General features: G+C 71.7%; 34 protein-coding genes, 2 tRNA genes, 1 pseudogene and 1 riboswitch. Of the genes and pseudogenes, 21 read left to right on the top strand and 16 right to left on the bottom strand.

The genetic code is table 11. From position 1 onward, the window contains the following. Positions 1-1,573, bottom strand: a 1,573-nt coding sequence (locus IE97_RS0135825) for a metallophosphoesterase family protein (protein WP_030250783.1), incomplete at its 3' end; no start/stop codon positions are given. A gap of 83 nt (positions 1,574-1,656) precedes the next feature. Between IE97_RS0135825 and IE97_RS0135820 the strand changes: the two genes are divergently transcribed. The 4 genes from IE97_RS0135820 to IE97_RS0135805 all read left to right on the top strand — a co-directional run bounded on the left by IE97_RS0135820 (position 1,657) and on the right by IE97_RS0135805 (position 5,285). Then, on the top strand, positions 1,657-2,007 hold the full coding sequence (locus tag IE97_RS0135820; RefSeq protein WP_030250780.1) for a metallopeptidase family protein: 351 nt from the start codon (positions 1,657-1,659) through the stop codon (positions 2,005-2,007). Between the two features lie 88 nt (positions 2,008-2,095). Further along, positions 2,096-2,641 (top strand): hypothetical protein, encoded by a 546-nt coding sequence (locus IE97_RS0135815; protein WP_030250777.1) that lies wholly within the window; start codon positions 2,096-2,098, stop codon positions 2,639-2,641. A gap of 382 nt (positions 2,642-3,023) precedes the next feature. Beyond that, positions 3,024-5,096, top strand: a complete 2,073-nt coding sequence (locus IE97_RS0135810; protein ID WP_030250774.1) for a DEAD/DEAH box helicase — start codon at positions 3,024-3,026, stop codon at positions 5,094-5,096. Positions 5,097-5,212: 116 nt separating this feature from the next. Continuing rightward, a tRNA-Lys gene (locus tag IE97_RS0135805) sits at positions 5,213-5,285 on the top strand. A gap of 108 nt (positions 5,286-5,393) precedes the next feature. Here IE97_RS0135805 and IE97_RS0135800 read toward each other — a convergent pair. The 4 genes from IE97_RS0135800 to IE97_RS0135785 form a co-directional block, all read right to left on the bottom strand. Then, positions 5,394-5,810, bottom strand: a complete 417-nt coding sequence (locus IE97_RS0135800) for a YeeE/YedE thiosulfate transporter family protein (protein WP_030250772.1) — start codon at positions 5,808-5,810, stop codon at positions 5,394-5,396. After that, positions 5,810-6,499: a YeeE/YedE family protein gene (locus IE97_RS0135795; protein WP_030250769.1), complete on the bottom strand. Its 690-nt coding sequence runs from the start codon at positions 6,497-6,499 to the stop codon at positions 5,810-5,812. The genes IE97_RS0135800 and IE97_RS0135795 overlap by 1 nt, the downstream gene beginning before the upstream one ends. A gap of 1,315 nt (positions 6,500-7,814) precedes the next feature. Then, positions 7,815-8,651, bottom strand: coding sequence for an RNA polymerase sigma factor SigF (locus IE97_RS0135790; RefSeq protein WP_051705252.1), 837 nt, complete (start codon positions 8,649-8,651; stop codon positions 7,815-7,817). 329 nt (positions 8,652-8,980) lie between these two features. Further along, positions 8,981-9,475, bottom strand: coding sequence for a MarR family transcriptional regulator (locus tag IE97_RS0135785; protein ID WP_199807059.1), 495 nt, complete (start codon positions 9,473-9,475; stop codon positions 8,981-8,983). A 204-nt stretch (positions 9,476-9,679) separates the two neighbouring features. On the opposite strand from IE97_RS0135785, the gene IE97_RS0135780 reads away from it, so the two are divergent. The 5 genes from IE97_RS0135780 (at position 9,680) to IE97_RS0135760 (ending at position 13,855) form a co-directional block, all read left to right on the top strand. Beyond that, entirely contained in the window at positions 9,680-10,840 is a 1,161-nt protein-coding gene (locus tag IE97_RS0135780) for a PP2C family protein-serine/threonine phosphatase (protein WP_030250758.1), read from the top strand. Between the two features lie 146 nt (positions 10,841-10,986). Further along, a complete protein-coding gene (locus IE97_RS0135775; RefSeq protein ID WP_420706166.1) occupies positions 10,987-11,886 on the top strand; it encodes an STAS domain-containing protein in 900 nt (299 codons plus the stop codon). A 56-nt stretch (positions 11,887-11,942) separates the two neighbouring features. Beyond that, on the top strand, positions 11,943-12,338 hold the full coding sequence (locus IE97_RS0135770; RefSeq protein ID WP_030250751.1) for an STAS domain-containing protein: 396 nt from the start codon (positions 11,943-11,945) through the stop codon (positions 12,336-12,338). Between the two features lie 3 nt (positions 12,339-12,341). Next, complete coding sequence (locus IE97_RS0135765) at positions 12,342-12,785, top strand: anti-sigma regulatory factor (RefSeq protein WP_030250747.1); 444 nt, start codon at positions 12,342-12,344, stop codon at positions 12,783-12,785. Next, the gene (locus IE97_RS0135760; RefSeq protein ID WP_030250744.1) at positions 12,785-13,855 is read left to right on the top strand and encodes an ATP-binding SpoIIE family protein phosphatase; all 1,071 of its coding nucleotides are present in this window, start codon (positions 12,785-12,787) and stop codon (positions 13,853-13,855) included. Before IE97_RS0135765 ends, IE97_RS0135760 begins: the two co-directional genes overlap by 1 nt. Before the next feature lie 196 nt (positions 13,856-14,051). Here the strand turns inward: IE97_RS0135760 and IE97_RS0135755 are convergent. The 3 genes and pseudogenes from IE97_RS0135755 to IE97_RS0135745 form a co-directional block, all read right to left on the bottom strand. Next, positions 14,052-14,543: pseudogene (locus IE97_RS0135755) on the bottom strand (MarR family winged helix-turn-helix transcriptional regulator); the annotation flags it as partial. Positions 14,544-14,661: 118 nt separating this feature from the next. Beyond that, the gene (locus tag IE97_RS0135750) at positions 14,662-15,303 is read right to left on the bottom strand and encodes a GTP cyclohydrolase II (RefSeq protein ID WP_030250737.1); all 642 of its coding nucleotides are present in this window, start codon (positions 15,301-15,303) and stop codon (positions 14,662-14,664) included. A 133-nt stretch (positions 15,304-15,436) separates the two neighbouring features. Beyond that, positions 15,437-15,952, bottom strand: a complete 516-nt coding sequence (locus tag IE97_RS0135745; RefSeq protein WP_030250735.1) for a MarR family winged helix-turn-helix transcriptional regulator — start codon at positions 15,950-15,952, stop codon at positions 15,437-15,439. A gap of 116 nt (positions 15,953-16,068) precedes the next feature. Between IE97_RS0135745 and IE97_RS0135740 the strand changes: the two genes are divergently transcribed. From IE97_RS0135740 to IE97_RS0135725, 4 genes are all read left to right on the top strand, one after another. After that, positions 16,069-17,199 (top strand): dihydrofolate reductase family protein, encoded by a 1,131-nt coding sequence (locus IE97_RS0135740; protein ID WP_030250732.1) that lies wholly within the window; start codon positions 16,069-16,071, stop codon positions 17,197-17,199. A gap of 55 nt (positions 17,200-17,254) precedes the next feature. Continuing rightward, positions 17,255-17,328 (top strand) — tRNA-Met (locus IE97_RS0135735). A 290-nt stretch (positions 17,329-17,618) separates the two neighbouring features. Then, positions 17,619-17,775: riboswitch (cyclic di-AMP (ydaO/yuaA leader) on the top strand. An 11-nt stretch (positions 17,776-17,786) separates the two neighbouring features. Continuing rightward, entirely contained in the window at positions 17,787-18,815 is a 1,029-nt protein-coding gene (locus IE97_RS0135730; RefSeq protein WP_030250729.1) for a M23 family metallopeptidase, read from the top strand. 146 nt (positions 18,816-18,961) lie between these two features. Beyond that, entirely contained in the window at positions 18,962-19,906 is a 945-nt protein-coding gene (locus tag IE97_RS0135725; protein WP_030250727.1) for an aldo/keto reductase, read from the top strand. A gap of 73 nt (positions 19,907-19,979) precedes the next feature. On the opposite strand, the gene IE97_RS0135720 is transcribed toward IE97_RS0135725, so the two are convergent. The 4 genes from IE97_RS0135720 to IE97_RS0135705 form a co-directional block, all read right to left on the bottom strand. Then, the gene (locus IE97_RS0135720; RefSeq protein WP_078603515.1) at positions 19,980-21,389 is read right to left on the bottom strand and encodes a PrsW family intramembrane metalloprotease; all 1,410 of its coding nucleotides are present in this window, start codon (positions 21,387-21,389) and stop codon (positions 19,980-19,982) included. Between the two features lie 52 nt (positions 21,390-21,441). Next, positions 21,442-22,272, bottom strand: a complete 831-nt coding sequence (gene trmB, locus IE97_RS0135715; protein ID WP_030250723.1) for a tRNA (guanosine(46)-N7)-methyltransferase TrmB — start codon at positions 22,270-22,272, stop codon at positions 21,442-21,444. A gap of 333 nt (positions 22,273-22,605) precedes the next feature. Next, positions 22,606-23,811, bottom strand: a complete 1,206-nt coding sequence (lhgO, locus tag IE97_RS0135710; RefSeq protein ID WP_030250721.1) for an L-2-hydroxyglutarate oxidase — start codon at positions 23,809-23,811, stop codon at positions 22,606-22,608. 140 nt (positions 23,812-23,951) lie between these two features. Next, positions 23,952-25,376 (bottom strand): hypothetical protein, encoded by a 1,425-nt coding sequence (locus IE97_RS0135705; protein ID WP_030250718.1) that lies wholly within the window; start codon positions 25,374-25,376, stop codon positions 23,952-23,954. 753 nt (positions 25,377-26,129) lie between these two features. Here IE97_RS0135705 and IE97_RS0135700 point away from each other — a divergent pair. Then, positions 26,130-28,244, top strand: coding sequence for an asparagine synthase-related protein (locus IE97_RS0135700; RefSeq protein WP_030250716.1), 2,115 nt, complete (start codon positions 26,130-26,132; stop codon positions 28,242-28,244). A gap of 11 nt (positions 28,245-28,255) precedes the next feature. Here IE97_RS0135700 and IE97_RS0135695 read toward each other — a convergent pair whose 3' ends face one another. Next, the gene (locus IE97_RS0135695) at positions 28,256-29,947 is read right to left on the bottom strand and encodes a sigma-70 family RNA polymerase sigma factor (protein WP_234331896.1); all 1,692 of its coding nucleotides are present in this window, start codon (positions 29,945-29,947) and stop codon (positions 28,256-28,258) included. Positions 29,948-30,145: 198 nt separating this feature from the next. After that, entirely contained in the window at positions 30,146-30,922 is a 777-nt protein-coding gene (locus IE97_RS0135690; RefSeq protein ID WP_030250713.1) for a TetR/AcrR family transcriptional regulator, read from the bottom strand. A 374-nt stretch (positions 30,923-31,296) separates the two neighbouring features. Between IE97_RS0135690 and IE97_RS0135685 the strand changes: the two genes are divergently transcribed. After that, positions 31,297-32,676 carry an NAD(P)/FAD-dependent oxidoreductase gene (locus tag IE97_RS0135685; protein WP_030250711.1) on the top strand — a complete coding sequence of 460 codons (1,380 nt, stop codon included), beginning with the start codon at positions 31,297-31,299 and terminating at the stop codon, positions 32,674-32,676. 173 nt (positions 32,677-32,849) lie between these two features. After that, positions 32,850-34,514 (top strand): ATP-binding SpoIIE family protein phosphatase, encoded by a 1,665-nt coding sequence (locus IE97_RS0135680; RefSeq protein WP_030250707.1) that lies wholly within the window; start codon positions 32,850-32,852, stop codon positions 34,512-34,514. 65 nt (positions 34,515-34,579) lie between these two features. On the opposite strand, the gene IE97_RS39555 is transcribed toward IE97_RS0135680, so the two are convergent. Continuing rightward, the gene (locus IE97_RS39555; protein WP_078603514.1) at positions 34,580-35,338 is read right to left on the bottom strand and encodes a response regulator transcription factor; all 759 of its coding nucleotides are present in this window, start codon (positions 35,336-35,338) and stop codon (positions 34,580-34,582) included. A gap of 229 nt (positions 35,339-35,567) precedes the next feature. On the opposite strand from IE97_RS39555, the gene IE97_RS42355 reads away from it, so the two are divergent. Genes IE97_RS42355 through IE97_RS0135655 form a run of 4 tightly spaced genes read left to right on the top strand, consistent with a single transcriptional unit; the run spans position 35,568 to position 39,313 of the window. Beyond that, a complete protein-coding gene (locus tag IE97_RS42355) occupies positions 35,568-35,933 on the top strand; it encodes a peptidase inhibitor family I36 protein (protein ID WP_158708391.1) in 366 nt (121 codons plus the stop codon). A gap of 1 nt (position 35,934) precedes the next feature. Then, on the top strand, positions 35,935-36,627 hold the full coding sequence (locus IE97_RS0135665; protein WP_030250700.1) for an ABC transporter ATP-binding protein: 693 nt from the start codon (positions 35,935-35,937) through the stop codon (positions 36,625-36,627). A 40-nt stretch (positions 36,628-36,667) separates the two neighbouring features. After that, positions 36,668-38,872, top strand: coding sequence for a hypothetical protein (locus IE97_RS0135660; protein WP_158708390.1), 2,205 nt, complete (start codon positions 36,668-36,670; stop codon positions 38,870-38,872). 3 nt (positions 38,873-38,875) lie between these two features. Beyond that, the gene (locus IE97_RS0135655; protein WP_158708389.1) at positions 38,876-39,313 is read left to right on the top strand and encodes a hypothetical protein; all 438 of its coding nucleotides are present in this window, start codon (positions 38,876-38,878) and stop codon (positions 39,311-39,313) included. 42 nt (positions 39,314-39,355) lie between these two features. Here the strand turns inward: IE97_RS0135655 and IE97_RS0135650 are convergent, their stop codons facing one another. Beyond that, positions 39,356-40,621, bottom strand: a complete 1,266-nt coding sequence (locus IE97_RS0135650) for an MFS transporter (RefSeq protein WP_030250692.1) — start codon at positions 40,619-40,621, stop codon at positions 39,356-39,358. Between the two features lie 122 nt (positions 40,622-40,743). Between IE97_RS0135650 and IE97_RS0135645 the strand changes: the two genes are divergently transcribed. Beyond that, positions 40,744-41,292 carry a MarR family winged helix-turn-helix transcriptional regulator gene (locus tag IE97_RS0135645; protein ID WP_030250689.1) on the top strand — a complete coding sequence of 183 codons (549 nt, stop codon included), beginning with the start codon at positions 40,744-40,746 and terminating at the stop codon, positions 41,290-41,292. The last annotated feature ends 439 nt before the right edge of the window (positions 41,293-41,731 follow it).

The raw sequence follows: 41,731 nt of genomic DNA, 5'->3' as shown, positions 1-41,731 counted from the left end.
GGGTGGGGGTGCCGGTTCCGGATGGGGTGGGGGTGCTCGGGGACGGGGTCGCGCCGGGCTGGTTCTCCTCGGGGAGGTGGCGGCTGACCTCGGCTGTCGTGAGGCCGAGGCCGCCCAGTTCGATCTCGTCCCAGGCCTGGAGGTGGCGGGTGCCCCGGTCGAAGTAGAGGATCGACGCCTCGATGGGGTCCGGGTGCTTGCCCTCGATGGCGCGCAGACCGCTGCCTCCCGTGGAGCCCTCGACGCGCAGCCGGGTGCCGTACTTCATGACTTCCGTCTCGTCGTGGTGGATGTGGCCGGCGAGGGCCAGGGGGACCTCGCCGTCGACCTCGCGGGCCGCGGAGGGTTCGTGGGCGATGGCGACGTCGACGGGGGTGCCGGCGGCGCGCTGGTCGCGCAGGGCCGTGGCCAGGCGGGCGCCCGCGAGTTCCTGGGACTGCTCGGCGCCGATGCTCTTGGAACGGTCGGGGGTGTACTGAGGGTCGCCGATGCCCGCGAAGCGCAGGCCCTTGATCGTTGTCGCGCGGCCGTTGTCGAGGACGTGGACGTTCTTCAGGCTCTCCAGGTAGCGCTGGGTGATCATCGAGTCGTGGTTGCCGCGGACCCAGACGTAGGGGGCTCCGAGGTCCTCGATGGGGTCCAGGAAGCCGTTCTCGGCGGCCGTGCCGTGGTCCATCGTGTCGCCCGAGTCGACGATCACGTCCACCTTGTACTGCTCCACGAGCGAGGCGATGATCTTCCAGCTCGCCGGGTTGAGGTGGATGTCGGAGACGTGCAGGACCCGGATGGTGGAGGGGTCGGGCGCGTAGGCGGGGAGGGTGGACGTGGCGTCGTAGAGCTTGGTCACGTTGGTGACGAGGCGGGCCAGTTCCTTCTGGTAGACGTCGAATTCGGTGACGATGCTGCGCGCGTTGCCGACCAGGGAGGGGGCCGAGGTGAGCAGGCCGGAGAACTTGGGTTCCAGGACGGAGTCGGGGCGCCAGGTGGCGTACGCCGTGCCGCCCGAGGCGGCGAGCAGGGTGAGTGCCAGGCCGCCGGCGGCCAGGGCGCGGCGGGGGCGGCGGTAGACGACGAGGCCGAGGGTGGTGGCGCCGGCGACGACGGCGACGCACGAGCGTACGGCCAGGTCGAGGGTGCCGCGGCCGACGTCCTCGGTGACTTCGTCCTGGAGGCCGGAGAGGCGTTCGGGGTGGTCGACGAGGGCCTGGGCGCGGTCCGGGTCGAGTTGGTCGACGTTCACGTCGAGGCGGACGGGGGCGATGTGGCTGTCCAGTTGCAGGGCGCCCAGGGGCGAGACGTTGATCTTGGTGCCGCCGGTGGCAGAGGGGCGCAGGGTCATGGTGGTGTTCATGGGACCGACCGGGACCCGTACGTTGCCGACGATCAGCAGGCCCAGCCAGGCGCCCAGGAGGACGACGGCCACGAGTCCGACCGCGCGGGTCCACGGGTGTGGCTGCGGCACGAGCGCGATGGTGGCCGGGGCCTGGCGGGAGCGGTAGCGGCGGGCGAGGGCTCTCGGGGCCTTGCGGATCGGGTTCAGGACACGCAGGGCAGCGGCGGGGACGCGGACCATTGATCCCGTATGCCCAAGTCCCGGGCTTGATATGCGACGCCGGATGGCTCTCGTACGGTCGGGCCGTGGCCGACAATGGGCCTGTGCTGGAGATGACGCGCGAGGAGTTCGAGGAGCTGGTCGCCGAGGCGCTCGACCGGATCCCGCCGGAGCTGACGCGACTGATGGACAACGTCGCGGTGTTCGTGGAGGACGAGCCGCCGGCGGATGATCCCGAGCTGCTCGGGCTGTACGAGGGGACTCCGCTGACCGATCGGGGTGAGTGGTACGCCGGTGTGCTGCCGGACCGGATCACGATCTACCGGAATCCGACGCTGCGGATGTGCGAGTCGCGGGAGGACGTCGTCGCCGAGACGGAGATCACGGTGGTGCACGAGATCGCGCACCACTTCGGGATCGACGACGAGCGCCTTCACTCCCTGGGCTACGGCTGAGCGACGGTGTGAATGCGGGCCGCGTGTCCTCTTGCGGGCGGCGGGAGTTGGAGGTGTTGACTCCATCACCCTTCCCGGAGGTGGCCCCGTGCGCCCCTTGTACGTACCTGTCCGCTTGGCCGCCACCGTCGTGGCCGTCGCCGCTGCCGCCGGCTGTATGAGCGTCGGCGACGACGGCGCGGGCGGGAGCGCGAAGCCGTCGCATTCCGCCGGGCAGCGTGGCGGGGAGGCGCCTGACGGCGGGTCGGCGGTGTCGGGCGGCGGCGAGGTGGGCGGTGCGGTGTCGGGCGACAAGGAACGCGGGCGGGACAAGGACAAGAAGGGCAAGAAGGGGAAGAAGGGCAAGGGCGATGGCGGGCGTGGGGAGTCGGCGTCCCCCGACGCGTCGTCGTCGGTCGCGGCGAGTGCGTCGGCGCCTGGGCGTGAGAAGCCCGGGGAGCCGGGTCGGCCCGCGCCGAAGCCGCCGGTTCCGCCCACTCCCACCCGGACGGCCGAACCGGAGCCCACGCCGACTCCGCCCGAGCCCACTGCGTCCTCTGAGCCGACGCCGGAGCCGTCGTCGTCGGCGCACGAGCCTCCCGAACCGCAGCTGGCCGAGCGGGAGCCGGCACCGGAGGCGGGCGTGCCGGCGTAGCGGTGCGGTCGCGTGGGGCGCGGGGGTTCGGCCCACGCCGGGCAGCTCCGTTGTGGCCGCGTGCTGTTGCTGCGGTCACCCGAGCGGGCCGGTCGTGGTGACGCGGGAACATTTCCGGGAGGCGGGTGGTTGAGGGCTGTCGGGAAGTGCTTCGGTGCGTTCCCGCTGTCTCATGCGCCGTCCGGTTTGCCTTGCGGGGCCCGGAGTGCGTATGGTGGCAGATCGTTTGATCCCATCTTGCCCGGCGCCACCGCAGAGCGCGCCGTGTGGCGCGTACTCTCCTTTGCCGTGGTGGACCGCATTGAGGCGGTCGTATTGCGAAGCGAATCACGGAGTTGACGGGCGCGTGCCGACTTGAGACTCCGGAAGGTTTCGCATTCGCATGTCCATTGCCAGTACTGACCACGTCGTCGTGCCCGAGAACGAGGCAGCCGAGGACGCCCCCGAGGTCACTTTCGCCGACCTCGGTCTGCCCGAGGGCGTTGTGCGCAAGCTCGCGCAGAACGGCGTGACCACCCCCTTCCCGATCCAGGCCGCGACCATTCCGGACGCCCTGGCCGGCAAGGACATCCTCGGCCGGGGCCGCACCGGCTCCGGCAAGACCCTCTCCTTCGGTCTGCCGACGCTGGCGACGCTCGCCGGTGGCCGTACGGAGAAGCACAAGCCGCGGGCCGTCATCCTCACGCCGACGCGTGAGCTCGCCATGCAGGTCGCCGACGCGCTGCAGCCCTACGGTGACGTCCTCGGCCTGAAGATGAAGGTCGTCTGTGGCGGTACGTCCATGGGCAACCAGATCTACGCCCTGGAGAAGGGCGTCGACATCCTGGTCGCCACTCCGGGCCGGCTGCGCGACATCATCAACCGCGGTGCCTGCTCGCTGGAGAACGTGCAGATCGCCGTTCTCGACGAGGCCGACCAGATGTCCGACCTGGGCTTCATGCCCGAGGTCACCGAGCTGCTGGACCAGGTTCCGGCGGGCGGCCAGCGGATGCTGTTCTCCGCGACCATGGAGAACGAGATCAAGACCCTGGTCGACCGGTACCTGAACAGCCCGGTCAGCCACGAGGTCGACGCCGCGCAGGGCGCGGTGACGACCATGTCGCACCACATCCTGATCGTGAAGCCCAAGGACAAGGCGCCGGTCACCGCCGCGATCGCCTCCCGCAAGGGCCGCACCATCATCTTCGTGCGCACCCAGCTGGGCGCGGACCGTGTCGCGGAGCAGCTGCGCGACGCCGGTGTGAAGGCCGACGCGCTGCACGGCGGGATGACCCAGGGCGCGCGGACCCGGACGCTGGCCGACTTCAAGGACGGGTACGTCAACGTGCTCGTCGCGACCGACGTCGCCGCACGCGGTATCCACGTCGACGGCATCGACCTGGTGCTGAACGTGGACCCGGCCGGTGACCACAAGGACTACCTGCACCGGGCGGGCCGTACGGCGCGCGCGGGCCGCACGGGCACGGTCGTGTCCCTGTCGCTGCCGCACCAGCGGCGGCAGATCTTCCGGCTGATGGAGGACGCGGGCGTCGACGCCACGCGTCACATCATCCAGGGCGCCGGCGCCTTCGACCCGGAGGTCGCCGAGATCACCGGTGCCCGGTCGATGACCGAGGTGCAGGCCGAGTCGGTGGGCAACGCCGCGCAGCAGGCCGAGCGTGAGGTCGCCCAGCTCACCAAGGAGCTGGAGCGGGCGCAGCGGCGCGCGAACGAGCTGCGTGAGGAGTCGGACCGGCTGCTCGCGCGCGTCGCGCGTGAGCGGGGCGAGGAGCCTGCCGCGGTGGCGGCCGGTGAGTCGGTGGAGGCGTCGGCCGGTGTCGAGGTGTCCGTGCCCGAGCAGCCGACCGCGAAGGACGTCGAGCGTGAGGAGCGCGCCGAGGTTTCCGCGCCGTACGAGCGGCGGGAGCGGCGCGAGGAGCGTGGCGGCGGCTTCCGGCGTGACGACCGGGGTGGCCGTTCCTTCGACCGTGACCGGGACCGTGACCGTGGCGGGCGTTCGTTCGAGCGGCGTGACGACCGCGGTGGCTTCAACCGCGACCGTGACCGGGATCGTGACCGTGGCGGGCGTTCCTTCGACCGTGACCGCGGCTTCCGCCGGGACGACCGGTCTGACCGGGGCGACCGCGGTGAGCGTGGCGGCTTCCGGCGTGACGACCGTGGCGGGCGTTCCTTCGAGCGGCGTGACGACCGCGGCGGGCGTTCCTTCGAGCGGCGTGACGACCGCGGCGGCTTCAACCGCGACCGGGACCGTGGTGGCTTCCGCCGGGACGAGCGCGGCGGGCACCGGGGCAGCGACCGTCCCTTCAACCGGGACCGCCGGGACGACCGTCCGGGATTCCGCTCCGGTGGCCACGACCGTCCGTACGGCCGTCGTGACGACCACCGCGGTGACCACCGTGGCGGCGGTTCCTTCGGCCGCCGCGAGGACAAGCCGCGCTGGAAGCGCAACGGCTGACGCACCGCGTCAGTGACGCCGACCGGGCCTGTTTCCCCCTTCGGCACGGCCGGGTCCCCGATACCCGATCGGAGACTCGGCCACGGCGGGCTATGCTCGTGGGGGCAACATCGCCTGGGCCCTTAGCTCAATTGGCAGAGCAGTGGACTTTTAATCCATTGGTTGTGGGTTCGAGTCCCACAGGGCCTACAGAGGAGCCCCAGTCCAGACCGCGTCTGGACTGGGGCTCACGGCTGTGGAGCGACTTGAAGCCGCGTCAGCCGCTGACCGTGCACGCTCTGGCTTGTGGGGGTCTGGTTACAACCCGCAGGAGCCGCGGTCGAGGTGGAAGTACCGGGCGTTGGCCCAGCGGCACAGCCGCATACCGACGATGACGCCGACGATGGTGATCAGGGCAGGAAGGTATCCGCTGGCGACCTGGATGATCGGGATGGCAGGGCAGCCGCCCGAGATCGCCCAGCCGGTACCGAACAGCACCGCGCCGGGGATCACGCCGGCGTGGATGCGCCCCGGGGTGCGGCGGACCCGCAGCAGAGCGAAGGCGCACACGATGATCACCACCGCGCCCGCGAAGGAGAGGAGCATGCGCGGGTCCTGGAAGGTGAACATGCGGTTCAGCTCGGCGTAGTCGCCGAAGCCGATGTTGGTGACGGTGTAACCGAGGGCCAGTCCGGTGATGATGCTGGCCAGCAGAACCGCGCCTCGGGTGCGCATCAGATCACCTTCCACAGGAGGAACGACACCGCGACGGCGGTGCCGAAGAAGACGGCTGTCGCGACGATGCTGACCGGTCGTAGCCGGCCGCAGCCGCTGAGTCCGTGGCCGGAGCTGCACCCACCGGCCAGCCGGGTGCCGAAGCCGACCAGGACACCTCCCACGAACAGCACGGCGATCATGATGGCCGAATCGGCGGTGACCAGGTTCCGGAACGCCGGGCCCATGTCGAAGCGGAGGTGGAAACGCCCGGAGGTGACTGCGGCGATGAGTCCACCGAGGAAGATCGACACCAGCAGGACAGCCTGAGTGATCAGTGGGGCCGGGCGCAGGCTGGTGGCTGCCGGGCGCTCAGTCGCGGTATCGGCATCGGCACCGGCATCGGCTTCGAGCGGCTGCGAGGTCCCGTAGGGGACCTGCGGAACGGTGGACGTGGCGGTGGCGGTGGAGGCGGTGGCGGTGGCGGTGGTGCCGAAGTGTTCCGCTGTGGCTGCGGCGAGCGCCTCGGCGAGAGCTTGATCGTCGGCGAACTCGTCGTCCATCCGCTCGAGCCGGCGTTCGCGGCGCCAGTGCAGCACGCGATCCCAGGCTGCCGACACCCCGAGGGACCGATCGGTGACGAGGGTGTGGTTGATGGTGACCAGAGCGAGTCCGACAGCGCCCGCCCACCAGGGCCAGTAGGTGCTCATGCGGGTCCTCTCATCCAATCGGCGAGTCGAGCCCACCAGCCGCGCTTGGGGCTGGGCGCTTGGCGTGTGTGTCGAGCGGCGTTGTCCGTGGGTTCGGCGGTCTGCGGGGACGGTGTCGGCGGGCGATGCCAGACATTCGCCGGCGAAGGTGTTGCCCCGAACGGGGCCATGGCCTCGGGTGTGGTGGTTCCAGGCCCTGACGGTGACTGCTCATAGGGCTGGGACGGTGCCGGGGATGGTGCCGGCTGGGACCAGGACGCGGCCTCCGGTGTACCCGGGGCGGGCTGTGACGGCGAGGGCTGTTGGGGGGTGGCCGGAGCTTCGAAGTGCCGCGCACGGGCTCCGTTGGGCAACAGGCTGATGGGCACGCGCTCGCCGGTGAGGGACATCTGGTAGCGCGCACAGCCGAGCCATCGATCTGTGCTGTCGCAGTAGTACTCGCGCCAACCTTGCAAACTCGCCCTGAGCAAGGGGAAGAGGGGGCATCCTGCGGCATGTGAGCAACTCACGTTGCTCCCTCCTGACCGGCACGCCACCCTCCGTGAAGAGCGGTTGCCGTTTTTAGTTGCTGCCCTCGCTGTGCTCGGTCGACGGTTTGTATGCCAATGTGTTGACGGGCAGTGACAAATAAGGTGCTGCTACTCCATTTCTCGACCGGGCGCGATGCAACCATTGTTTCGGGCGTCGGGCAACTCGGGAATTCATGGGACGGGTCACTTGGCGCTGCTCGGTGAGATAATCTCCGCGACGGACATGCGGCGTCTCCCTCTCGTATCCGGATATTTACGGCCGTCAACGAGGCTGCTGGGAGCGGGTTTCGGCTTCCTGGGTGCGGTCTGTGCCAGCGCGAGGTAGCCGTTTCTGAAGGTGCGTGTAAATCCTGGGGTTTATTGTGGCGGCGGCGTGAATGCAGTGGATATTGATCGAAGAACTAAAAAGAACCAAGGGGGGTAATCATGTGTCAGCGTGCTGTCTGCCCGTCATGTCGAAAGGTGACCTATGAGGGTTGCGGGAGGCATGTGGACCAAGTACTGATGGGTGTACCGGCCGCTCGGCGGTGCATGTGCGATTCTGCGGAATCCGGAAGTGCCCGCACGGTGAGAACGGCGAGTCGATCGCCATCAGTGCCATCAGTGCCATCAGTGCCATCAGTGCCATCCGGGCAGGACGGGGCGAGGGGCGGCTGGTGGGCTCGGCTCGTCGACTGGGTGAAAAGCCCGGCATAGCGCCGGGCCGTCATCACCCTGCCGCCGACGGACAGCTGAGCCCCGTCGTCGACGGCAGGTTCGCCCCTGGACCGGGCCCCTGCCGGGCCTCAGCCCGTCGCCAGCATCCCCGACCGGAGTCGCGCCACCGTCCGGGAGATCAGCCGGGACACGTGCATCTGGGAGATGCCGAGGCGCTTGCCGATCTCCGCCTGGGTGAGTTCCTCAACGAAGCGGAGGTGGAGGATGAGGCGCTGGCGTTCGTCGAGTTCGGCGACCAGGGGGGCCAGCGCGTGGAAGTCCTCGACGAGTTCCAGGGCCGGGTCCTCCTCGCCGATGAACGCGGCGAGCGTCGCCTCGCTCTCCTCGGAGTCGTTGCCGATCGTGGCGTCCAGGGAGGAGGACGAGTAGCCGTTCGACGCGACCTGGGCCTCGACGACCTCCTCCTCCGACAGGTTCATCAGCGCCGCCAGCTCGGCGACCTTCGGCGCGCGGCCGAGGCGGGAGGCGAGTTCCTCGGTGGCCTTGGCGAGTTCGGTACGCGCCTCCTGCAGGCGCCGCGGCACGTGCACCGCCCAGGACGTGTCGCGGAAGAACCGCTTGATCTCGCCGACGATGTACGGCACGGCGAAGCTGGTGAACTGGACCTCGCGGGAGACCTCGAAGCGGTCGATGGCCTTGATGAGGCCGATGACGCCGACCTGGACGACGTCCTCCATCGCCTGGCCGCTGGCGCGGAACCGGCGGGCCGCGAACCGCACCAGTGACATGTTCATCTCGATAAGCGTGTTGCGCGCGTACTGGTATTCGGGCGTGCCCTCTTCCAGTACCGCGAGGCGGTCGAGGAACTGGCCGGTCAGCTCGCGCGCGTCCTGCGGGGCGAGCTTCTGCGGCTCCGCGATCTGCGGAAGGTCCTCACCGCCTGCGGTGCGGGAATCCGTCGTCATGCCGATGCGCGTGGTCGCCGTCACGGGCCCTCCCTCATAGTTCCGGCCCGCTCCCATCCCCCGACAGGCCACCTCACGCCCCGTTACCCGCGCTTGCCGGGCTCATGCCCCGCGAACCTCAGGCCGAGACGTAGCCCACAGTCGGTGCAGGTCGGGGCGGTGACGGGGTATCCGCACCGACGGTACGGAGGGGAGGTCGAGGAGTGCCGGGAGCAGACAGTTGTCGTTTGACAACCATAGTCGGAGAACAACAGAGTAGCCGTGGCGGACGGGCACGGGGAAGGATCCGGAATGTTCGACCCGGTGCCGCGTCGGGTGGTTCGAACAGGTCAGGCAGTCTGGCTGCCGGAGGTGCGGGCGTCGTCGGCGTCGTCGTGTATCTGGGCCGCCGCCGCGTCGCAGAACGCCTCCAGCCCCTGCAGCAACGCCACCCGCTTGGCGGCCGGCATCTGGTCGAGCACGGCGCGCAGCGTCTGCTCCCGGCGGGTGCGCAGGTCGGCCAGGAAGGCGCGGCCCCGGCCGCTGAGGTGCAGGCGTACCTCGCGCCGGTCCACCGCACTCACCTCGCGTTCGACGAACCCGGCCGCCTGCAGCCGGTCGCACAGCCGGCTGGTCGAGGGCGGGGTGGAGGCGAGGGAGTCGGCCAGGGTGCGCAGGTTGATGCCCTCGTGGTGCTCGAGCATGAGGAGCACGCGCAGCTGGGACGCGGAAGCGGGGGCCGTCGAGGCCCGGCCCCAGAGGACCTCCAGCAACTCCGCAGCCGTAGAGGTCACACGCGCGACCTCTGCTGGCTCTGGGCGGGGTCGGAGGGAAGTCACAGTCACACTCTCGCAGGCACCGGGGTGGCCGTCAGCGTACTAGGCGTACGGGCGCGAGGGCGGAAACCGGCCCCGGGCCGGCAGCGGCCCACCGCGCCCGGCACGCGCCCAGCCCCTCCCGTACCCGAGGACCCGCGCCCCAGGACCCGTACCCGTGGACCCGTCGACGACCGAGAAGAGATTGGTGTTCAGACCATCGTGACGACGATCGTGAACAGATTCGTGGCCGCCGAGCGCGCCCTGCGCACGGCGGCGCCCCACCGACTGCTGGACGAGGTCCGTCGTGTACTGACCGATCAGTACGCGGCGGACTCCGTCGAGCTGTACCTGGCCGACTACGGACTGACGGTGCTTCAGCCGGTGTCGGTGCTGCCGCACACCCTTCAGCCGGTGTCCGTGCACAACAGCCCGGCGGGCCGGGCCTTCGGAGCGCAGCAGGCGTATGTGGAGCCCCTCCCGGAGGGTCTCGTGCGCGCGCATCTGCCGGTCACCGTGCGCGGCGACCGCCTCGGCGTGATGTCGGTGGCCCTGCCGGGCGGCGAGCACGCCGACGGCTGCCTGGGCGAACTCGCCGAGATCGCCCAGGTGCTCGGGCACGAGGTCGTCGTGGCCGAGCGGGACACCGACCTGTACCTCCAGGCCCGCCGCAGGGACCGGCTCACCCTGGCCGCCGAGATGCAGTGGCAGCTGCTGCCGGGCCGCTCCTGTTCCCGCCCCGAGTACGAGCTGGGCGCGCAGCTGGAACCGGCGTACGCGATCTTCGGTGACAACTTCGACTGGTCCGCCACGGCCGACCGGCTCAGTCTCTACGTCACCAACGGCATGGGCGAGGGCATAGAGGCCTCGCTGCTGACGAACCTGGCGATCAGTGCTCTGCGCAACGCGCGCCGGGCCGGTCTGCCCATCGCCGACCAGGCGGCCCTGGCCGACCAGGCGGTGTACGCCCACTACCGGGGCCGCTGCTACGTGTCCGTGCTGATGCTCGACATCGAGCTGGCCACCGGGCTGGTCCGGGCGGTGGACGCCGGTTCCCCGCGGCTGCTGAGGCTGCGCCAAGGCGTGGTGGAGCGGATGCCCTTCGACGCCCAGTTGCCGCTCGGCATGTTCGAGGAGACCGACTACGTCGCCCAGGAGTTCCGTGTCGAGCCCGGCGACCGGCTGGTCTTCGTCAGTGACGGGGTCTACGACGTGGCCTCGCCGGGTGGTGAGGCGTACGGAGACGCCGCCCTGGCCCGGGCGATCCAGTCGACGCGGCTGCTGCCGGCCGCCGAGGTGCCCCGGGCGATCCTGCGCGAACTGACCGGCCACCGCGGCGAAACCGTCCCGGACGACGACGCCCTCGTGGTGTGTCTCGACTGGCGTGGGCGGTAGGGCGCGGGGGAAGACGCAGGTCGTGGGCGTGCACGAAGAGTTGTTTGGTGGTGTCGCACGGCGGCACTAATGTTTGTCATACGGCAAGTAACGGCTGGGGCGCCGTGGCGTGACCTCGGTCCGGCCCGTGCAAGGGAGCGATGCAAGTGTCGGTGTCGGAAGAGAACGCGGAGCAGGAGCCGGCGGCCCAGCAGGTGAGCGCCTTCCTCGAACGGCGCCGGGAGCAGATCGCCCAGCGGTGGGCGGACGCGGCGCTGTTCCGCACGGTCTTCACCGTGTCACGTGACGAGGCGGTGGAGGCCGGCAGGTCCGTGACGGCGGCGCTGGCCGCGGTGGCGGCCTCGGGGCGGCTGGAGGACATCCGGGCGTCCGGGTTCGAGGCGGTGCGTGACCAGTTGGGGCGGATGGCGGCTTCCCGCGCCCGCACGGGCATGGACCCGGACGGGGTCGCCAGGGAGGTGGCTGCCCTGCGCGAACCGGTGACGGAGCTGCTGCGCGCCGAGTTCGAGGAACCGTACGCCCCTGAGGCCCAGAACTGCGTGCTGGCGCTGACCGTGCTCATGGGCACACTGCGCCTGGTCGTGCTGGAGACGACGGTCAGCGCGAGCGAGGAGCTGATCGCCCGGCAGCGCGAGCAGCTGCACGAGGTGGCCACCCCGGTGATCAAGCTCTGGGAGAGCACGGTCGCCGTACCGCTGATCGGCACGCTGGACAGCGCCCGCAGCCAGGTGGTCATGGAGAGCCTGCTGGACGCGATCGTCGCCGAGCGCGCCCGGTACGCCATCCTCGACATCACCGGCGTGCCCACGGTCGACTCGCTGGTCGCCCAGCACCTGATGAAGACGGTGGCCGCGGCACGGCTGATGGGCGCCGAATGCATCGTCTCCGGGATCCGGCCGGCCATCGCGCAGACCATCGTCCACCTGGGCATCGACCTGGGCACGGTGCTCACCCGCGCGAGCCTGGCGGACGCCCTGGCCTACGCGCTCAGCCGGCAGGGCGTGGCCATCTCGCCGGTCGCCGCGGCCGACGCGGGAGCGCGGTGACCGGGGCTGCGGGGAACGGGCCCGCGGGGTTCGGGCACCCGGTGGCCGGGCATCCGGTGGCCGGGGCCGCGGGCGGGCACGCCTTCACGGTTCCGGTCCTCAAGCTGGGCGACACCCTGCTGGTCACCCTCCAGGGTGAGCTGCACGACGGGATGGCCGAGCAGCTCCAGCAGGACATCACGGACCGGATCGCGCACACCCGAGTGACCGGTGTGGTCATCGACATCTCCGGCGTGGAGATCGTCGACTCCTTCCTGGGGCGGGTCCTCGCCGAGATCGCCGCCGGAGCCGAACTGCTGGCCGCCCGCACGGTGCTGGCCGGGATGCGCCCGGCGGTGGCGATCACCCTGGTCGAGCTGGGCCTCACTCTGCCCGGACTGCTCACGGCCCTGGACGTGGAACGCGCGATGGAGCTGCTCGCCGCCGGTGAGCGACAGGGCGAGGGGAGTTGAGTGATGCAGGCCTCCCGCCACGCGGCCCCGGCCACCCTGCCGATCGGCTCGGACGCCGACCTGGCCTGGGTACGGCAGCAGGTCCGGCAGGCCGCCGCCGAGCTCGGTTTCGGCCTGGTGCAGCAGACCAAGCTCGTCACCGCCGCCAGCGAGCTGGCCCGCAACACCCTCGTCCACGGTGGCGGCGGACATGTGGCGCTCACTCCGCTGGACACCGGGCAGACGCGAGGGCTGCGGCTGGCCTTCGTCGACAGCGGGCCCGGCATCCGCGACCTGGACCAGGCGATGACCGACGGATACACCAGTGGCGGCGGGCTCGGTCTCGGCATGAGCGGGGCCAAGCGGCTGGTCCACGAGTTCGAGGTGGAGAGCCGGCCGGGGGAGGGGACCACCGTCACCGTCACCGCGTGGGCCACCGCCGTGCCCCCGTCCCGTCCGGGGTCCTGATGAGCAGGGTGTGGGACGTGCCGGTGGACGACTCCACCCGGGTGCGGGACGTCCGGGTGGCGGTGGAGGAGGCCGGTGCGTGCGCGGGGCTCGGCCCGGACCGCACCGCGACCGCCGCGCTCGTGGCGACGGAGCTGGCGACCAACCTGATCCGGCACGCGGAGGGCGGGCGCATGCTCGTCGACCTCGTCGAGCGCCCGCACGGCGACGGCCGCGGCCGGTCGGTGCAGCTCGTCTCGCTCGATCACGGCCCGGGCATCCCGGACGTCGCGGTGGCGATGAGCGACGGCTACACCACAGCGGCCTCCCTGGGCGCGGGCCTCGGTACGTGCCGGCGCATAGCGAACGACTTCGGCCTGCACAGCGCGCCCGGCCGGGGCACCGTCGCCGTGGCCCGCATCGACCACCACCCCCCGGCCGACCGGACGAGGACGCCCGCGCGGGGCCCGCGCGCGGGTGGCGTCAACGTCCCCCTCGGCCGGGCCGAGCACTCCGGCGACGCCTGGAGCCTGGTGGACGACGGTGACCGGCCGACCCTCCTGCTCGCCGACGGGCTCGGTCACGGAGCCAAGGCGGCGGAGGCCTCCGACACCGCCGTGGGCGCGCTGCGCGGGCTGGCGGGCCTGCCCCCCGACGAGATCCTGCGGCGCCTGGGCCGGACTCTGCGCCCTACCCGGGGCGCGGCCGTCGCCGTGGCCCAACTGGACCTCGCGGCCGGGCGGTTGTACTTCGCCGGGATCGGCAACGTCAGTGGCCGTCTGCGCACCGGCGGCAGGTGGAAGCCGCTGCTGTCCCAGCCCGGCATCGCGGGCGCCCAGGCGCCGGCGTCCCTGACCGTGCAGCGCGAGCCGTGGCAGGACGACTGCCTGCTCGTCCTGCACAGCGACGGACTGCCCGGCCGCTGGACGCCTCCGGACGACGCCGTGCTCCTCGGCTGCGACCCGGCGGTGGTGGCCGCGGTCATCCTCAGGGACTCCGGCAGCGCGGCTCGGGCGGTGGGGGACGACACGTGTGTGGCGGTGCTGAGCGGCGGGGGCGGCGCCATGGGTGGTGACGGCTCGAGGGGCTGACGGGCAAGGAGTCCGGCGAACCTACGCGCCCGACTTCGCCCGTCGCCCACGCCGTACGTCAGTGCCCGTCGGTCCTGTCGGGCCCGTCGGTCGGGTCGGTCCCGTCGGTCCTGCCGACCCTATCGGTCCTCTCGGTTCTGTTCGTCTCTTCAGTCCTTTTCGCAACGCTGGTGTTCATCCCGATTGATTCGTTCCCCCCGTCGGTACGGGGAAGCCCAGAGTCCCGCGCCGCGAGAAACCCCCGCAACCCCGTGCGCAACGCCGCCCGGTCGTCCGGCTTCATCGCCGCCAGTGCCGTGGCCAGGGCCTCGGTGCGGCGGCCGGCGATGTCGCCCAGGACGTGTCGTCCGTGCGGGGTGAGCCACAACTGGACCTCGCGGCGGGTGTCCGGATGCGGGACGCGCTCCAGGAGGCCGGCCGCCGCCAGGCGGTCGCAGAGGCGGCTGGCCGTGGGAAGGCCGATGTCCAGCCGGTCGGACAGGGCCGTGAGGTTCAGGCCGGGAGCGGCCTCCAGCGTCCGCAGCGCCCGCAGTTGGTGCAGGGACAGCCGCAGGGAGGCGTCCTGGGCGGCGATCGACCACAGGGCGGTCAGACTCTCCACAGCAGCGGCGATCTGTGACGCGACGGCTTCCGGGCCATCGCCCGCTCCCCTCGCCCGGTGGTCACCGGGGCCGCCGAGTTCGGTCACAAAACGGTCACTTTCCATAAGCTCCGGGTACTGCGGAGGTCGCCCTCTTTCAAAGGCTGTACCCGATGAGCCGAGGTGCAAGCAGCTTCTTTCACCCGCCCGGACGGGACCGGGAAGCTCAGCCGGCGCTGAGCTCCGTCAGCGCGGCGAGCGGCAGCGTGTGCTGCGTCTGAAGGACCTTCGCGCGCAGGTAGCGGACGTTGTGCGCGGTGGTGAAGACGCCCGTCGGGATCCGGTCGCGCACGTCGACTCCCAGGGCGCGCAGCTGGCCGGACTTGTCGGGGTTGTTGGACAGCAGGTCCAGCTCGCCGATGCCCAGGGCCCGGAGCATCTGGGCCGCCGCCGTGTAGTCGCGGGCGTCCTCCGGCAGCCCCAGGGCGGCGTTCGCCTCGTAGGTGTCGAGGCCCTCGTCCTGGAGGGCGTACGCGTCGAGCTTGTTGTAGAGGCCGATGCCCCGGCCCTCCTGGCGGAGGTAGAGGAGCACGCCGCCGCGGTCGGCTATGCGCTCGACCGCCTCGCGCAACTGCGGACCGCAGTCGCAGCGAGCCGAACCGAACACGTCCCCGGTCAGGCACTCGGAGTGCAGCCGCACCAGCGGAACCGGGCCGGGCTCGCCCAGGACGATGGCCACGTGCTCCAGGCCGTCGGCGAGGCCGTGGAAGGTGACGAGTTCGGCGTCGGCCCGGTAGCCGTCGTGGAAGCGCAGCGGGATCCGGACGCGGGAGCGCGGGGTGGCGACGACGGCGGGGGTGTCGGGCATGCGGGGCCTCCGGGTTCCGTTCCTGTTCGGCTGCACAGCCGTACTGCTTCAGATTTGAAGCAGTTCCATGGGCCCGGACACTACTCTTGCTTTAAATTTGAAGCAATGTGAATACGGCGCCTTGTGGCGCACGTCACGAACAGGCCGTCGACGACCTCCGCCGCCACGGCACGTCGTCCGACGCGGGCCGGGATCCGTCCTCCTGGAGTCCCTGCGCGATCGCCGCGGAGATCTCCTCCAACTGCCCCACCTGCTCCTCGCTGAGCCGGTCGAACAGGAAGCTCCGCACGGTCTCGACGTGCCCGGGCGCGGCGCGCTCCAGTACGGCGAACCCGTCGTCGGTCAGGGCCGCGATGCTGCCCCGCTTGTCGTACCGGCAGGCCTCGCGCCGCAGCAGGCCGTCCTTCTCCAGCCGTGTCACCGCGTACGTCAGCCGGCTGCGCGTGATCTTCAGCCGCTCGGCGAGGTCGGTCATCCGCAGCCGCCGTTCCGGAGACTCCGACAGTACGGACAGGATGGAGTAGTACAGATGCGGCATGCCGGCGTCCTGCTGCAGCTGCCGGTCGATCGCGTCCTCGAGGAGCAGTGAGGCGGCGACGTACGCGCGCCAGGCGCGTTGCTCCTCGGGGGTGAGCCAGCGAGTCGTCATGTCATCAGTGTAGGTTTGTTTCAAACTTGAACCAAGCCCCATTCCGTCCAAGCCCGTTCCGTCAGTCCACTATCAGTCCGCCATCAGTCCGCCGTTCCAACGAGCCGGGAGCGTCGATGCCCCACCCGTACGTCCTGCTGTCCGCCGCCGTCTCCCTCGACGGCTACCTGGACGACACCGGCCCCGAACGCCTGCTCCTGTCCAGCCCAGCGGACTTCGACCGGGTCGACGAGGTCCGGGCGTCCGTGGACGCGATCCTGGTGGGCGCCGGGACCATCCGCGCCGACAACCCGCGGCTGCTGGTCAACTCGGACGAGCGGCGCGCCGCCCGCACGGCCGCCGGTAAACCGGAGTACCCGCTCAAGGTCACCGTCAGCGGCTCCGGCGACCTCGACCCGGCGGCCCGGTTCTGGCACACCGGCGGCGAGAAGGTCCTCTACACCACCGACGAGGGCGCCGGACGCGCCCGTGCCCTCGGCCTCGCCACCGACGTCGTCCCGCTCGGCGCCGAGCTCGACTGGCGCCGACTCCTCACGCACCTGCACGACGTCCGGGGCGTACGGCGCCTCATGGTCGAGGGCGGCGGCCTGATCCACACCCAACTGCTCACCCAGGGCCTCGCCGACGAACTCCAGCTGGTCCTCGCCCCGCTCTTCGTGGGCACCCCCGACGCGCCCCGCCTCTTCGGGCCCGGCGGCTACCAGTCCGGCCGGCTCCGGCTGCTGGAGACCCGGCAGATCGAGGACGTGGTCCTCATGCGGTACGAGCCGACCGCTCCGAGCGCCGGCCCGCTCCCCACCGCCGCCGACCACCACTGGCTCGCCCTCGCCTGCGAACTGGCCGCCCAATGCCCTGCCTCGGACACGGCGTTCAGCGTCGGTGCGGTGGTGGTCGCGGCCGACGGTACGGAACTGGCCCGCGGTCACTCCCGGGAGGGCGGCGATCCGGTCGTGCACGCCGAGGAGGCGGCCCTCGCCAAGACCGACCCGGCCGACCCGAGGCTCCCCGGCGCGACGGTGTACAGCAGCCTGGAGCCCTGCGCCCGCCGGGCCTCCCGCCCCGCGCCCTGTGCCCGGCTGATCCTCGACGCGGGCGTACGGCGGGTCGTCACGGCCTGGCGCGAGCCGGACACCTTCGTGGCGGCGGCCGACGGCGGTGGCGTCCTGGCGGACGGAGGAGCACAGGTCGTCGTCCTCCCCGAGCACGAGGACGCCGCCAAGGCCCCGAACCACCACCTGCTGACCTGAACCAGCGGGTGTGTGCGAGCTGTCCCGCGAATGACGTACACTGGTGTCACAACGACGCGGGGTGGAGCAGCTCGGTAGCTCGCTGGGCTCATAACCCAGAGGTCGCAGGTTCAAATCCTGTCCCCGCTACTGAAGGCCGAGGGCCGGAATCCGAAAGGGTTCCGGCCCTCGGTTTATTTGCGGGCCTTCCTCGTCACAGGCAGTAAGCGAATCACGTCGCTCCGCGTCACAACTGACACACCGTCATAAACCTTGAGGCGCTCATGAAGCGGCCAACTCGCCCGTTTTGGGCTGGTCACAGCAGGTAAGTCCGCGCGAAAAAGCTTAATGATCAAGCGGAATCGCTGGAATACCCACCGCGCGTCTATTAACGTTCGATAACGCAGCGCGGTCGTCCCAGCCGTCACAGAAGGCGGCTCCGTGCGCACGCGCCGAATCCCGAAAGGGAACCGGGGAACCACAACTTGGGGTGAATCGGGCGTAAGCCGCCGTGGAAGCACGGTGGTTATACGCGCGTAGGAGACCTTCCTGCTCCGAACCCGTCAGCTAACCCGGTAGGCGAGAAGGAAGGAAAGGAGTACGCCCACGTGGCGTCCAACCGGCCTGCCCCCGCGGCCCCGTCCGCGCCGAACCAGCGCGACACCGAGACCTTCGGCTACGGCGGTCTGCGTACCGACGAGGGCCCGTTCCAGGAGTGGAACCCCAGTGCGGAGTCCATCCGTCCCGTCCGTGGCCGGCATCGCGTCACCAAGCAGCGCGGCGGAGGGCTCGCCCGCAGCTCCACCGTCCTGGGCGTCGGCGTCATAGCCGCCGTGGGCGCGGGCGGTATGGCCAGCGCCCAGACCGGCAAGCCGCCGGTGTCGATCTCCGTGTCGGACCTTCCCTCGGTGGGTTCCCTCATCTCGGACGACGACACACCCGAAGGCTCCGCCACTCCGCTCAGCGACCTCGCCACGGCGTCCGCCGACACCGAGCAGGGCACCTCCGGCGCCGGTGAGGCACTGCGCGCCCGGATCATGGCCCAGGTCGAGCACCAGCAGGAGCAGATCGAGACCAAGGCCGCCGAGGAAGCCGCGGCCGCCGCCGAGAAGGCCGCCAAGGAAGCCGCCGCCAAGGCCGAAGCGGAAGCCAAGGCCAAGGCCGCCGAAGCCAAGCGGAAGGCCGAGGAGGAGGCCCGCAAGAAGGCCGAGGCCGAGCGGCTCGCCGCCCTCGCCAAGCAGTACACGCTGCCGACCTCCTCGTACACCATCACCTCCAGCTTCGGCCAGGCCGGCGCCTACTGGTCCTCCGGCTACCACACGGGCCTGGACTTCGCCGCGCCCACGGGTACCCCCATCAAGGCGGTGCACAGCGGCACCATCACGGAGGCCGGCTGGAGCGGGTCGTACGGCTACAAGACCGTCCTCACCCTCGATGACGGCACGGAGATCTGGTACGCGCACCAGTCGTCCATCGGCGTCAGCGTCGGCCAGAAGGTCAGCACGGGCGATGTCATCGGCCGCGTGGGCGCCACCGGCAACGTCACCGGAGCGCACCTGCACCTCGAGGTCCACAACGGTGGCTCCGGCGGCATCGACCCGATGGCGTGGCTGCGGGGCAAGGGACTCAATCCGTAAGCGGCGCACCCCTGTCGAAGCACCGGCGGCCCTGACGACGACCCCCCGACGTCAGGGCCGCCGGTTTCGCTGCCGACGGGAGTGTTTACGGGAGCTTTGCGTCCCCCTCGGAATGTGGTGTTCCGGCACGGTCGTTGACGTGGGGCATGACTTCTCTTCGCAAGCTCGGCTCCTCCGACCTCGAGGTCTTCCCGCTCGCCCTCGGCGGCAACGTCTTCGGCTGGACCGCCGACCAGGCTCAGTCCTTCGCCGTCCTCGACGCCTACACCGCCGCCGGCGGCAACTTCGTCGACACCGCCGACGTCTACTCGGCGTGGGCCGACGGCAACCAGGGCGGCGAGTCCGAGACCATACTCGGCCAGTGGCTCGGGGCACGAGGCAACCGCTCCGACGTCGTCGTCGCCACGAAGGTCAGCCAGCACCCCGAGTATCAGGGCTTGTCCGCCGCCAACATCAAGGCCGCCGCCGACGCCTCCCTGCGGCGCCTGCGCACCGACTACATCGACCTCTACTACACCCACTTCGACCGGCCCGACGTACCGGTCGAGGAGATCATCGGCGCGCTCGACGACCTCGTGAAGGCCGGGAAGGTGCGGCACATCGCCGCCTCCAACATCTCCGCGGAGCGGCTGCGGGCGTCCCTGGAGTTCTCCGACCGCGAGGGCCTCGCCCGGTACGTGGCGCTCCAGCCGCACTACAACCTGGTCTCCCGCGACACCTACGAGGGCGAACTCCAGGACCTCGCCGAGCGGACCGGGCTCGCGGCCGTTCCCTACTACGCGCTCGCGTCCGGCTTCCTCACGGGCAAGTACCGGTCCGGTACGACCGTCGAGAGCGCGCGTGCCGGGGGTGCCGCCAAGCACCTGGAGACCGAGCGGGGACGCCGGGTGCTCGACGCCCTCGACGAGATCGCCGCGGCACACGACGCTCCCGTGGCCACGGTCGCCCTGGCCTGGCTCGCGGCGCAGCCGACGGTGGTGGCGCCGATCGCTTCCGCGCGGACGGTGGAGCAGTTGCCCGCGCTCCTGGGGGTCGGGGAACTGACGCTGACGGAGGCGGAGGTGGGGCGGCTCACGGAGGCTTCTGCCTGACGTGGGCCCGAGGCTGCCGCCTGACGTGGGCCCGCTCGCCCTGAGCCGGGCTCGGGGTGTTTCGAGTTCCGGGCTAGGAGCGGTAGGGGTTGTACGTGGGGGACGGGTCGTATGCGGGGGACGGCGTGTACGCCGGGTACGGTGCCGGGTGGCCGTACCCGTACACCCCGTACACCGGCCAGGGCGGTGCCGACACAGGGACCGGAGGGGCCGTCATCCGTGCCGCGTGGTCCAGCGCGGGGCGGGCCGCCTCCCGGCGCCGCCACAGTTCCCGCAGGAGTTCCTCTTCCCGGACGGTGAAGTCGGCCCCGGCGCGGCCTCGGCGGCCCCGGTGCCGCAGGAACGCCAGGGACGTTGCGTACCCCTCGTACTGAGCCACCGCCCGCGCCGCCGCCCTTCCCGCGTGACGGCGGGCGTACTGGCGGGCGATCCGCCGGGCCCGCATCGAGCCGAGCGCGTACGGCTCCGCCGGGGACAGCCACCCGGCCACGGCGTACGTGGGGAGTTCCTCCCGCACGGTCCGCAGCTCGCGCTGCCGGGTCCACACCACCAGCCATGTCAGCAGCCCGAAGATGGGCACCATGAACGCCGCGTAGACCGCGAGGAACCCGTACTCGCCGAACGAGGACGAGCCGTTCCACATCGCGTGCATCCCCATGGCGAGCAGCAGTCCGGAGAGCGGGAAGGCGACGCGGCGGAGGTGCTGGCGGTCCGCCGCGAGCGCGGAGATGCCGAAGCCTATGCCGGTGAGGACCGTGAAGAGCGGATGCGCGAACGGCGACATGATGATGCGCACGAAGAAGGTCGCCGCCGTGACGGAGGCGATGCCGGTGTCGCCGGTGAGCTGGTCGGTGCCGAAGGCCATGCCCAGGTAGAGGATGTTCTCGGTGAACGCGAAGCCGGTGGCGGTGACGCCGGCCACGACGACCCCGTCGACGATGCCGGTGAAGTCGCGGCGCCGGAAGAGGAAGACCAGCAGGACGGCCGCCGCCTTGGCCGTCTCCTCGACCACCGGGGCTATGACGGTCGCGCCGAGGGTGTCCGCGCTGGACGGGTCCGCGGTCGCCGTCGCTACCCATCTGGTCGCGAAACTGTTGGCGACGATCGCTATCAGCGCGGCCGCACAGGCACCCCAGGCGAAGCAGAACAGCAGGTTCCGCCAGGGGCCCGGTTCGACCCGGTCCAGCCAGCGGAACGCGGCTATGAGCAGGGGCACCGGAAGCGTGGCCAGCCCGAGCCCCACCAGGAACCCTTCCGTGCCGGTCTCCTCGCGGACCAGGGCGAGGATGACCAGGCCGGAGATCGCCAGGAGCGTGATCAGGGCGCCGTAGCGCACCCAGGCGCGCTGCCACCAGTGGGCGTGCCGCAGGGGGCCGCCTTCCGGTGTGCCGACGTCCGGTGTGGCGACGGCCGGTGTACCGGCGACCGTTGTGCCGACGGTGGGGCCGCCGGGGTGGGGCGGGTGTGGGGGGCAGGTGGCCACGGCATTGACCCTAACGACGGGTGGGCGCTGTCCGCAGTCCGGAGCGGTGCGGTCAGGCGCCCGCGGAGGGTTGGTCCACGTGCTGTACGCGACGGAAGAGGAGGTCGTTCACGACATGTCCCTTGTCCAGTCCCTGCCCCTCGAAACGGGTCAGTGGACGGAAGTCGGGACGCGGCGCGAAACCGCCGTCCGCCTGCGTGTTCTCGAAGTCGGGGTGAGCCGTGAGAACCTCGAGCATCTGTTCCGCGTACGGTTCCCAGTCGGTGGCGCAGTGCACGATCCCGCCGGGCTTGATGCGGGTGGCGGCGAGGGTCAGGAAGTCGGGCTGGATGAGCCTGCGCTTGTGGTGCCGCTTCTTCGGCCAGGGGTCGGGGAAGTAGACGCGGAGTCCGTCGAGGGAGTCCGGGGCGAGCATCTCGCGGAGCAGGATGATCGCGTCGCCGTTGCCGACGCGGATGTTGGACAGGCCGTTCCGGTCGGCGAGATTCAGCAGGTTGCCCTGGCCGGGGGTGTGGACGTCGACGGCGAGGATGTTGGTGCCGGGGTCGGCGGCGGCCATCTGGGCGGTGGCCTCGCCCATGCCGAAGCCGATCTCCAGGACGACCGGGTTGTCGTTGCCGAACAGATCGGAGAGGTCGAGGGTGTGGCGGCCGTCGATGTCGAGGCCCCACTTCGGCCACAGGCGCTGCAGCGCGTCGGCCTGACCTGCGGTGACCCGGCTCCGCCGCGGCTGAAAGCTCCGGATCCGCCGCTCGAAGTGCGACCCGGCGGGATCGGCCTGCGGCCCGTCGGGAAAGCGGGGCTCTCCCTTGGCCCGGGTGTGCCGGATGGAGACACCAGGGGCGTGGTGTTCGGTTTCGGGGGTGTTGGCGGAGTCAGACACAGTGCCCCTGATTTTACGGGGTGCGGTGGCTGCGGCGGCCTGTGGCTGTTTCGGTGCGCGTGACGCCCGGTGGTGGGTCGGGGCCGTGCCGGGGGGTGTCCGTCCTCGGAACGGCGCGATGGGGTCGGAGACCGACTCACTGTCCGTTGACGCGCCAACCGCTGCGGGCGGACACCCCCCGACACGTCCCCTTCCGTGCGTCGGCGACTGCCGCTGCGGGCAGTCGTGCCGCTGGGGCGGCACGGGTGGGCGCAGCGGCACCCCGCCACGCCGGGCTGCGCAACGCCCCGCCCTCAGCTACAACGCCGAGCACCTGACAACGGGCCCTGACAGTCACAGCACCGCCAGCACCCGACGCCCCACCTCCCGCCCGATCGGCAAAGACGCCGTAGCCGCGGGAGACGGCGCGTTCAGCACATGCACCGCACGCGCACCCTCCCGGATCAGGAAGTCGTCCACCAGCGTCCCGTCCCGCAGCACCGCCTGTGCCCGCACCCCCGCCGCCGTCGGCACCAGGTCATCCTCGGACACCCCGGGCAGCAACCGGCGCACCGCCTCCGTGAACGCCTTCTTGGACAGTGACCGCCGCATCTCCCCGGCCCCGTACCGCCAGTGCCGGCGGGCGATCCGCCAGGACCCCGGCCAGGCCAGCGTCGCCCCCAGCTCGCGTGGGCGGACCGTGCCCCACCCGTACCCCTCGCGGGCCAGCGCCGGCACGGCGTTGGGCCCGATGTGGACGCCCCCGTCGATGCCGCGCGTGAGATGCACCCCGAGGAACGGGAACGCCGGGTCGGGTACGGGATACACCAGTCCGCGTACGAGTTCCGGCCGGGCGAGTTCGTAGTACTCGCCGCGGAACGGCACGATCCGGGCCTCCGGGTCGTCGCCGGTCAGCCGGGCGATCTCGTCGGAGTGGAGGCCGGCGCAGTTCACCAGGACCCGGCCACGGACGATGTCCCCGGAGGCCGTGAGCACGGCGACGCCCCGTTCGGGCCGGCGGTCGACGCGGACGACCCTCGTGCCGTACCGGATCTCGGCCCCCGAGCCGTGGGCCAGCTGCCGCGCGACCGCGACGAAGTCGCAGATGCCGGTCGTGCCGACGTGTATCGCGGCGAGGCCCCGCACCTCCGGCTCGTACTCCGTGATCTGGGACGCGCCCAGTTCCCGCACCGGGATGCCGTTCTCCCGGCCGCGCTGCACGAGCGCGTGCAGGCGGGGCAGCTCCGAGCGGTCGGTCGCGACGATCAGCTTGCCGGTGACGGCGTGCGGGATGCCGTACTCGGTGCAGAACTTGACCATCTCGGCGGCTCCCCGCACCGCGTACCGCGCCTTGAGGGAGCCGGGGCGGTAGTAGATGCCGCTGTGGATGACGCCGCTGTTCCGGCCGGTCTGGTGGCGGGCCGGGCCGGGCTCCTTCTCCAGGACCGTGACGCGTGTGCCCGGTGCGGCGCGTGTGATCGCGTACGCCGTGGACAGACCGACGATCCCCCCGCCGATCACCAGCACGTCACAGTCGTACGCGGCCCGCACGAGCACCACCTCCCGCTACCGATAGTGCACTGCACCACTGACAGCGCGTTCAAACGCCGAGGTGGGTATCGCCCCAGGGGGCGCGGGGAACTGCGCGATCGACCATGGGCCGCCCCGCAGCCGCAAGATCATCTCAACTCGGCAGACGCTCACGCAGGCGCCATCAGCAAAGGCCGGGCACGTTCCCGGAGCTCCACCACCCGTGGCTCGTCACCGTACGGCTCGAGCCGGTGCAGGAGATCCTTCACGTACTCCGTGGTCCGGGCCGATGAGATGCGCCCGGCGACCTCCACCGCCCGCACCCCCTGCTCGCACGCCGCGTCCAGGTTCCCCGACTCCAGTTCGGCCACCGCCGAGACGACCAGGCGCAGGCCGTGCGAGCGGACGAACTCCTCTGTCGGCTTCGACAGGGCCTGCTCGGTGAAGCGGCGGACCTGGCGGGGCGCCTTGAGGTCGCGGTAGCACTCGGCCGCGTCCGCGGCGAAACGGTCGTAGGAGTAGAAGCCGAGCCAGCTCGGGTCGTTGTCGCCGGGGCGGGCGCGCTCCAGCCAGCTCTCGGCGGCCTTGAGGGCACCGCCGGCCGCCTGGGCGTCGCCCGCGCGTGCGTGTGCCCGGGCCTCGACGAGGCGGAAGAAGCTCATGGTGCGGGCCGTGGCGAGGCCGCGGTTGCGTTCCAGGGCGGCCTGGGCGAGGTCCACGCCCTCGTCGCCGAAGCCGCGGTAGGTCGCCTGGAGGGACATCGAGGCCAGGACGTAGCCACCGAGGGGGACGTCCGCCGCCGCCCGGGCGAGGCGCAGGGCCTGGATGTAGTAGCGCTGGGCGGCTTCCTGCTGACCCGTGTCGAAGGCCATCCAGCCGGCCAGGCGGGTGAGTTCGGCGGAGGCGCCGAAGAGCGCCCGGCCGACCTCGTCGGAGTAGGAGCCGAGCAGGAGAGGGGCGGCCTCCACCCTTAAGCACTCGGGGACCATCGACGAACGCCAGTCGCCGCCGCCGTACTTGGAGTCCCAGCGCCGCGCGTCCTCGGCGGCCTCCCGCAGCTTCTGCACATCGCTGTGGCCGACTTTGAGCGGTGCGCCGGAGCCCTCGCCAGGGCCCACGTCCCGCGCGACCGAACTGTCGGCCGGGGTTATCAGCCATCGTGAGGCGGGCGTTGCATACGCGCTCACTGCGAACGATCCGGCCAGCGACTGCCAGATGCCGCCGGATCCGGCGCGGCGGCCGGCGAGGTCGAGGCGGTACAGCTCCGTCGCGGACCTCACCGCCTGCCCGACGTCCCGGGGGAAGGCGAGGCCGACTTCGGGTGCGGGGTCCGCGTCCGCCAGCCCGATCTCGTGGAGTGGCACCGGGCGGCCGAGCTTCTGGCCGATGGCGGCGGCGATGAGATGCGGCGCCGCACCCTGCGGCACCATGCCCTTCGACACCCAGCGCGCCACCGACGTCTTGTCGTAGCGGAGTGTCAGACCGCGCTGGGCGCCAAGGTCGTTGACGCGTCGTGCGAGGCCCGCGTTGGAGATTCCCGCGAGGGCGAGAACGGCGCCGAGCTTTTCGTTCGGCCCGCGTTGCTCCCTGGACATGAGCCACCCCTCGACACAGACGGCTGCCGCGCTGGCATAACCGTGCGGCATTCGTAAACACAGCGTAGTTCGCCGCATCCCAAGCGTTAAGGGGCATTCTTCCGGTTGGCGGGATTGTGGTCCGTACGGAAGTACGGGTCGTATACGGGCAGTCGCGGCGTGCTCCCACTGTGTGGCCGTGCGCCTGTCCGTGCGCTCTTCTCCGGCCATCACGGGAGCGGTTCCATGGTCCGTGCGTGGGTCGGCCCGCTGTACTGGATCCAGTGGGCTGGGGGACACCGCCGCCTTCATCCCCGCGGGCGGCGGAAGGGTCCGGGAGGCGTGCTCCGTCTCCCGGGCCGCGCGAGCGTGCGATGGTCGGCGGCGCCTGTACGGAGCGTGTTCGAGGCTGTCCGCACGACGCCGATTTGGCTGAAAACAGACCCTGTGGGCGATGGTGTCAGGGCTCCGACCACGGTACTTGGCGGCGTGCCGGGCGTAATTGGGGCGCGTACCGGGGGCGCATTCGCGTCGCAGTTGCCTTGAGCCTCTCTTCCTCTCGCTTGTCTGCTTCTCTTCCTTCCGCTTTGGCCGCCCGTATCTCCTTGTGACGTCCGGGTGTTCGGGACTGCCCGGGATCGTGTGGGCGGCTCCGCCGGGGCGCATTCAGCGGAGCGCAAGCGGCGCGGGCACCCTCTGGAACGCCTCCTTCATGGCAGCATGGTGAACCGGTTCGTACGGTGCACTGGTTGTACACAGCCTGTGGAGGCGGCGATGCGGTGGTTGGTGGGATGGAGCAGCACCGCCGCGGGAGCCGTCGCTGCCGGTTCGGCGGGGGCCACCGGGCCCGACGGTGAGACCGTGCACCCGGTGGGTTCCCAACTCCTGTGGGGCGACCCGGATCCACTGTGGGCGGTCGGTGACTGGCGTCCCGACGAGATCCGGGTCGTGAAGGCCGACGACCGCACCCGTATCGCCGTCCTCGGCATCTGCGGCGCCACGGACGAGCAGCTGCGCGTCGCGCTGTTCGCCGCACGCGGCGGGGCACTTCGGCATCTGACCGCCTGGCCGGGCAGCTACACCGCGATCGTGCAGGTCGGCCGGAGGGTCACCGTCTGCGGCGACCTCGCGGGCGCGCGGCCGGTGTTCCACACCCCCTGGGCCGGCGGTACGGCGTACGCGACGGCCGCGCTGCCGCTGGCCGACCTCATCGAGGCCAACCTCGACTTCGGGCACCTCGCCGCGCTGCTGGCCGCTCCTGACGTGCCCGCCGCGCTCCACGACTCCACGCCGTACGACGGCGTGAAGCGTGTTCCGCCGGGGCACGCCCTCATCCTGCGCGCCGGGGCGCGCGAGATCGCCGGGTACGAGCCCGTCGCCTCGCTGGCGGTCGCCGCGCCCGCGGCCGATCCCGACAGCGCGGTCGACGCCGTGCGCGACGCGCTGGTGGAAGCCGTACGGACCCGGTTGTCCGCACCACGGCACGTCCCCGGGGCGGACATCGACCCAGGGCCCGTGCCCGGCATGGGGCCCGCGGAGCGGCGTGCCGCGCGCGGGATGCCCGTGCCGGGCATCGGGGCGGACCTGTCCGGCGGACCGGCGTCGGGGACGCTGGCGCTGCTCGCCGCGGGCCTGCCCGGGATGCCGGGCACGGTGCTCGGCCACGGCACGGGCGCGGGGGAGCGGCTGCTGGCGGTCACGTTCAACGACCTCGCGGTCGGGGGGCGGGAGGCCGAGCTGGAGCGGGCGGGTGCGCTGGCCGCCAACCCGAGGCTGCACCACGTGGTCGTGGCCGGCGGGGAGGAGACCCTTCCGTACACCGACCTGGACGGTCCGTTGACGGACGAGCCGGCCGCGTCCCTGGTGGCGGCGGCCCGGCACCGGGCGCGGCTGGCGGCAGGCAGCGCGGACCACTTCACCGGCTACGGCGCCCGGCAGGTCCTGGACGCGCATCCCGCCCGGCTGGCCGACCTGCTGATGGACCGCAAGCGGCGCCACCTGGTGCGGCCCGTCGCCGCGCTGGCCAAGGCGGACGGCTCCGTGCTGGTCCCCGCGCGCGTGTACGCGGCGGCTCGGCGGCTGTCCCGTACGCAGTACCGGGCCGGGATCGAGTCACTGGCCTCGCGCCTGCTCGACCACCGGACCGACGACGGGCTCGACGCGCCCGGCAACCCGGTGGAGGCCTCGCTCGCCGCGCTGACCTGGGGCAGACCCGGGCCGGCGGCGCGCTGGCTGACCGGTGAGGCGCTCGCCGAAGTATCGGTTCGCCTCCAGGCGTCCACGCACCGGTCGGAGCTGGTGGGGCCGGGGCAGCGGCCGGGGGACTTCCGCGCGCGTGCGGCGCTGGCACGGCACGCGGCGGATCTGCGGGTGCTGGAGCAGGCCGCGGAGATCCGCTTCCAGCGGCTGCACGCGCCGTTCCTCGACAACCAGGTCGTGCGGGCGGCCCGGGCGCTGCCCGAGGCGTTGCGGGTACGGCCGGGAGCGCGGGCGGCGATCCTGCGTACGGTGCTGGAAGGGGCCGGGGTCCGGGAGCTGCCGCCCGGGTGGGGCGCACCGACCCAGGAGACGGCGGCGGCCGCGGCTCGTACGGGGCTGAGGGTGGCCGCGGACTCCCTGGTCGCCCTGTTCGACACGCCGCTGCTGGCGGAGGCCGGTCTGGTGGAGGCCCGGGTGGTCCGCAAGGCCCTGCGCGGCGCGGCAGCCGGCGAACCCCTCCCCCTGGACGGCCTCGCGGACCTGGTCTCCCTGGAACTGTGGCTCCGCCGCCTGCTGTCCCGCCGCGGCACCTGCTGGACGGGAACACCGGCACGACAGCGCGCGGTACCGGCGGGGATCGCCCCACAGCGGGGGGCGCTGGGGGCGGGGGCCGGGGTGCGGCGCGTTTAGTTACGCGAGCGTCATGTCGTGTGCACGGTGACGCCGTGCGGGTACCGCTGGTCACCGACCGACAGGCCTTTCCCCTGCCAGACCCGGATGCTCAAGCCGATCCGCCTCCCGGGCCCGGTCCCGGCGACCGGGTCGGGCAGGGGTGGCTCCGGTGTCCGCGTGAGGGTGGGAGAGGGAGCGGTGGGAGGAACGGGAGCCGGAGGCGTCGGCCTGGGAGATCCGGGCGGCGGGGTGGGAGCCGGCGCCGGTGGCGTGGGCCGTAGGGGCGTCGAGCTGGTCGTCGGGGTCGGTGTCGGCGTCGGCCCGGGCGCCTCGGCGCGCGTGGGCACGATCGCCGGTGTCCGGGGCGGCCCGGGCTCCCGCCGCGAAGGGGTGGGCGTCGGCTCGCCCGGCCGGACCGCCGGCGAAGACGGGGTGGGGGGCGTCTTCGCCTCCTGCTCCGGCTTCTCGTCACCGGCCAGCGCCATCACGACCATGGCCACCACGCCCACGGCGACCACACCGGCCGCGATACCGGCCTTCACCGGCGCGCCGACCCCCTCCGAGGCCACCGCGCCCCCACCGCTCCCTGCCCCGCCGGGCAAGCCACCACCCGCTGCCATGCCCCCCGCGCCCGCCGACGCCGTCCCGCTCGACGATCCCCCGCCCGCCGCTAGCGCACCCGCGGCACCGGCCGCCCCCGCTCCCGCGCCTCCGGCGAGGAGCCCGGCCGCCTTGCCGTATCCGGCGGCACCGACCCAGCCGATGACGGCGACCGGCACCACGGCGGGAATGCCGCCGGCGACCTCCTCGATCTGCAGCGCGGCCAGCCGGCACTTCGCGCAGTCCTCCAAGTGCTTGCGCAGCCCCCGCTCGGCACGGGTGCGCAGCCGGCCGCGGGCGTAGGTGCCGAGCTGGTCGGCGTAGCGTGCGCACTCCTCGTCGGCCGTGAGCGTGGCGCTGACGTGTGCTTGGAGGTAGGCCTGCTTGAGGCCCTCGCGGGCCCGGCTGGCGAGGACGCGTGTGCCGTTGGCGTCCAGCCCGAACAGCGTGGCGACCTCGCTGGGCGACTCGTCCTCGACCTCGGTGTGCCACAGCACCGCCTGCCACCGTTCCGGCAGTGAGCGGAAGGCCCGCATGGCCATGGACCGCTCGGCCTCACGCATCGCCCGTACGTCCGCACCCGGTTCGAGTGAGTCGTCTCCGGACCCGTCCGAGTCACCTGCCGACCGGGCGGCGAACACCGCGAAGTCGTCGACGAGCTGTTCCCGCCGCGCCGACCTCGTCCAGGAAGCGGCGACGCGGCGTACGCAGGTGAGCAGATACGCGCGTACGGCGTGCTCGGGGCCGGAGCCGCCGCGCACCGCCTGGAGCATGCGTGCGAAGACCTCGGCGGTCAGGTCTTCGGCGGTGTGGGCGTCGCGGCAGCAGGTCCGGGCGTACCGGCGCACGGCCTGGGCGTGGCGCCGGTACAGCTCCTCGTACGCCGAGTCGTCGCCGGAGCGCATCCGGTCGATGAGCTCGGCGTCGGACGGTGGCAGCTCGTGCGACGGCGGCACGCCGTCCTCATGCCGTTCGCGCTGCGGCGGAACGGTGGCGTCGGCGGGGTGACCGAAGGAGGGGACGCCCGCGCGTCCGCCCTGGCTCGGCACCTGCGGCGGGGCCGGGCCGCCGGCCCTGGCGTCAGCGTCACCGCTCGACTCGTCCCGCCCGTCAACGCTCATCGCGGAAAGCCCCCGCCAGCCGCCCAACACGTCCAGACCACCAGGTCAGACTGCCATATGGGCTTCCGTGCAGGACCCCGGAATTTCGGATCATCACTCATCCGAGGGGACTCGCCGCACGCCAGTGCCAGCTGCCACTCAGTCCTGGAATGATCCCCCGTCGTCCGAGCCCGGAGGTCTCCCTCCGGGCTCCAAAGCTCACACCGGCCGCGACCGCAGCCCCTCCAGCAGGATGTCCAGCAGCCGGGCCGAGGCCGCCGCCTGCTGTGCGGCGTCCGGCAGCGAGGGCGCGGCCGTCGCGATCACCAGCAGGACGTCCGAGACCGACACGTCCGGCCGCAGCTCACCCGCCGCACGCGCCCGCTCCACGAGCTGACCCACGACCTCGAGCAGCGCCGACGTCCCGGCGTCGCCCTCCGGGGCGACCACGGGCGCCGGCACCGAGGCCACCGCCACGGGCTCCTCCGGCACCAGCCGCAGCTCCGTCGAGCCGGGCTGCGTCCGCTGCTGCGGCACACGTGTCCCACCGGCTCCGTCGTCGCCGACCGAGACCCGCAGCACCTGCGGCGGCAGCAGCCGCCCGGCGCCGGAGGCCACCGACGTGCGCAGGAAACGCGACAGCGCCGACCACGGCTCGTCCTCCTGCCCGAGCGCCGCCCGGGCCTGGGCGGTGAGCCGGGAGGTCTCCTCCTCGGCTATCCGCCGCACCAGGACGTCCTTGCTCGGGAACCGCCGGTACACCGTGCCCACGCCGACCCGTGCGCGCCGGGCCACGTCCTCCATCGGCGCGCCGTACCCCAGCTCGCCGAACACCTCGCGCGCCGCACGCAGCACGTGCTCCAGATTGCGCTGTGCGTCCACGCGCAGCGGCGCCGTCCGCGGTCCGTTCCCGCGCCCGTTCCCCGCCGCGTTCATCGTCGCGCCACCCGCCGCGAGAGCGGACGCGGACGACCAATGAGAGTCCTGAACATGCATAAGCAATCCCCCGGTAATGACGTCTCCCCCCGGAGACACTCCCCGCCATTCGATGCCGGGACGGGGGACAGGCCCGGGTCGCGGGTCCGCCTGTCGCGGACCCCGTGAGCGCATCCCCCCACACCCCGTCGAGACACGAACATAGTTGAGAGGGAGTCAATTCAGAAGGGGCAGGTTCCGCACGGAGCGCCCACCCATCGGAGTACGGGCCCCGTACGTCCTGAATGTGCCCCCACGCGCCCCCCGCACCACCCCCGCTGACCTGCGATTATCCACCGCATGCCGCTATTCCGGCCAACTCCGCGCGCTCTCCCGCTCCAGTCACACAATTCGTCGAGGCTGTGGACAAACGCAAGCGGCGGGTGCGTCATGGGATGGTGAAGGAACGTGCGCGCATTCTCGTTGTCGGTGGCGGCTACGTCGGGATGTACACGGCCCTGCGCCTGCAGCGCCGACTGAAACGGGAACTGGAGCGGGGCGAGGTGGAGATCACGGTCGTCACCCCCGACCCGTACATGACGTACCAGCCCTTCCTCCCCGAGGCCGCCGCCGGAGCCATCTCCCCACGCCACGTCGTCGTGCCGCTGCGCCGCGTCCTCCACCGATGCCGCGTCGTCATCGGCGAGGCCACCGCCGTCGACCATGCGAAACGCACCGCCACCATCACCACCCTCGCCACCGACGAGGAGGGCACCGGCGGACAACAGCTGCCCTACGACGAACTCGTCCTCGCCCCCGGATCCATCTCGCGCACCCTCCCGGTCCCCGGCCTCGCCGACCACGGCATCGGCTTCAAGACCGTCGAGGAGGCCATCGGCCTGCGCAACCACGTCATCGAACAGATGGACATCGCCTCCTCCACCCGCGATCCCGCGATCCGCGACGCGGCCCTCACCTTCGTCTTCGTCGGCGGGGGCTTCGCCGGCGTGGAGGCACTCGGCGAACTGGCGGACATGGCCCGCTACGCCGCGCGCTACTACCACAACATCCAGCCCGAGGACATGAAGTGGATCCTCGTCGAGGCCTCGGACCGCATCCTTCCCGAGGTCGGCGAGGAAATGGGCCGCTACACCGTCACCGAACTGCGCCGCCGCAACATCGACGTACGCCTGCGGACCCGCCTGGAATCCTGCGCCGACCGGATCGCCGTCCTCAGCGACGGCGCCCGCTTCCCCACCCGTACGGTCGTCTGGACGGCCGGCGTGAAACCCCACCCGGTGCTCGCCGCCACCGACCTGCCCCGCGACGACCGCGGACGGCTGAAGTGCACCGCCGAACTGACCGTCGAGGGCACCAGGCACGCGTGGGCCGCGGGAGACGCCGCCGCCGTCCCCGACATCACCGCCGGGGAACCCGGCCGCGAGTGCGCCCCCAACGCCCAGCACGCCGTCCGCCAGGCCAAGGTCCTCGCCGACAACATCGTCCACACCCTGCGCGGTGAACCCCTGCGGACGTACGAACACGCCTACGCCGGCTCGGTCGCCTCCCTGGGCCTGCACAAGGGCGTCGCCCACGTCTACGGACGCAAGCTCAAGGGCTGGCCCGCCTGGTTCATGCACCGCACCTACCACCTCAGCCGCGTGCCCACCTTCAACCGCAAGGCGCGCGTACTCGCCGAATGGACGCTGGCCGGAATGTTCAAACGGGAGATCGTCTCCCTGGGTTCACTCGAACACCCCCGGGCGGAGTTCGAACTAGCGGCCGGTGGAAAGCCTTCCCAGGACCCTCCGGACAACCCGAAGGGGTCGTCCTGACCGGACCCAGGAACTCCACCGGCCGGCCCGGCGTCTGACGGATGCCGACCCGGTCGGCACACTGCCAGACTGGTCCTCCACCATGGGCGGGCCACCGCTCGCCCCCGGTGCGGGCCCCCGGGCCCCGGCCGGTTCCGGTGCCGGTCGCCGACGACTACACGAGGCAAGGATTCGTGAACTTCACGCGCTGGAGCGCCCGGCTCCCCGGAACGCAGCGCCGCGCCGCAGCGCGGACCGAACAGACGGCCTCCCCGGACCGGCGAGGGGAAGGCTCCGTACCCGCCGCCCGCGCCGAACACCTGACCGACGAGGTGCCGTCCGTGCCCGCCGTCGACGAACTGGGGGTGCGCGAGGTCCTCGACCGCGCCCCCTCTCTCGTCGCCCTGGTCCACGGCCCCGACCACCGCATCGCCTACGTCAACGACGCCTATACGACCGCCTTCGGCGCACGCCCCCTGGGCGAACGCGCCCGCGAGGCCCTCCCCGAACTCGACGCCCTCGGACTGCTCCCCCTCCTGGACCAGGTCCAGCGCAGCGGCAAGCCGCGCACGGTGAAGTCCCGCAAGGCCCCCGACGGCCGCTCCTACACCTTCACCTGCACCCCGGTCGCCCAGGGCAACGGCACGGGCGGCAGCGACGGCCGCGGCGTCCTCGTCTTCGCCACCGACGTCACCGACCACGCCGAAGCCGCCGAACGCCTGCGCACCAGCGAACGCCGCCAGCGCGAAACGGCGGTCACCCTGCAACGCTCCCTGCTCCCCCAGGAACTCGAACAGCCCGACGACCTGCGCATCGCCGCCACATACCACCCCGGCGGCACGGAAGCCGCGGTCGGCGGCGACTGGTACGACGTGATCACCCTGGGCGGCGGCCGCACGGCCCTCGTCATCGGCGACGTCATGGGCCGCGGCGTCCGCGCGGCAGCCGTCATGGGCCAGCTCCGCACGGCGGTCCGCGCCTACGCCCGCCTCGACCTCCCCCCGCACGAGGTCCTCCAGCTCCTCGACGGCCTGGCGGCCGAGATCGACGCCAACCAGATCGCCACCTGCGCGTACGCCGTCCATGACCCGAACGAGGGCAAGCTGGTCTACGCCTCGGCCGGCCACCTCCCCATCCTGGTCCGCGACGAGAACGGCACGGTCCTGCGCGCCGACGAACCCACCGGCCCGCCACTCGGCACCGGCGGCTGGATCCACTCCTCCGGCTCGGTCCCGCTCAGCCCCGGCTCCACGGCCGTCCTCTACACGGACGGCCTGGTCGAGCGCCGGGACGCCGACCTGGACGAGGGCATCGAGGCCTTGGAACGCGCCCTCTCCGGCGCCACCGGAACACCGCAGGTCGTCTGCGACCGCCTGGTCCGCTCGGCCGGCGTGACCCCCGACCACGACGACGACGTGGCCGTCCTGGTCCTCCAGCACCCCGCCCGCACCGGCCCCGAGGGCGAGCTCTTCCGCAACGCCGCCCTGGAACTCCTCGGCGGCGTGGAGGCGGCCCCCCGCGCACGTGCCTTCGCCTCCGGCGTCCTCACCAGCTGGCGCTTCCCCGCCGACCTGCACGACCTGGGCGTCCTGGCCACCAGCGAACTGGTCGCCAACTCCCTCCAGCACGGCACCCCGCCGATGCGCCTGCGCCTGCGCCGCACCGACCGCCGCCTGATCATCGAGGTCACCGACGGCGACGACCACCTCCCCAGACGCCGCCGCGCGGAACCGGGCGACGAATCGGGCCGCGGCATCGCCATAGTCGCCACGATCGCGTCGAACTGGGGCTGCCGCCGCACCCCCGGCGGCGGCAAGGCGGTCTGGTGCGAATTCGCCCTGCCGCGCGGAGAGCGGTGACTCGTCGGGCCGGCGGCCACACCGGCGCGCGAATGCGCAATCCGCGCCGCCCGCTGGGCAGGGGCTCAGGCCGGCTCGGAAGCGTACCGGTCCGGCTGGTGGACGGTGGCGTCCGCCGCCTGCCAGGCGATCCGGGCCGCGTGCAGCCGGGTCTCGACGCCCAGCTTGGTGTAGACGCGGCGTAGGTGGTCCTTGACCGTGTCGGGGCTCAGGCTGAGGGCGTCGGCGATCTCCCGGTTGGGCAAGCCCTCGCCGACGAGAGCGAGGACATCCCGCTCGCGGGGGGTGAGCGTCGAGATCAGGGCCTCGGCCGGGATGCGTTCGGAGCTGGCCCGAGCCGGCCGGACGTAGGCGGATTTCAGGGCCTCCGTCAGGCACGGGTCCAGCGCCAGACTGCCCTGGGCCACAGCGGTGACCGCCCAGGGCAGATGCCGGGCGGCGGTACTGCGGAGCAAGACGCCCGCCGCTCCATGGCTGAGCAACTGGCGCGTGCCGTGGGGGGTGAGGTGCTCGGCCAGCACGACGCCGGCCGGCCGTCCGGCGCACTGCCGCGGCCCCGCCTGCCGACGTCCGTCAGTGCTCCCGGCACCGAGCCGAAGCAGTGTGTGCAGGGCCTCGCTCTCCGCGGCGTGGCTGATAACCACGACATCCGGACGCGACCAGCGCACGATATCGGCCAGAGTGCCGGGAGCGCCCTCGGCGACGACGCCGAACTGCTCTGCTTCGTCCAGCACACTTCGCACCGCCATGCGGGCGGAGAGCATGGGAGCCACCAACGCGACACGCAACATCCGTTCCCCCGTCGAGTCAGGCTGGTCAGTCATGAGAACGCGCTGTGGTCAGGAGCGGTTCGTCAGACGTCAACTACCGCCCGAAGCCTCACACTTGGTCATGCAAGGGTCAAGCGCTAACCGTGGAACCAAACCCTCTGATTCCTGTCAATCCCCCGACTCGGTGACGGTGGGTGGGAGGCCCCCTCAACGGGGGGTGCAGCGGGGAGCGGTGGTGCCCGAGGGTCGTAGTGGACATCGGTACACGACACGAGGGGGAACGATGAGAGTCAAGACGGCCATAGCGGCGACGATGATCGTCGGCGCGAGCCTGTTCACCACGCAGGGCGTGGCCAGCGCGGCCCTGAGCGACTGCAACTCCAACAACATGTGCATGTGGGGCAACAACGACTTCCGATGGATGATCGGTGAGCGCGCCCACGGCTCCGGCTGGGCCAACCTGAGCGGTGACCGCAACGACGAGATGGACTCGTGGGCCAACCGCTCCGCCAGTCACACGGGCTGCATGGCCGAGCACTCCAACGGCTCCGGCGACAGGCAGACCATGCACCGGAACGACAGCGACGACAACGTCGCTCCCTGGAACAGCGACGAGATCTCGTCCTGGCGTACGACGAACGGATGCTGAGTTGACCACAGCCGCTGGCGCACCGCTCGTCCGGACGAGCGGAGTGTGCAAGGCGTACCGCTCCGCGGCCGAGACCGTATGGGCCGCGCGAGACGTGGACTTCACCGCCAGGGCCGGGGAGTTCGTGTGCGTGTACGGCGCCAGCGGCTCCGGCAAGTCGACCCTGCTGAACCTGCTCGCCGGCCTGGATCTCGCCGATTCCGGCGAGGTCCGGGTCGGCGGGGTCGACGTGACCGCGGCCGACGAGGCGCAGCGCGCGTCACTGCGGCTGCGTACCGTCGGCGTGGTGTTCCAGGAGCACAACCTCATCGAGGAGTTCACCGCCGCGGAGAACGTCGCGCTGCCCCTGGAGGCCGCCGGCCTCTCGGTGGCCGAAGCCCGCGGACAGGCCCTGGACCAGCTCTCCCGCGTCGGCCTCGCCGGACTGGAGGACCGGTTCCCCTGGCAGCTGTCCGGCGGCCAGCGGCAGCGCGTGGGGGTCGCCCGGGCGCTCACCGGACAGCGGTCGGTCCTGCTGGCGGACGAACCGACCGGCGCCTTGGACTCGGCGGCCACCAAGGAACTGTTCGAACTGTTCCGGAACCTGTGCGACGACGGCGTCCTGGCCGTGATCTGCTCGCACGACCCACGCTGCCGCGACTTCGCCGACACGGTCTACGAGGTCGTCGACGGGCGTCTGGAGTCCCGCTCGTGACCCCTACGGACGACGACACGCATCCGGGAGCACAGGCCGCATGACGCACCAGCCCGGCACACACGGCCGCACAGCGGGCGAACCGGCACCGTCCGGCCCAGCCCCCGCCCCCTCCATGACGTACGGCGGCCGGGTCCGTCTCACGCTCAGGATCGCCCGGCGGCTGGCCCGCTCCCGGGCCCTGGCCCGGTCGGTCGGGCTCGTCTTCGTCGCGGCGCTGCTGGTGATGGCCATGTTCGTCACCCTGCGGACACTCTCCCTCTCGGGCGAACAGGTCGCCGACAACGAACTGGGCCGTTTCGGCGCCAAGGTCGGCTATGGCAGCGGAGTGTCCCTGCGGCCCGGCGAGGACACGTTCGTCGAAGATCTCCGGACCCGGCTCCGTACCGCCGGAGTCACCGACGCCGACATCGTGCTCAGCGCGACCGACGTCCAGCTGAACACCACACCGGCCCGCAACGTGACGGCGCTGGAGGCCGGCTGGTCCGATCGCCCGTACCCCGAGCGGTACGAGCTGCTGTCGGGCCGGTGGCCGAGCCGCCCCGGTGAAGTGGCCGTCACGGAGCCGCGCGACGTGGGGACTTCGGTCGGCAAGCCCCTCACCGTGCTGGGCGACGTACGGCTCGAGGTCGTCGGCACCGTCGACGACAGGTCCGCGGACACCGCGAACCTGCTGCTCGGTCCGGGCACCTGGGCCACGCTCGATCCGGCTCTGAGCGAGGGGTTCCCGGTCCTTGCCGCCCAGATGGACGTCGTGTGGCCGGGGGAGCGACAGGAGGCCGTCGTCGACGCGTTCGCCGGTGCGGCACGCACCTGGGCCGAGGGCAGGGGCGACAGCGAGGAGGCCGCCGCGCTGCGACAGGACGGACGCACCGTCGTGGCTGCCACCCTGGTCACACGGGACCAGCTGTCCGACCGCCCGCAGAAGACCTGGATCGAGAAGACCCCGGCCGGCTACACCATCCCCTCTCTGCTGGTCCCCACCGCCGCCGTGGCACTGGTGTTCGGGATGAACGGCCGCCGTTTCCGGCGCACCACCACCTCCCTGGTGTCCGTCGGCGTCCCTCGTACCACGGCGGCGGCCGGACCGGCCCTGGCCGCGCTGGCCTGGTCACTGGCCGCGGCGACGTGCGGAGCGGTCGCCGGGGTCGCCGTGGGCATGGGCGCCCGCCTGCTCATCTCCCACCTGCGCGAGCGCCCCGGGGGCCCGCTCGACGACCTCGCCACACCGGCGCTGCGTCTGCTCGCCGTCGTCCTGGTGACCGGCCTCATCGCCGGGGCGGTGCCGGCCCGCACCGGGGACAGGGAGACCGGCCCTTCGCCCGGAGCGGACCACAGCGCCGCACGAGCCGGTCGACCGTCCCGCCGCCGCACCCGCGACGCACGGCACCTGCTGGCCGTCGCCGCGTGGTGCGCCACGGTGGTGTACGCCACCCGCGTCGACTCACCCGCCCAGGCCATGGTCCTCACCGGCATCATGATCGCCGCCGTACTCCTGACCATCCCGGAGGTGTTCGCCGGGCTGCTCCGGCTGATGCCGGAGAACGGTCCCCGGCGCCGCCTGGTGCGCAGACAGCTGGCCGCCGACCGGGCCAGGGCCTGCGCAGCCCTGGCCGTGCTCACCGTGCTGCTCGGCGCGTCCCTCGGTTACGTCACCCTGCTGGACACCCTCATCCGCACAGTGGAGAAGCAGTCCTACCCGGCGGTCCTGCCCGGCCAGGTCCTGTTGGCCGACTACGGGAGCGACACCCACCCGCCCAGCAAGGCGCTGCTGCGCACGGCCGACGCCTCCGGAGGGATCGACGGCCTGCCCCGCACCGAGGTGCGCTTCTTGATGGCAGGCGATCAGGACAACCCTCTGATGGCCGGCCGGGAAGGCCAGTCCGGCAGCCTGCTCGCCGCGGAGACCCCTCGTGATGTCGAACGCCTGACCGGCCGCCGGCTCGATCCCGCCCAAGCCTCCGTCCTGCGTGACGGCGGCGTCCTGGTCTGGTCGCACGCCGCCGACGCCCCCACCGGGACGGACACCCGTCTGCGTCTCGCCGTCCGCAAGGGCGACAAGGTCCTGGGCCGCACCCGCGCTCTGCCCGCGGCGGCCTACGACGTGGACCCGGCCGAATGGCGCACGGGCTCCGACGGCATCATGCTGCGCGCCACCGCGACCGCGCTCGACCTGCCGATTCAGGCCCACGGGCCGGTCATGATCACCGGTGTGTCCACAAAGGGGGCCCACGCCCTGCAATAGGCGGTGATCGACGCCGGAATGGACGCCGGAGCGGTCCTGATCCACGTGGAACCCGACGATCCGGTGCCGCCGGCAGCGCTCCTGGCCACCGCCGTGGGCCTGGTGGCCCTGGCCCTCGCCGCCGTGCTCGCCGCCACCCGCAGCCAGACCCGCATCCTGCGCCGCTATCTCGCCCGGCTGATCGCCGTGGGCATCCCGCCGCGCTGGGCACGCCAGGTACTGCTCTGCCAGCACGGGGCCCTCATCGCCGTGAGCACACTGCTGGGTCTGGTGATCGCCGTCCTGCCGACCGTCGTCCTCGCGGCGCGCATCTCAGGCTTCGTGCTGAGCGTCCCGTGGTGGCAGCTGGCCGTCCTCGGCGCGGCGATCTACCTCGCAGCGCTGCTCGCCGCCGTCCACTCGGCCACCAGGCTTCGTGTGGCAGAGGCGCGGTCGGCCTGACCCGTGCGGCCCGGCCCGGGTCAGGCCGACCGCGCCGGTTCCTCACACGTCCGCGGAGACGGGCGCCCCGCCCCGCGCCACGACCCTGCTCTTCGCGAGCCACGGCCGATCCTGAGCGTCGGTCAGCTGCCGCCCCAACCGCAGGGCAAGGACGGTGATCCCCAGCGAGAACACCAGGAACGCCACGATGTACGGCGCGTGCAGCGAGGCCCCCAGCGGCCCGCCCACCGCCGGCCCGACAGCCAGCGCGAGCTGCTTGACCAGGGCGAATGCGGAGTTGTACTGCCCGGCCATCCCCTCCGGCGCGAGATCCGCGACCAGCGGGGCCACGGTCGGCGACAGCATCGCCTCACCCAGCCCGAACAACGCGTACGTCGAGACGAACGCGGCCGTCGCCATCTCCTGGCTCCCGTGCCCCAGCCCCGCGTACCCGGCCACGGCCCACGCCACGGCCCAGATCAGCCCCACGACAGCGATCACCCGCGACCGCCGACGCCGCTCCACGAACCGCAGCACGGCGAACTGCGCGACCACGATCACCAGCGTGTTCGCCGCCAGCGCCGTCCCCAGCGCGGACGTCGATATCCCGGCGGCCTCCACCCCGTACGCGCTCAGCCCCGACTCGAACTGCCCGTAGCAGGCGAAGAACAGCACGAAGCCCAGCACACACAGCTGCACCATGGCCCGGTTGCCCAGCAACTGCTTCCAGCTGCCCCGCCCCGAGGCCACGAGCGCGTCCTCGACCCGCGGCGTATGCGGCATCCGCACCGTCACCATCACCACGACCAGCAGCAGGAACATCGCCGCCTCGATCGCGAAGAGCAGCGTGAAGGAGGCGGCACTGCTCGTGTCGACGAGATGCCCGCCGATGAGACCACCCACCCCGAGCCCGAGGTTCTGCAGGAAGAACTGCAGGGCGAAGGCCCGCGACCGCGTCTCCGCCGTCGAGCAGTCCACGATCATCGTCGCCAGCGCCGGCTGCGTCACGGCCTGCCCCGCCCCCAGTACGGCAGCCGTCGCCAGCACGGCCACCGCACTGCTCGCGACCCCCAGGCCCAGCGCACCCACAGCGGCGGCGACCAGGGCGGCGAGCAACACCGGCAGCGGGCCACGCCGGACGATGGCCCGCCCGGCGAACGGCAGCACGACCAGCGCGGCCACAGCGAAGACGGCGAGTACGAGACCCGCCGTCATGGCTCCCAGCCCTCGCACCTGCGCCACGTAGACGTACAGGTACGGGACCGTGAAGCCGAGCCCGAAAGCGCTGAGTGCGTTGCCCACGTGGATCCGGCGCATCGCTGCGCCCATCGCCCTGGTCACGTTCACCTCTCTCACAAGTTAGGAGTGAAGACTTCGAAACTAAACTTCGAAGCTAAAGAGTACATGTCCAAGGACTTCAAGGCAAAGAACGGCCGTGCCATACTGCGCCCATGGGCGACACCCCCGGCCCCAGCGAGCCGACCCTCGAAGAACAGATCGCCGCGTACCAGCGCGAGTTCCAGGACCTGGACCCCCAGGTGGAGCAGATCGTCTCCGCCCTGTCCCGCCTGAACCGCCGCATGAACGTCGCCTACGGCCGTCAGACCGCGGGTCTCGGCATCAGCAATGCCGAGTGGGAGGTGCTCAAGGCCCTCGTCCTCTCCGGCGCCCCCTACCAACTGGGCCCGAGCGACCTCGCCAAGCGCCTCGGCCTCACCCCGGCCGCCATGACGCACCGGATCGACCGCATGGTCGGCGAGGGACTGGTAACCCGGGAGCGAGACGAGACGAACCGCGTACGAGTCATCGTGGAGCTGACATCCGAGGGGCGTGAGAAGTGGCTGGAGGCGATGCGCCTGGCGTCGGTCTTCGAGGAGGACCTGCTCCAGGACCTGTCCCCGACGGAGCGCACGACGCTCGGCGAGGTCCTCACCCGCCTCCTGCGCAGGGTGGAAGACGCCCAGCCGGACGCCGGCGGCCGACTCTCCGACCTGGACTGACGTGCACCTGAAAAGATCTTGACAGGGGGCGCTTGACAGCCCTCCATCAGATCCGTAAAGTTCTTCGGGTTGCCGCGGAGCCGTAACGGTTCTTCGGCAGCACTTCCGCCGCACGAGCGGCACCCAACCACTAGCAAGATCACTCCCAACGGGGTTGATTCGGCGCGTCCGAATTCAATTCGAATGGGGACTCGGCGACCTGATCGACTCCGACTGGCTTCGATTTGGGAAACGCCGAGAGAACGCGCTAACGTTGGAGACGTCGGAACGGCCCAACAGCCGGGAAGACAACCCCCTCTGACTGGGGATCAGGACCGAAAGGATCTGATAGAGTCGGAATCGCCGGAAAGGGAAACGCGGAAGCGGGAACCTGGAAAGCACCGAGGAAATCGGATCGGAAAGATCTGATAGAGTCGGAAACGCAAGACCGAAGGGAAGC

It is taken from the genome of Streptomyces sp. NRRL S-455 (assembly GCF_000717875.1).
Taxonomy (GTDB): domain Bacteria; phylum Actinomycetota; class Actinomycetes; order Streptomycetales; family Streptomycetaceae; genus Streptomyces.
This window is presented reverse-complemented; position numbering and strand designations above follow the sequence as displayed.

Coding starts and splice junctions, on each gene's coding strand:
- IE97_RS0135810 (WP_030250774.1), top strand. CDS start 3,024: ATGTCCATTGCCAGTACTGACCACGTCGTCGTGCCCGAGAACGAGGCA.
- IE97_RS0135800 (WP_030250772.1), bottom strand. CDS start 5,810: ATGCGCACCCGAGGCGCGGTTCTGCTGGCCAGCATCATCACCGGACTG.
- IE97_RS0135795 (WP_030250769.1), bottom strand. CDS start 6,499: ATGAGCACCTACTGGCCCTGGTGGGCGGGCGCTGTCGGACTCGCTCTG.
- IE97_RS0135790 (WP_051705252.1), bottom strand. CDS start 8,651: ATGACGACGGATTCCCGCACCGCAGGCGGTGAGGACCTTCCGCAGATC.
- IE97_RS0135765 (WP_030250747.1), top strand. CDS start 12,342: ATGCAGGCCTCCCGCCACGCGGCCCCGGCCACCCTGCCGATCGGCTCG.
- IE97_RS0135760 (WP_030250744.1), top strand. CDS start 12,785: ATGAGCAGGGTGTGGGACGTGCCGGTGGACGACTCCACCCGGGTGCGG.
- IE97_RS0135750 (WP_030250737.1), bottom strand. CDS start 15,303: ATGCCCGACACCCCCGCCGTCGTCGCCACCCCGCGCTCCCGCGTCCGG.
- IE97_RS0135745 (WP_030250735.1), bottom strand. CDS start 15,952: ATGACGACTCGCTGGCTCACCCCCGAGGAGCAACGCGCCTGGCGCGCG.
- IE97_RS0135740 (WP_030250732.1), top strand. CDS start 16,069: ATGCCCCACCCGTACGTCCTGCTGTCCGCCGCCGTCTCCCTCGACGGC.
- IE97_RS0135725 (WP_030250727.1), top strand. CDS start 18,962: ATGACTTCTCTTCGCAAGCTCGGCTCCTCCGACCTCGAGGTCTTCCCG.
- IE97_RS0135705 (WP_030250718.1), bottom strand. CDS start 25,376: ATGTCCAGGGAGCAACGCGGGCCGAACGAAAAGCTCGGCGCCGTTCTC.
- IE97_RS0135700 (WP_030250716.1), top strand. CDS start 26,130: ATGCGGTGGTTGGTGGGATGGAGCAGCACCGCCGCGGGAGCCGTCGCT.
- IE97_RS0135695 (WP_234331896.1), bottom strand. CDS start 29,947: ATGAGCGTTGACGGGCGGGACGAGTCGAGCGGTGACGCTGACGCCAGG.
- IE97_RS0135690 (WP_030250713.1), bottom strand. CDS start 30,922: ATGCATGTTCAGGACTCTCATTGGTCGTCCGCGTCCGCTCTCGCGGCG.
- IE97_RS0135685 (WP_030250711.1), top strand. CDS start 31,297: ATGGTGAAGGAACGTGCGCGCATTCTCGTTGTCGGTGGCGGCTACGTC.
- IE97_RS39555 (WP_078603514.1), bottom strand. CDS start 35,338: ATGACTGACCAGCCTGACTCGACGGGGGAACGGATGTTGCGTGTCGCG.
- IE97_RS42355 (WP_158708391.1), top strand. CDS start 35,568: ATGAGAGTCAAGACGGCCATAGCGGCGACGATGATCGTCGGCGCGAGC.
- IE97_RS0135660 (WP_158708390.1), top strand. CDS start 36,668: ATGACGCACCAGCCCGGCACACACGGCCGCACAGCGGGCGAACCGGCA.
- IE97_RS0135650 (WP_030250692.1), bottom strand. CDS start 40,621: ATGGGCGCAGCGATGCGCCGGATCCACGTGGGCAACGCACTCAGCGCT.
- IE97_RS0135645 (WP_030250689.1), top strand. CDS start 40,744: ATGGGCGACACCCCCGGCCCCAGCGAGCCGACCCTCGAAGAACAGATC.